This is a genomic window from Streptomyces sp. NPDC030862, from assembly GCF_055571835.1.
On record NZ_JBVIEN010000004.1, the window covers coordinates 337,124 to 393,512 of the forward strand.

The following is a 56,389-nucleotide window of genomic DNA, read 5'->3' on the forward strand; positions in this document are numbered from 1 at the left end:
CGCCCCGCCCGCCGACCCCCTGTGGGACCTGGCCGCCGCGTTCGCCGCCGACCCGCGCCCCGAGCGGCTGAACCTCGTCCTCGGCGTCTACCGCGACCACACCGGCGCCACCCCCGTGATGGGCGCCGTCCGCGAGGCCGAGATACGCCTGGCGGAGCGGTCCGCCTCCAAGGAGTACCGGGGCCTGTCCGGCAACACGGCCTTCAACCGCGCCATGCTGACCATGGTTCTCGGCGGGGCCGACGGCGCCGACGGGCCGGCCGACCGGGCCACCGCCGTGCAGACCGTCGCCGGCACGGGCGCGCTGCGCCTGCTGGCCGACCTGATACGCCTCACCCGTCCCGGCACCACCGTGTGGATCAGCGACCCCGCCTACGTCAACCACCGGCCCATCCTGGAGGCCGCCGGCCTGACCGTACGGACGTACGCCTGGCCGGACATGCTGGACGACCTGCGCGCCGTGCGCCGCGACGACGTCGTGCTGCTCCAGGGCTGCTGCCACAACCCCACCGGCGCGGACCCGTCCCCCGAGACCTGGGAGGCGCTGGCCGACCTGGCCTGCCGCAACGGCTGGATGCCCTTCGTCGACCTGGCGTACCACGGCCTCGGAGACGGCCTGGAGGCCGACCTGTGGGCCACGCGGATGCTGGCGGCGCGGGTGCCCGAGATGCTGATCGCCGTCAGCTGCTCCAAGAACTTCGGTCTCTACAGCGACCGCACCGGCTGCGCCGTCGTCCTCGGCCCCTCCCGCACCGCGCTGCGGCACGTCGAGACCGCCCTGCAGAACGCCGCCCGGACGCTGTACTCGATGCCGCCGGAGCACGGCGCCGCCGTCGTCACCACCATCCTGGAGGACGACGGCCTGCGCGCCGCCTGGCGGGCGGAGCTCGACGTCATGCGCGGCCGCATCACCGCCAACCGCGCCGACCTGACCGCCCACCTCGGGGCCCTGGGCCGGGAGGACGAGGCGCGGGCCCTGGCCCGGCAGAAGGGCATGTTCTCGACGCTGCCGCTCGGGCCCGACCAGATGCGCCGCCTGCGGGACCAGTTCGCCATCTACGGCACCACCTCCGGCCGGATCAACATCGCCGGTATCCCGGCCCACCGCATCCCGTGCCTGGCGCGGGGCGTCGCGGCGGTGCTGGAGCAGCCGTACGCGGTGGCCGGGTAAGCACCCATCACGCCGGCCGTCACGCTGGCCGTCACCCCGGCCGGGGAGCCGGCCCCGGAGGACCCCAGGGGCGTTCCAGGGTGGCGCGCAGCGCGGCCACGGTGGCGCCGCCGAGGCGGCGGGCCAGTTCCTCCTCCAGCCCGGCGATCATGGACTGCGCGAGGAGGTGCACGCGCCGTCCCTCGTCCGTCATCACGATGAGGCGGCTGCGCGCGGACGCCGGGTCCGGGACCTGTGCGAGCAGTCCCATGCCGATCAGCGCGTGCACGGCCTGGTGCGCGCTCTGCCGGGTGACGCCCATGCGGCGGGAGAGGTCCGAGATCGTCGTACCGTCGGGCGCCAGGTGGGCGAAGACGTTCTGCTGGGCCAGGGTGACGGGCCTCTCCCCGGCCTCCTCCATGGCGGCGGACACGGCCGTGTCGAACCAGTACTTCGCCTGGGCGAGCAGCTGCGGCAGGTTGGGCGACTTGGGCTGTCCGTTCTTCTCCATACGGGGCGAGAGTCTAGGTCTCCAGGGGGCCCGCCTTTGCCTTCGGCCGGATCATGTCTTTAATGTCAGGTGACCTGACAATAGAGGGCGACCGGAGGAACGCATGACCATCGAGTACGCCACCCCGTACCGCACCCGCTCCCTCATCCCGCCCGAGCCGGGCACGCCGTACTTCATCGAGAAGGGCATGGGTGATCGCGCCCACCTCTTCGGCGACCTGGTCACCGTCTACGCGGGCGGCGAGCAGACCGAGAACACCTTCAACTTCTTCACCGTCGAGGGCCCCAAGGGCGACCTCATCCCGTCCCACACCCACCCGGACACGTACGAGGTCTTCTACGTCACCGACGGCGCGGTGCGGCTCTTCGTCGAGGACCTGGAGGGCGAGCAGCACGAACGGCTGCTCACGCCCGGCGACTTCGGCTTCGTGCCGAAGAACTGCGCGCACGCCTACCGCATTGAGCGCCACCACAGCCGGGTCGTCGGTGTGGCGGCCGGCCCCGGCGGCACCTTCGAGCGGTTCTTCGAGAACCTCGGCACGCCGACCGAGGAGCTCACCCTCCCGAAGGAGCCGTTCGTTCCCGAGCCGCACCGGTTCGGCACGGTGCCCGAGCGGTATGACGTGCGCTTCCTGCCCGGCCACGAGTGGCGCACCGGCAGCTGACCGGGCCCCCGCCCGCCGAGGCGTCGGCCATTAGGTCTTTTGACGTATGTATGTATCCATAGCTATGGTGGAGGCGTGCCCGAGACCAGCGCGCCCACCGCGCAGACCGACCGCGTAGCCGCCGTGCTCGTGGCGTGCCTGCCCGCGCTGAACCGGGCCCTCGACCGGCGCGTCGCCCGGGACCTCCCGTTCCCGAGGCTCCCCGAGGCCCAGCTCGCGCTGTTGCGGCTCGTCGCCGAACGCGAGGGCGCCACGGTGCGGGAGTGCGCCGAGGCGCTGCTGATGAAGCCCAACAACGTCAGCGCGCTCGTCTCCGCGCTGACCGACCAGGGGCTCCTGGAACGCCGTCAGGACACCGCCGACAAGCGGATCGCGCACCTCTACCCGACGGACACGGCGAAGAGCCGCCTCGCGGAGGTCCGGAACCTGAAGTCCCGGCACGTCACCGAGGCGCTGGAGGCCCTCACCGACGGCGAACTGGACGCGCTGGGCTCGGCCCTGGGCGCGCTCCAGGCACTGACGCACAGGCTGCACCCCGCGTCCACGCGCTGACCGCGGCTTCCGTCCCGGCTCTCGTCCCGGACGCGTCCCGTCGCGCGCTCGTCGCCTCGCGCCTTCCCGCAGGCGGGCGCTCTCACGTCTGCCTATGCGCCTATGCGCGTTCACGTGGTCGCGCCGGGGGCTTTCCCCGCCATGGCCCGTGAGGGCGCGGCCCCCGTGGCGCCTCGCACGCATCGCCTCGCGCACGCGCACGGCGGCGGGGCCGCAGTCGCCCGGGCTGCACACCGCCAGCGGAGCCGCCCCCGCATCCGTACACCCCACACCCCTCAAGGACACGCACCCCCATGCCCTCCACCCCCGTGGACCACCTCACCATGCGGCCCGGCACCCACCCCCCGGCGGCGGACACCGCGCCACCGCGCGGGCGCCGCGCCAACCCCTGGCTGACGCTCGTCGCCGTCGCCTTCGGCCTGTTCATGGTCGGCCTCGACGGCTCCGTCGTCTCCATCGCCAACCCGGAGATCGGCCGGGACCTGCACGCCTCCACCGCCGACCTCCAGTGGGTCACCAACTCCTACCTGCTGGCGCTCGCGGCCGCCCTCATCCTCGGCGGCAAGCTGGGCGACCGCTTCGGGCGGCGTACGTACTACCTCGTCGGTGTCGCCGGCTTCACCCTCTCCTCGGTGGCGATCGGCCTCGCCGGCTCCATCGAGGGCGTCATCGTCTTCCGGGCGCTCCAGGGCTTCTTCGGGGCCCTGCTGATGCCCAACACGCTGGGGCTGCTGCGCGCGGTCTTCCCGCCGAAGAAGTTCGGCATGGCGGTGGGCATCTGGGCCATGGTCTCGTCCGTGTCGACCGCGCTCGGGCCCATCGTCGGCGGCCTGCTGGTCCAGCACGTGAACTGGGAGTCCGTCTTCTACATCAACGCCCCCATCGGCGTCGCCGCGCTCGCCTTCAGCGCCTTCGTCCTCCCGCAGAGCCGCAACACCGCCGCGGCGGACGAGAAGTTCGACTTCCCGGGCGTGGTCCTGCTCGCCGCCGGGCTGCTCGCCGTCGTCTTCGGCGTCGTCAAGGGCGAGACGTGGGGCTGGACGTCCGGCGGCACACTGGCCGCGATCGGCGCCGGACTGCTGCTCCTGCTGCTCTTCGGCTGGTACGAGACGCGGGTCGCGCACCCGCTGCTGCCCATGCGCCTGTTCCGCAACCCGGCCCTGACCACCGGGACCGTCATCACCGCGCTCAACTTCTTCGTGCTGCTGGGCGTGATCTTCTTCGTCATGCTGTACCTGCAGAACGTCCGGGGCTTCACACCGGTCGAGGCGGGCGTGCGCACCCTGCCGCTGAGCCTCGCCTCCGTGGTCGCCTCGCCGCTGGGCGCCGTACTCACCGAGCGCCTCGGCGCGCGGTTCACGATGCCGCTGGGGATGCTGCTGCAGGCCGCGGCGTCGTTCGGGATGCTCACCTGGGGCGTGCACTCCTCGTACGCGGTGATGTGGCCGCCGTTCCTCGCGCTCGGCCTGGGCGTCGGCATGGTGATGGCCGCCTCGTCCGACGCCATCGTCGGCAACGCGCCGGTGAGGGACGGCGGCGTGGCGGGCGGCCTCCAGGCCACCTCCCTGCAGATCGGCGGCGCCCTCGGCACCTCGGTCCTGGTGTCCCTCATCAGCGGCCGCGTCGGCTCCACCCTCACCGGGGAGCTGACCGGCGCCGGAGTGCCGGCCCCCGTGGCGCGGGGGCTCGGCGAGGCCAAGGACGCGGTGGCGATGGGCGTCGCCCCGGTCTCCGACGGCATGGCCGGACAGGTGAGGAGCGCGGTGGTGGAGGGCAGCGGCCAGGCTTTCATGAACGGCGTCCACACGGCCGTCCTGGTCACCGGTGTGCTGACCCTCGCCGGAGCGGTGCTCGCGGCGGTCGGCGTCCGGCGCCGCCGCACGGACTGACCGGGGGCGCCGCGAAAGGGGCGGCGCTGCTCAGCTCTTCGTGGCCTTCTCCGTCAGCAGTGAGTAGGCCAGCTGCAACGCGTCCGCCCCCGCCGTCGCCGCCAGGCCCGCCATCACCGTCCGCGCCCCGCGCGGCCACAGGACCTGGCTCGCGGTGAGGGCGGTCGACACCCAGACGCTCATGCAGAAGGGGCAGGTCAGCAGCTCCGCCGCCGCCTTGTGGCCGCCCTCCCGGGGCGACTCGCTCAGCTCGGCCGGCCCCTGCGGACCTTCGTACGTCGTGAAGGCCGCCCGCATCGGGCTGGTCACGGAGCTCTTGGTGAGGAGCCGGCTCAGCCGGAACGTCGCCACCGCCGTCAGCGCCACGTCCCACGGCTCCGGCCGGACCGGCGGCCGCGCACCGCGCCGGCGGATGGCCGCGGCCCACGCCGACGCGTAGAGCCCGTACCCCGCCATGGCCGCGAGGTAGCCGCCCAGGGGGCGGTCCTCCTCGCCGGAGTAGCGCCGACGCGTACGTCGCAACAGTTCCACTCTGCGTCCCGCTTTCTCAGGGGCCCGTCCGCCACCAGGCGGCGGGCCGTGCCTGTTCCACGACCGCGCGCACCGCGGTCCGGTGGGCGCGGCCCACCCTTCACCTGCCCTGCTCGGCGCGTCCCTCACGGGAACCGCCGTACGCCTCCCTGCGCAGCGCGCGCAGCCGGTCGCTCGGCCGCAGGCCCGGGGCGCTGCGCCCGTACGGGTCGTACCCCGGCGAGGCGCCCGTCCACGGAAGGCGCGCCGACAGCGTCAGCACGGCCACGGGCCGCCACGGCTGCCCCCGCGCGGCGACGCACAGGTCGAAGACCACGTCCCCGCGCCCCAGCCGCCCCTGTACGGCCCCGAGGCCCCCGCGCACCGAGCGGTGCGGCCCGCGCGGCACGGCCGCCAGCCAGCAGGTCCGCCGCCCGACCCGGTACGCCGTCAGCGTGCCGTACGGGCCGCGCAACGGACGCCGGCGCGGCAGCGGCACATGGCGCAGCAGCCGCCCCGCGCCGCTGGTGGTGAGCAGCAGGTCCCAGGGCCGTCCGGGCCCCGAGGCGTCCTCGACCCGCAGGGCGAGACCGAAGCCGTCCGGGAGCCGCTCGGGCAGCCCGAGCGCCCGCGACCAGCGGGCCGTGACGCGGTACGTCCCCGGCTCGTCCAGCAGCGCGACCCCCCAGGCGCGGTGGGCCGAGCCGGGCACGGTCAGCACCCCGGAGCAGTTCAGGCCGTCCGGGTGCAGCGCCGGCGCCCGGCGCCGCCGGGCCACGTACCGGCACACCGTCCGGACCAGCCCGGTGTCCACGAGCTTTCGCCGCATGCGTACGCCCTCTCCACGGCTGGAGGAGTGCTTCCGGGCCCTTGCCACAGTGCGCGCTCCCTCATGGAGCGCCGGGTACCCGGCGAGGCCCCGGGTATCCACCGCCGGCGCCCCGGCACTCGATCGGCGTACGCCGCGCCCGCGCCAGGGCCCGTACGCGTACCCGCGGTCAGGCGGCGGACGCGAGCACGGCCACGTCGTACCGCTCCACCACCGGCGCGGGGGAGGCCCCCGCCTCGGCGTGGGCGGCGGCTTCCAGGCGGGCCAGGCCCGCCTGGAACTCCGCGGCGGTGAGCTGGGTGAACTTCGACTGCGGCCGGGCGACCATGCGGGCGTGGTACTCCCCGAGGGTCGCGGTGACCGGCCGGGCGAACGACGTGACGGTCCGGACCGTGAAACCGGCCCCGGCGAAGTCCTCCAGCACCTCGGCCTCCGACGGGAACCGCCGCTCGTCCAACTCGCGCAGGCGCGGCCAGTAGTCGTACACCAGCGCGTCCAGCCGCTCCCGGAACGTCGTCCGGATGACCACCGCGCCCTCGGGGCGGAGCACGCGGGCCAGTTCGAGGGCCGCCCGGCGCCGGTCGGGCACATGGTGGACGACCCGGGACAGCAGGGCGAGGTCGAACAGCCCGGAGCCGGTGGGCACGGCTTCCGCGGTGCCCACCAGGTAGTGGACCCCCGGGTGGGAGTTGAAGCGGCGGGCCTGGCGCAGCATGGCCTCGGAGGCGTCGACCCCGACCACGCGCGACGGCCGCAGCCACCGGGCCATCGCCGAGCAGAACATGCCGGTCCCCGCGCCGACCTCGACCACCGAGGGGGCGGGACGGCCCGCGAAGGAGCCGATCAGTTCCGTCCAGTCGCGGAGGGACTCCTCGGGCATCTCGTTGCCGGACTGGTAGGCGCCCGCCAGCCGCTCGTCGTCGTACACCCGGCCCCCGTTCACACGGCGTCCCCGAAGGCGTCGGCCAGCACGGCGGCCGCCTTGGCGACCAGCGGGTTGTCGGAAGGGGCATCCTTCTCCGGCTTGGTCGTCATGACGACCAGGACGACCGGCGGACGGCCGGGGGGCCAGGCGATCCCGGCGTCGTTGTTGGTGCCGTAGTCGCCGCCACCGGTCTTGTCGGCGAGCGTCCAGTCGGCGGGGAGCCCCTTGCGGAAGCGTTCGACGCTGGTGGTGTTGGCGAGCAGCCAGTCGGTGAGCAGGCGGCGGTCACCGGGGGCGAGGGCGTTGCCCAGGACGAGACGGGCGTACGTGCGCGCGATGGCGCGGGGCGTGGTGGTGTCCGTCTCCCGCCCCGGCTCCGCGGTGTTCAGCTCGGGCTCCCAGCGGTCGAGACGCGTGACGTCGTCGCCGAGGGAGCGGCAGAAGCGGGTGATGGCGGTGGGGCCGCCCAGCTCCCGCAGGAGGAGGTTGGCGGCGGCGTTGTCGCTGTGGGTGATGGAGGCGGCGCACAGCTCGGCGATCGTCATCCCGTTGGCGAGGTTCCGGGCCTTTTCGGTGACCGGCGCGTGTTCGGCGCGCACGACGTCCTCCACGGTGTAGTGGATGCGGCGGGCCAGGAACTCGCCGTTGCGGTCCAGGTCCCGCAGGACCGCCGCCGCGCCCACGGTCTTGAAGAGGGAGCACATCGGGAAGAGCTCGTCCGCCCGGTACGCGACCGTGCGGCCCGTGGCGGTGTCGTACGCGTACGCGCCGAGCCGCGCGTTGTGCTCCCGCTCCAGGGCGCGCAAGCGCCGGTCGGCTCCCCGGGGCGCCGCCGCGTGCGCGGCGGCGGGCAGGGATACGGCGGCCAGGGCGGCGACGGCCCCGGCGGCTCCGGCGGTCAGGACGGTCCGGCGGGTCGCACGGGCTTCGACGGGTCGCACAGTCGTGTGCCTTTCGTTCGTACGGTGGGACATCTGACAGGACGTCACTACCGCACCAACGGTTGCACGTCGGTGATCGCGCGTCAGTGGTCGCGCGTCAGTTCCGCGCGCCGAAGACCTGCGTCCACCACGGCCCGCCCGAGCCGGAGTGGATGCCCATGCCGATCTCCTTGAAGGCGCAGTTCAGGATGTTGGCGCGGTGGCCGGGGCTGTTCATCCACGAGTCGACCACGCTCGCCGGGCTCTGCTGCCCCCGCGCTATGTTCTCGCCGTAGGTGCTCCACGCGTAGCCCGCCGCGGAGACCCGCTCACCGGGGCCCGACCCGTCGGGGGAGGTGTGGTCGAAGTAGTCGCGGGCGGCCATGTCCTCCGAGTGGCGCTGGGCCGCCGTCGCGAGCTTGTCGTTCATGGTCACCGGCGCGCAGCCGCTCTTCGCGCGCTCCCGGTTCACCAACTCCGTGACCTGCTGCGCGAAACCGCCACTCGGCGGGCGGTTCGACGGCGAGGACGCGGCCGGCTTCCTGGACGGGGTGGCCCGGGGCGGCGTGGTGCTCGGCCGCGCGGACTCGCGGGGTGCGGCGGGGGAGGAGGACGCGCTCTTCGAGGGGGTCGGTGACGCCGTCGGCGTCGCGCTCGGAGACGGCGTGGCCTTCGGGGTGTTCGGGGCCTTCGTGGCGGTGGGGACGGCCGGTGCGGAGCCTTCCGGCGCCGCCGCCGTCCGCACGGTCCCGCCGTCCTCGGCGTCGCGGGCGCCCGGCCACAGCTGGACGACCCCCAGCGTCCCGCCGACCACGGCGACGCCCAGCACCACCGCGAGCGTGCGGCGCCTGCGCCGGGAACGCTGCCTGAGGTCCCGCCGGGAGGCCCGGCCGCCCTGCCCGCGCCCGCTTCCCCGCCCCGGGCCCCGGCCCGGCTCACGCGGACCGCCGTACGCCACCGGGGCCGTGGCACCGGTCGGCGTCACGTCCTGCTCGGCCCCGTCCTGTACGGCCCCGTTCCGGAGGGCCGCGGCCGCGAGCGGCACCAGGCCGAGGCCCACGAGCAGTCCCTCGGCGGGGACCAGCCCCGACGAGTGGCCCGAGCAGGCCGCGCAGGCACGGGCGTGGCGCGCCACGCGCTTGCGCCACAGGGCGGACGGCACGCCGTCCCAGGAGTGGACGAGGGCGGCGAGCTCCGGGCAGCGCGGCGCGGCCGACAGGGCGCGCACCACCAGCCGGGCCGTCTCCAGTTGGGCCTTCATGCGCTGGACGCGTACGGCGGTGTGCTCGGGCGACAGCTCCATCGCGGCGGCGACCTCCGAGCGGGTGAGTTCGCCCGCCGCCTCCAGCCACCACAGCGACAGCAGCTCGCGGTCGTCGGTCTCCAGCCAGCGGGTGGCCTCGGCGACTTCCCGGCGCTGCCCCGACAGCCCGAGGCGCACGATCGTGAGGTCGACGAAGTCGGCGCCCGGGTCGGCGACGTCGTACGCGTCGTGCAGCGCGCCGGTGACCGGGGCGGAGTGGTGGTCGCGCCAGCGCCGGCGTATCTGGTTCATGGCGATCGCGACGAGCCACGACCGGAAGTTCGCGGGGTCGCGCAGCCCGCCCAGCCCCTCCAGGGCGCGGATCATGGTCTCCTGCACGACGTCGTCGACGTCGGCGTGGCCGTTCAGGGCCCGGCCGACGATGTTGTACACCAGGGGCATCCAGGCGGCGACGAGCGCGTCCTGAGCGCTCTGGTCCCCGTTGCGTGCGGCCTCGATCAAGGGCGCCATGCTCTGCTGGGTCACGGTCCGTGTCCACTCTTTTCCGACGGCGGTGCGCGTTGTGTGCACCGCTTGGGAGACCGCCGAGGGTTGGGCGGATAACAGGAAACGGCAGAGTAGTCGGAAGTTCTTTCGCTTAGTGTTCGAGGGTGAGTCTTCATGTCGTCATAGGATTCGGGCCCGCTGGGGCCGCCACCGCCCGGCTGCTGGCCGAACAGGGCCATGAGGTAAGGGTGGTGACCAGGTCGGGCCGCCCGGCGGAGCCCGGGATCGAGCACCTCGCGTGGGACGCGGCGGACGGCGGGCGACTGACCGAGGCGGCGCGGGGCGCCGCCGCGATCCACAACTGTGCCGGGCCGCCCTACCACCGCTGGGCGAGCGAATGGCCGCCGCTCGCCGCCGCGGCCTGTGCGGCGGCCGAGGCGACCGGGGCCGTCCTCGTCATGCTGGGCAACCTCTACGGCTACGGCCCGGTGGACGGCCCCCTGACGGAGCAGCTGCCGCTCGCGGCGACCGGCCCCAAGGGGCGGCTGCGCGCCGCGCTGTGGGAGGAGGCGCGGGCCCTGCACGAGCAGGGGCGCATCAGGGCGGTCGAGGTGCGGCCCTCGGACTTCTTCGGCCCCGGCGTCACCGACGGCGGCCACCTGGCCGCCCGCGTCATGCCGCGGCTGCTGCGCGGCAAGCCGGTCGCCGCCCTCGGCGACCCGGACGCCCCGCACAGCTGGAGCTACATCCCCGATGTGGCCAGGGCCATGGTGGAGGTCGCGGGCGACGAACGGGCCTGGGGACGCGCCTGGCACGTCCCGACGCAGCCCGCCCTGTCCGTCCGGCAGATGGTCGACCGCCTCGCCGCCGAGGCGGGCACGGGACCGGTCGCGGTGCGCAGGTTGTCGCCGGCCCTGCTGGCGGTCGCGTCGGTCTTCTCCCCGCTGATCCGCGAAGTGAAGGAGATCCGCTACCAGTTCGACCGCCCGTTCGTGGCCGACGCGAGCGCGTACGAAGCCGCGTTCACGGTACGGGCCACCCCCCTCGACGAACAGGTCAAGGCGACGGTGGCCTGGTGGCGCGAGCGACTGGCCGCCACGGGGTGACGGACGGGGCCGCGGGCGGCGCGAGGAATGACGACGGCCGAAGTGGAGGCCGTCCTTCCGGGGCGCCGCCGGATGCCGCCGGGTTCACCCCGCACTGAACCTACGAGGGAGCGGTGAGGAGGTGGCCGAGCTCGCCTGAACGGCGAACCCCCTCCACGGCGAGCCGCCCGCCTCCACGGCGGATCGCCGCACCGGACCTGATGGCACGGTTCGCCATCGTCTTCCAGGACGTCCACCTCTTCGACGGCACCATCGAGGACAACGTCCGCCTCGGCCGCCCCGACGCCACCGCGGCCGAGGTGCGGGCGGCGGCGGGCGCCGCGCGACTCGACGAGGTGGTCGCACGCCTGCCCGACGGGTGGGCGACCCCCGTCGGCGAGGGCGGCGCGCGCCTGTCGGACGGCGAGCGCCAGCGGGTCTTGATCGCCCGGGCGCTGCTGAAGGACGCGCCGATCGTGCTGCTGGACGAGGTCACCTCCGCCCTGGACCCCGTCAACGAGGCGGCCGTCCACGCCGGCATCGAGCGGCTGACGGCGGGCCGGACCGTGGTGATGGTGGCTCACCGGATGGGTACCGTGCACCACGCCGACCGCATCGTCTTCCTCGACGCCGGCCGGATCGTCGAGGAGGGCACCCACGACGAACTGCTGCGCCTCGGCGGCCGCTACGCCGGGTTCTGGCACCTCTCGCCGGTTCCGGCGACCGGCGCATGAGCCGCGGGGCTGCGGACCGTCAAGCGCCGCCGCGAGGCGTACGTCGGCCCGCCCCCGGGCCGCGCCCAGGGCCGTCACCGCCGCCATGGCGCCGAGACGACCTCCTCCGGTCGTGTGAGACGCTCTGCCGGAGGAGGAGAAGCACGTCATGCTGGTGGATGTCACGCCCGGGCAACTGATCGCCACGTTCGGGATAACGCGTGTCACGTACTTCCCGCGCCCACGCGCCGGAACGCTCCACGCCGCTACCGCGGAGTTCCTGGCGAACGTCGGTCTGCCGTCCATCGATGCGGACAACGCGTTCTCGTCGAGGGACGACCTGGACGACGCGGCGCGGCTGACCTGCACGCCCAGCCTGCGCGCCGCGCTGGAGCATCGCGATGGTCTCTGTCCTCCCGAGGCCTGCGGATGGGAGGTTCTGGGCACGTTCCACTACTCTCTGGTCGCGCTCGACCCCACCGACGGGAAGGTGTACGCCTTTCCTGAGGGCGAGGACTACGTGCCCTTCCACGCGGACGTCTCCTCGCTCGCGCAATCCCTGATCCTCCTGGAAGGGACGAAGAAGGAGTGCAAGGGGCTGCCCACAGACGAAGCCGGTTATCAGGCGCGTATGGATGCCGTCGACCGGCTCAAGAGGTGCATCGCCCACTACGACGAAACCCCCCTGGGTCCCGACAGCCCTTGGTCGGCTCTGCTCGACGAGATGGCTCTCGGCATGTGGGGGTGAACACACCACCGAGGGAAGAAGATGCGTCAAGTGACCCCCCTGGGAGTCTTCGGCCGGATCGCCGGCCAGTCGGCCTTCTCCCAGGTGGCGAAGGAGCTCGCGGAAGGCGGCGGAGCGATCCCGGAGGACGAGCGCGGGGCGATCGGCGCGTACCTGAGGAACGCTCCCGTGATCATCGCCCTCATGGGCTACACGGAGGACGTCCTGGAAGGACGGTTCACCGTCACCGGCGGCTCCGCCATCCTGAGCGACGGCACCTGGTTCTGGCGGCGCGACGCGGCGGAGTACGTCGAGACGTACGGCACAAGCCTCCCGCAGGGCTTCCTCCGGAGCGGCCGCGCGACACGGTGGAACCCGGCCCGTCTGACGAGCGACGAAGTCCTGGACGTCGACGACTACTTCATGTGGCTGCGCTCGCGGCGCGTGTGAGCGTGTGCCCGGGACCAGCCCCACAGGAGCGATGGTCGCCGATTGTTCTGCCGCGTTTGCCCGGGGCCGCGAGGTGTCAGGCGTCGTAGGTGGGTGTGTACAGTCGGCTCGCCCCGGCGGCAGCCGGACGAGCGGGGCAGCCCCTTTTCCGACCGGCAGGTGAAGCCATGACGAGCGTGAGCAGCGGGCCGGAGCTGTCAGCCGAGGCCACGGTGCCGTCGGCCTTGCCGGTGTCCGAACGTAAGCAGCGGATGCGGCGGCGCCTGGAGCGGCTGATCGGCATCGCCGCCACCGAGGGCAACGCTCTGGTGCCGCTGCGCAACGGGGATGAGATCTTCACAGCGATGCTGGACGGCATCCGCGGCGCCGAGCACACCGTGGACATGATGACGTTCGTGTACTGGCGCGGGGAGATAGCCCGTGAGTTCGCCCGGGCGCTGGCCGACCGGGCCCGTAACGGGGTACGGGTACGACTGCTGCTGGACGGCTTCGGCAGCCGCCTCATCGAACAGGACCTGCTGGACCTGATGGAGGACGCCGGGGCCGAAGTGTCCTGGTTCCGCAAGCCCCTGTACCTCTCCCCGCTCAAACAGAATCACCGCTGCCACCGCAAGGTGCTGGTCGTCGACGAGCACACGGCGTTCACCGGCGGGGTGGGCATCGCCGAGGAGTGGTGCGGCGATGCCCGCAACGAGAACGAGTGGCGCGACACCCACGTCCAGGTACGCGGTCCCGCGGTGGACGGCATCGCCGCCGCCTTCGCCCAGAACTGGGCCGAATGCCACGACACCCTCTTCGACGACCGGGACCGCTTCACCAGCCATACGCCGCACGGGGACGCGGTGGTGCAGGTCGTGCGCGGTTCGGCCAGCCTGGGCTGGCAGGACATGCAGACCCTCATCCGGGTCATGCTCGAATCCGCCGAGCAACGCTTCCGCGTGGCCACCGCCTACTTCGCACCCGACGCCTACTTCATCGACCTGCTGTGCGCTGCCGCCCGGCGCGGCGTCGAGGTGGAGATCCTTCTTCCCGGGCCTCATACCGACAAGCGGGTCTGCCAGCTGGCCGGCCAGCACCACTACGAGGACCTGCTCGACTGCGGAGTGAAGATCTACCAGTACCAGCCGACGATGATGCACGCCAAGGTCATCACCGTCGACCAGGTCGCCGCGCTGGTGGGTTCCACCAACTTCAACCGACGCTCCCTCGACCACGACGAAGAGGTCATGCTCGCCGTCCTCGACGAGGAGTTCACCGCCACCCTGGACCGGCACTTCGACGAAGACCTCCTGGCCAGCGAACGCATCGAGAAGGGCCGCTGGACACGCCGCTCCACCACCCAACGGCTGCGCGAGGCCGCCGTCGCCCCGATCCGCCGGTTCCTGTAGGACGCGCGGGGCAGGGCCACCGGTGAGGGGTCCCGGTGCGGCTGCAGCGGGACTGGGCGCACCGTACATAGGGACGCTGCGTCGGGGCAGACGACTCTCACCCGTCCAAAGGAGCCCCTCATGATCGTGGTCGCCGTCATCGCCGTATGTGTGGTCCTGGCCGTGCTGGCCTTCTTCGTCCCGCGCATCTCCCGCCACCCCGAACGCGGCACCCAGCGTTCCCTCGGTGCCGGCGCTCGCGCCGGAGGGAAGGCGCCCGGCGTTTTGGGCCGGCTCCTGAGCAAGCCCTTCCACACCAGTTCGCGCGCCGTGGGCCGCAGCGGCTCAGCCGGCCGCCGGGCCCGCGGTCGCATGCCTTTCTGATCAGGTGCTGGTGCCTCGCGTGCCGCCGGTGGAGGCGTGGGACAGCGGCACTCACTTAGCGGTAGGCCCTAGCCGAGCGGCACACTCAGGAACTTCGCCGGAGCCAGCTCAAGGAACTTCGACATCGCGGCGGTGAGCCGCGCCTCCTCGGGCCCACCGGGCTCGCCCGCCAAGCTGCGGAACGTCAGTTCCAGAGCCCGGTCGCCGTCGCGCACCAGAAGGGTGGTGATCCGGGCCTGCTGTCCGACCGGACCGGCGAGCATCGTACGCATCAATGCCTCGTCACCGAACCTCTGCTCCACCTTGAGCGGCTCGCTCGGATCATCGGCCGGATCCACCACCTGGACGGTGATCTCCTGCTCGCCGATGTTCATCGTCCAGGCGGCGCACTGGGCGTACACCTGCCGCATGTCGGCCATCCAGGCCACGGCCGCCCCTGCCGCCCGCTCCGAGACCCCCTCGTCGACGACGATCGAGGAGTCGGCGTTCATGAACGAGGTCCTGACCTCTCCCGCGGCCTTGTCGTTGAACGCCCTGTTCAGCAGGGCCGTGAGTTCCGGGGTCGGGCCGGTCATCGGCGGCGGGTCCTCGTCGGACGAGGGCGACGCCAGCTCGGTGAAGTCGTCGAGGCCCGCGGCGTCCAGATCCGCTGCCGTGACCAGGAGCCGCTCAAGGTCCCCGGGCCGCGCGCTCGGCGCCGACTGCGAACCGTCAAATGCGCTCACGAAGTTGCCTTTCTTCCAGCGGTAGATGGCATGTGGCAGGCGCCACCGTAACCCGCAACGGCACCAAGATGATCAAGGATTCCGCGCAATGCCGAAAGCTGCGGTGCCGGTGCCGGTGCCGGCGTGACGTCGGTCCGCTCGCTGCGTCGAAGGACGGCGGGCGGCCTCCGTCGCTGCCTCGTCGGGCAGTTCACGGCGGCGTATCACGACACCTTGATCCACCACGCGAGATCACTTGAAGGCGTCGTCTAGGAATTCAGCTCCTTCGCGGTGAGCGTCCAAGGACCCAGGGCGTAGTGGTCCATCACCACTGGGCCGTCCATGACGGGGACCGTCTGCCGAAGCGCCCCGGAGTCGTGGAGCAGCCGAGCCGGATCGAGCCGCATCCGGTAGTGGCCGGCAACCTCGTGTGCCGCGACGCTGACGAGGCCACCGCGATGGCCCGGACCCCCGGCGAAGTCCACTCTCAAGTCGACCCCCTTGCCTGGATGGATGAGGATCTCGGGTCCGTAACCGTGAAGGACCCCCTCCAGCCGGCGGGCAGCGGCCATCGGCTTCACCCGTACGATCCACCGGTTCTCGGCGACGACCCGGAACCGCAGGGGGCGGTCCTTGGGCGCGTGGACGACGCGGCTGCCCCGCAGGTCGGGCAACGATACGGCGAAGACGTACTCCTCGTCCTTGTTGCGTTCGTCGAGCGGACAGAGGGCGAAGTACCCCTCGCCCTCATGCGCGACCTCGACGAGGACCGGACCGGACGGCAGCCCGGCGCCGACCGTGACCACCTGGTTGCCCTGCCCCTCGGCGGTGAACGGCTCGAAGACCGGGCCGAACTCCCATCCCTCGACCAACCGATACGGCCGCTCCGGCGGCGGATAGAGTCCCGGCACGTACGCCCCCTCCTCGGGCGGAACCTGACCAGGCATCTTCACCACACCGGTCAGCGGCACCGGCCCCGACAGGATCGCCGGCCGGTCCGCGTCGGCCACCTCGATGCCGTACGACGTGATGAGCCCCGCGAGCCCGGAGCCGTAGCCCTGCCCGAGCCCCTCGAACTTCCAGCCGTCCGCCTCCCGGAAGAAGGCGCCGAGGGCGACCGCCGACACCTCTGCTTCCTCCGCCACCGTGTACGTGACGATGTCTGCTCCGTCCGGCGCGACGGCCTTGAGCGTGGGGATCGCCCTGAAGGCGCTGTGCCGGGTCCAGCCGGCTACCACGATCCGTTCTACCTCCGGCTCGACCCCGTTCAGATCCAGGGCGAGCCCGGCCGGGCCGAGCCGGACCGCGCCCGACGGGTGCGCGGGCTGACCGTGGAAGACCAGATCCGCATCACCGCGGACCCGGCCGGAGGAGTCCAGCAGCAACGCCGCCGTCTCCGCGTCGGCTGTGCCGATGCGCAGAACGACCGACGGCACCCAGTGACCGGTGGTCTTCGTTATGTGCTCCATGCGGCTCATCATGCGCCATGGATCACCAGGCCGTCGGTCGACCTCGACGACTGCCTGCACGAACTGCACCGCGTACGGCGAGGCATGCTCCTCACGCCGCAACTGCCCTACCGGAGCGCATGCACAACTGGTCTGGCTGAGGCGGCCGTTACGGCTGCCATGGGCCGGGTACGGCTTCGATCGATGCGGTCATGCGTCGCGATGGTTGCGGAACCACTGCGTCACTTCGTCGGCGTGGGTGTCCGGCGGGAAGACCGGGTAGAAGACGTGCTCGATGGTGGCACCGCGCAGTACGAGGGTCATGCGCCGGTACAACGTCTGTCCGTCGGCCTCGAACGTCGGGAGCTTCAGCGCGTCTGCGAGCGTGAGTCGGGGGTCGGAGAGCATGGGGTAGGGCAGATGCAGGCGGTCCACGAGCGCCTGCTGGTAGTCGGCCCGGTCCGAGGACAGGGCAAGGACGCGATCGACGCCCTCGGCGCGCAGCGCATCCAGGTTGTCGCGGAAGTTGCACGCCTCCTGGCTGCATCCGCGGGCGCCCGGGATGTCGTTCCACCCCTCCGGGATGTCGGCGGCCGGGTCTCCGGTCAGCGGGTAGAGGAAGAGCACCCAGCGGCCTTCGGAGACCGTGTCCAGGCGTATGCGGCTGCCGTCCGTGCCGGTGAACGACAGAGCGGGGAGCGTAAGGCCCGGAAGGTGGGCGGCGGCGCCGTCGTCCACCGGGGCCGGCAGACCGGAGGGCAGGGGGTCGGCCTTGGGCAGCATCTTGTCGGGCTCCTTCAGTGGTTGGGTGATGGAGGGGAAACCTCGCCGGGCCGCCGCGTCCCGGCGGCGGATCAGCTCTTCCCGGCTGTGGGCCAGCCGGGCGACGAGAAGGTCGAGCGCCTCGATCTTCTGCTGGTAGGCGGCCAGGGACTCCGCGCAGTGGTCGCCCTCCTCGTGGCCCGCGCGCAGGCAGGCGAGAAACGGCTTGGTCTCCATGGGAGTGAGGCCGAGCGCCCCAAGGCTGCGGATCTCCTCCGCCAGCCGGACGTCCTCCGCGGTGTAGTCGCGGTAGCCGTTGGCCGCACGGCCGGGGTGGAGCAGACCGCAATCCTCGTAATAGCGAAGCGCCTTGATCGTCACGCCGGCGGCCACGGCCGCCTCACCTGCACGCATGTGCACCTCCTCGTCGGAACAGAACGCTAAACCCGGCCCTTGGGGGACGGGTCAAGTGGCGAGGCACGGAAGCCCGCGCTCGCGCAGGTCGGCGTCATCCCCAGGCCGCCGCGCGGAACCCGTCCGGCAGCGTGCAGGCACGGGCCCGACGCGAGGCCGAGGAGGAGCGCGCCGAGGCCCAGCCGTTCAGCTACCCCCACCCGGAGCGGCGCTCCAACGTCCGGGCGACCCGGCACATCACTCGTGAGCAGGCGGACGCCGACAGCGTCCCGGGTGTCCCCGGCGGCTACGGCACCAGCGGGGGCGGCCAGCCGAGCCGATCAGCAGCGGCGCCGACGAGGCCGACCCCGACCAGCACTGATCCGACGAGCGGGGAGAGGCGCCGGGACCAGGGTGCGCCAGCCGTCCAGCCGTCCAGCCGTGCAGCCGTGCAGCCGTGCAGCCGTCCCGATGGTGGGTAGCGCGCACGCGCTCGGCGGCGCTGTCCGTCATCCGGTCAGACGCCCACGGGCCTTCCGGGTGGCGTGGCGCAGCAGGAGGCGGGGCGATCGACGTACCAGCAAGCCCGCCGCCAGGCCGATGGCGGCGCCCCCGGCGACATCGCTGGGGTAGTGGGCGCCGGAATGCACCCGCTCCACGGCCACGATGGCGGCCGGTATCGCGCAGACCGACGCCGCCCCGGGCCAGACGCCCGCAACCGCCACCGTGAAGCCCACGGCCGCCGCGGTGTGCCCGGAGGGGAAGGAGGAACTGTCCGGCCGATCCCGCACCGCATCGCGAGGGACGAGGTCCTCGGGCGGGCGGCGGCGGTCGTACAGCGGCTTGCACACGGCGTTGGAGACCAGCTCCGCCACCCCCATGCCGATGATCCCCGCCGCCGCGGCCGTCCGGCCCCGGCCGCCACCGACGGCGGACATGACCGCTGCCGCGGCCCACCACAACTTCGTATGCTCGGCCGCGGTTCGCGCTTTCGGCAGGACCCGGCGCGCCAAAGGCGACGTCCAATGCACCGCACGCCGCGTGAGGCGCCGGTCGAGTTCTCCCCACTCCGTCACGTCGGCCATGATCGCCTGTTTCCCGCTCGGGGCGCGCGCACACCCGACGTGCACGGACACATGGCGGTGGCGGTGACCGCGCTGACGTGGAAGGTACCGCTATCCCTCGCCGCTGTCCGGGCCCCTCTATGGCCCTGCTTCGCCACCGCACACGCAGGGGGACGCGGCGCCGATGGCGTGCCGCGGTGTCGTGACCCGTTCCGCTTCTGCAACCGCCGGGCTTGTCCCCGTGCTCCTCACGACCGGAGGCGGGCACCGCGGCACACAGGCCGTGTTCCCTCGCACCACCCACTCAAACGGGAGACCGCTCGTACGAGCGAGAGAGTGCTCAGAACGGCGGCGGCCACGGTGACGCCTCGGTGGCAGGGCTCCGGCCTGAAAGGGGCGGGCTAGAAGGGCGGCTGCCAGTCACCCCAATGCGTCCCGTGGCCAGGCGGGGGCCAAGTTTCCGGTTGACCCGCATAGGGCCACAGGCGGCCCACCCATTCGCATTCAGGGATTGCGCCTTCCCAGTCGTCGGTGCACCGATCGGCCCAACTCCGGCCCACCATGATCGGCCGGGTCGCCACGCCGCCGGGGACCTCCTGCACCCGCACCACCAGGCCAAGCCCGTTCACTCCCGGGTTTCCCCGCGGACCATAGGAAACATCGGCCACCCCGCACCTGTCGGCGTGCAAGAGGAACTCCTCCAGGTCGGCTGGAACGCAAGCCGTCAACTCCCTCCCCCACAGCGTCACCTGCGGTCCGTGAACCGCCTCGACCGCAACGCAGAACAACCGGCCGTCGATGAAGTAGCCGTACACGGCAGGCTCTTCACGACCCGCGCCGAACTCCACACCGAGGATCTCCCGCGATGAGGGGTCAGCCTGGAACCGACGCAGCTCGGACATGCCCGGCAGCACCGCGGCGACCTCGGTCACGCCCATGCCGAAGCACAGTGGCCCGACGCTTTCCAGGGGCATGAGCTCCCAGCCCAACCGCGCCGGCTCCTTTATGGCACCCCGACGTTCTCCTGCCGTCATCTCTCCGCCCGTCTCCGTCCAACACCGAGCCGCGACGGACACCGGTGTTCACCGTCACCCGGCATTACACCCATCTCAAGATCCTTCACGGAAGGCCCGATGGCGCCCCTTTGCCGGTCACGGCATGAGCCCGGTCTCGCGGCGGGAGGGCCGGGCCGACCGTGAGCGCCCGTGGGCCTGCCGCAGTACGGCAGACCCACGGGCGGTGCGGTCGGGTCTCAGCAGCCGTGGGCCCACCGGTGGGAGTCGCCGCGGTCGTTGGCCACGCCGTTCCAGTGGACCTCCTGGCCGGGTGCGAGGCAGATGGTCATGCCGCCGCCCTGCCAAGCGTCCTCGTAGACCTGCACGAAGGCCGGGACCCCCGGTCCCACGATGCCGTGGTTGGCCCAGGAGGAGTCGGCGTCGGCGATGTGGCCCTCCCACCAGCCGTCGTCACCGTGCCAGTTCGCCCGCTGGCCCTGGTAGTCGGCGTGTTCCCAGGCGCAGAAGTGGCCGGACGGGCAGTCGGCCGCGCCGGCCGGAGCGGCGGCGGCGAGGCTGCCGGTGAGGACGAGGAAGGCCGCGGCGGCGGAGGTGAGCAGCCTGCTGAGGGTCATGAGGGTGCGTTGCCTTTCCGTAGGGGGGTGGGGCGGTCGGCCAAGAGGCCGGCCGCGCGCCGCACTGCGCGGTCGCGCAGGCGGTCGTAGGTGGTGATGTCGTCGCGGTGCGCGGCGCGGACCTGTGCGAGCCGGGCCGGCTCCAGCCGCTCCCGCAGCGACTCGAGGCCGCTGGCGCGGACGCACGAGGTGTCATGGTCGGCGCAGGCGGCCCGGCGGGCGAGAGCGACCCGGTAGGCGGGGTCCTCGCGGAGTAGCGCCTGTGCCTCGGGGCGCAGGTTGTTGACGGTGACCTGAGCGTGGAACCAGCGTTCCTGGTCGCCGTAGAGGTGGCGGTGCGCTTCGGCCAGGCAGCCGTCGGTGTGGGCACGGACGGTGTAACCGGTGGCCAGCGTGATCGACAGCTCGGCAGGCCCGGTCCCGAACAGCACCTCTTGCCGTGGGGGCGGCCCGGCGGCGCCGCGAGCCTGCAGGCACTGGTTCACGAGGAGCTGCTCGGCGGTCGCGATCAGGTCACTGCGGCCCTGCTCCGAGGCAGGCAGTGCCGGTTCCGGCCGTGCCGTACAGGCCCCGGCGAGCAGCACCGTCAGCGTGGCGGCCACCACGGTCCGGCCCATGGCCCGCACCGAGGAAGCGTTGATCGTCACACCGCTTCAAACGATCACGCGGTGCCGAGGGCACGGCAGGTGCCCGGTGGAGCACGGACGTGGTGCGGCCAACTCGCCGACCTCGCCGACCTCGCCTCCCGGCCGGTAAGGCTGGAGCAGTGGCTTGGCCACGAGGCCCTCCGCGCCCAGGATTCGGTCGAGCGTCATCGAGCACGGTGCCCACGGCGGCCCGAGGGCGGTGGCTTCGGCGAACAGCGACTCGGGCCGATGGCGCCGGCGCTCGTACGGCCACGGCGTCAGATCGGTCCCGGAAGGTGGCGTACGTCGAACGCGACGACCTGAGCCGGGGCTACGCGGATCTCCTCGGCCACGGGACAGCTCGGCTTTCCACTCCGACGGCGGAAGCGGCTCTGTGAGGTGCTGCATGGCAGGCAGGCGTTGATTGAGGTCACCTGGTGGAGAGCCCTCCTCGACGGCGCCGGCGGGTCGCGCGGAAGCCGCACGTTCGCCGCCGGACGCGTCGTCCCCGGCAGGTCTACATGTCTCAGCTGGGCTCGCAGCCCTGAGGGTCAGTAGCTACGCCATCGATCCTGGTGCCCCATGCCCAGTTGGGGTCCCGGTCGCCGACCCAGATGCGCCGGTGGTAGCAGTGGCCTCCGGCGTGATCGATCGCATAGACGACCATGTCCGAGTTGGACTCGAAAGACCGCGCCCTGTCATGCAGGAAACCCGGTACATCCGCATAGCCCGACGGGCGGTAACACCATGATGCGCCTCGGTACCCGGGCTCCGTGTGGAAGCAGACCTCGCCGGCCGCGGCCTGCGCCGTCGGCGCTGCAACCAGCGGCACGGACACGGCCAGAGCGGCAGTGAACACTGCCACGGTGATGGAATGACGCATGAGTGAGCTCCCAAGGGTCGAGACAGCCAGACCATGATCCCAAGAAGTGCCGCCATAAAGGGCCCAAAGTCACCCTTAGAACGCATATCTCACCACTCCTTGGCCTCCGGAACTCCGCCCGGTTCGCGTAGCCACGCGCCGATAAGGCTCCCCGGATTCGCCGCAGGAGGAGCGGCGGCCGCAGTCGTCGATGCGATCGGCCGGCTGGAGTCAGGGGGCACGGAGACGCCGAACGGCAGGGCCGTATCCTGATGCAGGCGATGCCGATGCATCGCAGCCGCCCGTCGGAGCCGGGCGCCGCCCCACTTCGGGTGCCGGGTACCCGGCGAACGGACAGGAGTTGACCGGTGATCAGTCTGGCCGCAGTGGGGGGAGTGGCCCTGGTCGAACTGGGCATGGCCCTGACTCCGGGGCCGAACATGATCCACCTCGCCTCTCGCGCGATCACCCAAGGCCGCAGGGCGGGCCTGGTCAGCCTGAGCGGGACCGCCGTGGGATTCCTGTGCTACCTCCTGGCCGCGGCCGCGGGCCTGTCCGCGTTGTTCGCTGCAGTGCCGCTGGCGTTCACGGTGGTCAAGCTCGCCGGGGCCGCCTACCTGGCCTATATGGCCTGGGAGATGCTCAAGCCCGGTGGCCGCTCGCCCTTCGCCCCCGCCCAGGACCTGCCTCCGGTCTCTGACGCCCGCCTGTTCTCGATGGGGCTCCTGACCAACCTGCTCAACCCCAAGATCGCTCTCCTGTACGCCGCTCTTCTGCCCCAGTTCATGGAGCCGCAGGCGGGCCCGGACTGGGCGCAACTGCTCCAGCTCGGCGGTGTGCAGATCGTCGTGGGGCTCTCCGTGAACGCGGTGATCATGCTGGGCGCAGCACGGGTGTCGGGGTTTCTGGCCGCTCGGCCCCGCGTGATGACCGCTCAGCGGTTCGCATCGGGCGGCTTGCTCGGATTCTTCGCGCTGCGCACCGCCCTGTCCCGTACGCCTGTCTCGGCCTGAGCCATGCCCGCGCACCTGTACTGCCGGTCCTGCTGGGATCAGCCGAACACGTCGCGGAGATCGCCGACGCGGTCGTGAGTGATCTGGCTGTTCACGCCGAACCGGAGCTGATCGTCGCCGACGCAGCCGACGCAGCCGACGCAGCCGACGGCGCCGAAGCCGATCGCCAGAGTGAACCGTTGAGCGCGATATGGCGACCTGTCAGGCGGTCAGGCCGGTCAGCGAGAGGAATTCGGCGCGGGAGCGGGCGTCGTGGCGGAGTGTGCCGAGGAGGGTGGAGGTGAGGGTGCTGGAGCCGGTGGCCTGGACCCCGCGCAGGGTCATGCAGGTGTGTTCGGCTTCGATCACGACGCCGACGCCTTTTGGTTCGAGCTGAGTCTGGAGCCAGTCGGCGACCTGCTTGGTCAGGCGTTCTTGAACCTGTGGGCGGCAGGCGAAGTGTTCGACGACACGGGCGAGTTTGGACAGGCCGAGGATGCGGTGGCCGGGCAGGTAGCCGACGTGGGCGGTGCCGACGACGGGCAGCATGTGGTGCTCGCACACCGAGCGCACAGGGATGCCGCGCGCCAGGACCAGCTCGTCGTAACCCTCGTCGTTGGGGAAGGTCGTCAGGTCGAAGGGGCGCGGGCTGAACAGTTCGGCGTAGGCGCGGGCCATGCGGCCGGGCGTGTTGTGAAGGCTCTCGGTACCGGTGTCGATGCCGAGCGCATCGAGGAACTGGGCGGCGGCGCGTTCGGCTGCGGCCAGATCGACGCCGCCGGTGTCGTGGACGACGCGCAGCGGGGTGACAGAGGGCGTCGTGCTCTGGGGCGCGGGTATGGCGGCGAAGCTGGGGGAGAGGCCGGCCTCATCCACTGCCCTGTCCGGGGCCGGTGTGGCGAAGTCCATGACGTACTCCTCGTAGGTCGGCAAGGTCCTGCGGGCGGCAGGTGACGGCAAGTGGCGGCGGCAAGTGGCGGCGGTTTCAGGGGCGCCGCTCCCGCGTGGGCGGTGGGGAAGCCGGCTGCAGGCGGACGCAGCAGTGGCCGGGGCTGGGTTCCAGGTACGCCTGGAGCCCTTCTTCGTCGAGTCTCTCGAGCACACCGCGCAGCAGGTGGAGGTTCATGCCGCACACGGTCTGGGTGTGGTCGCGGGCGAGCGCGTGGAAGGGGCAGTTGCCCAGGACGATGGCGTCACCGTCGTGGCGGGGCTCGAACCCGTTGCCTTCCAGCAGGTCGAAGACTCCCGCCTGCTTCTGTGCGGCGAGCTGTCTGCCCAGCTCGTGTGCCTTGCGGTGCAGGACGGTCCGCACCGGTTCGCCCGTCGCCTCGGATTCCTCCAGGGCCTGGGCGAGGAGCCGCCCGGCGAGTTCGTAGTGCCGCTCCGGCAGGGTGACGCTGACCTGCTTGCCGGAGCGCTTGTACAGCTTGGCCGGTCGGCCGGCTCCCGGGCCGGTGCGTCCGCTGCGCCGCTCATAGACGACGTCGAGGAGTGATTCCTCGGCCAAGCGGTCCAGGTGGAAGGCCGCGGTCGGCCGGGCCAGGCCGAGGGCTTCGGCGGCTTCGTCGCGGCTGACCGGTCCCGGCTGGCGCACGACGTGGTCGTAGAGCCTCCTGCGGGTCGGCTCGTCGAGCGCGGCGACGGCGGAGACGTCGGCGCTGGGTGCTTCTTTCGGGTCGTCCACGAACACCAGTGTAAAACACACGGCCATTGACTAAAGAAGGTCCGCGGACTTCTATTGCTAGTAAGAGTTCTCGATAGAAGGAGGGCGTCATGTCGTCCCCGACCACCACCGACACGTCCGTCACCCCGCGGCGGGCCGCGCTGACGGACCCCGGCTACCAGGCGTTCGTCATCCTGCGCAGCGGCTTCACCGTGGCGCCGATCCTGTTCGGGCTGGACAAGTTCACGAACCTGCTCGTGGACTGGCCCGTCTACCTCGCGCCGTGGATCAACGACGTCGTCCCGGGCAGCGCCCAGGCGGCGATGTACGCCGTAGGCGTCATCGAGATCGTGGCCGGCCTCGCCGTCGCCCTGGTCCCGCGCTTCGGGGGCTGGCTGGTCGCCGGATGGCTCGCGGGCATCATCGTCAACCTGCTGACCATCCCCGGGCACTACGACATCGCGCTGCGCGACTTCGGCCTCCTGCTCGGCGCGGTGGCCCTGGCCCGGCTCGCCCAGCGCTACCACGGCAAGCGGCCGTCGCACTGACGGCAGCCGGCAGCCAGCAGCTGGCAGCCAGCGGCTGCAGAAGGCGGACAGGCGGGTGGGCGGGTGAGCCCCTCTGTCGTCCCACCCGCCATGGCCTGCCGCGGCAGCCGCGACAAGCTGCAGCCGCCGTCGGCACAGGTGCCCCGGAGAGCGCGTAGCGGCATCGCCCGAAAGGAGAAGGCCATGAGCGAGAATCTGGACCGGCTGGCCGCCGAAGGGGTCCCGCCGCTCGGACCAGGATCGGGGTGAGGCAGCCGCACCCTAGAGTCATGGAGCGTGCGGAGCGGGCGGGTAAGCAGCCCACGGAGGAAAGTCGTGTCATGGGAAGCATCAGTGGTCGGGCGGTAACAGGAACCGCCCCGGACCCGTCGGTGAGGTGCGTGCGCCGGGCCGGTTACGCTCCGCTGCGGGAGTACGCGGTGATCGGTGACGGCCGCACAGCCGCTCTGGTCGCCCGGGATGGGGCGGTGGACTGGCTGGGCCTGCCCGACCTGGATTCGCCCGCGGTGTTCGGCGCCGTACTGGACGCCGTCCGCGGCGGCCGGTTCACGCTCGCACCCTCTGTGCCCTACCGGACCGAGCGCCGCTACGTACCCGGCACCAACGTCCTGGAGACGACCTTCGTCACCGCCTACGGCACGGTGCGGGTCACCGACGCACTCACCCTCCACGACGACACGGCTCTCACCCCGATGCGGGAGCTTCTGCGACGCGTGGACGGCTTGTCCGGGTCCGTGCCCTTGGCCTGGAGCGTGCAGCCCCGCTTCGGCTACGGCACGCGCCGCACCCGGCTCGCCCGGCGCGACGGTGTCCTGGTGGCGACAGTCGGACGAGACGCACTTGCGGTCTGTGCCTGGGAGGCGGGCGAGCCCGTGTGCGACGGGGATGCCGTCAGCGGCCGCTTCGAGCTCGCCGCGGGCCGACGTGCACTGCTCGCGATGCCCTTCGCTCATCAGGAGCCCGTCGTCCTGCCCGCCCGCTCGGAGTGCGAGGCGCGCCTGGAGGCCACGTGTACGGCTTGGCAGAGCTGGGCGCACGACCGCCTGTACACCGGGCGGTGGCAACAGGCGGTGATGCGCAGCCTTCTGGTGCTGAAGCTGCTGGTCTACGCCCCTTCCGGGGCGGTCGCGGCGGCAGTGACGACCTCGCTGCCGGAGGAGATCGGCGGCGCCCGCAACTGGGACTACCGCTTCTCCTGGGTGCGCGATGCCGCCTTCACCCTGGCCGCCTTCCTGCGGCTCGGCTGCCCGGCGGAGGCACACGCCTACTTCTGGTGGCTGATGCACGCCTCCCAGCTCACGCACCCGGCCCTGAACGTGCTGTACCGGCTGGACGGCGGCCACCGCACCACGGAGAAGACCCTGCCCTGGGAGGGCTACCGCGGCTCGGGGCCCGTCCGTGTCGGCAATGCCGCCGTGGGCCAGGTCCAGCTGGATACGTACGGCGAGCTGATGCAAACCGCCTGGCTCTACGCGCAGGCCACGGGAGGGCTGGATGCGGACGTCGCACGCCGCCTGGCGGAGCTCGCCGACCTCGTCTGCACCGCCTGGCGGCAGCCGGATGCGGGCATCTGGGAGGTCCGCAGCACGCCCCGGCACTTCACCCAGTCGAAGATGATGTGCTGGGTGGCACTCGACCGCGCCGCCGACCTCGCCGAACGCGGCCTGGTCCCCGACCGGCATCTGCCCCGCTGGCATGGCGCACGCGACGCGATCGCCGCGTTCATCGAGACCCGCTGCTTCTCGCACCGCCGCAACTGCTACGTTCGCGCCGCCGACGGAGACGACCTGGACGCCGCCGTCCTGCTGGGCCACCTCTACGGATACGGCGGCGACCATCACCGCATGCGGGCCACGATCACCACTCTGGCCGGCCGGTTGGGGCACGGACCGTACGTCGACCGGTACGCGGGGGAAGACGGACTCGCGGGCGGCGAAGGCGCCTTCCTCGCCTGCTCCTTCTGGCTCGCCGAAGCCCTCGCCCGTACCGGCCGCCTCCCGCAGGCCATCGACCTCATGGACGAGCTGACCGGCCTCGCCAACGACGTCGGCCTCTACAGCGAGGAAATCGACCCCGCCACCGGCGACTTCCTGGGAAACCTGCCCCAGGGCCTCAGCCACCTGGCACTGATCAGCGCCGCCTGCGCCATCACCGACGCGAGCAAGGACACGGCACGGTGAACGCGTGGGGAACCGCAGCAGGCGCCTTCGTCGGCACCCTCGCGCTGACGACCGCACTGCGCGCCGCCAGCGAACTGCGCTTGACCCGCATGGACTTGCCGTTCCTCCTCGGCACGGCCGTGACCGTCAACCGCACCCGCGCCAAGGCCATCGGCTACCTGATGCACTTCCTCAACGGCCAGGTCTTCGCCTTCGTCTACTTCGCCGTCTTCGTGGCCATCGACCGGACAGGCTGGTGGCTCGGTGCCCTGTTCGGGCTCGCCCACGGCCTGTTCGCCGGCACCGCACTGGTCAACATCCTGCTGCCCCTCGTCCACCCGCGCATGGGCAGCCCGCTGACCAGTGCCCCACAGACAGCGCTGCTGGAACCGCCGGGCTTTCTGATGCTCAACTACGGACCGAGCACGCCCCTGGTCACCGTCTTCGCCCACATCGGCTACGGCGCGATCGTCGGAGGCTTCACCTCACTGGACGCCTGACGGGCACCTCACCGCCCAGGGCCGACATCCGCAAGCGCGGCTCCCAGCCGGCGTGCACCCTCGGTCAGTTCGGCGTGATCGGCCGTCGCGGCGAACCCGATACGCAGGTGAGCCGCCGGCGGCTCGGTGGCGAAGTAGCGACTGCCGGCGCTCACGGCGACGCCGCGTTGCCGGGCGGCGCCCGTGAGGACCGTGTCGTCCACGCCCGACGGCAGGCGAACCCACAGGTGCAGTCCGCCCGTAGGCAAGCCGGCCAAGGTGGCGCCGGGTACCTCCTGTGCGACCGCCGCGGCCAGCACGGCGCTCCGCTCCCGCAGGGCCGTACCGAGAGCGCGGACGTGCCGGTCCCAGGAGGGGGAGCTGAGCACTTCCAGCGCGGCTTCCTGGAGCGGGCGCGTGACGAAGAAGTCGTCGACCAGGCGCACCGCCCGCATGCGCTCCATGACCGGCCCGCGGGCCACCAGCGCCCCGATCCGCAGGCTCGGTGCGGCGGGCTTGGTGAGGGAGGTGACGTGGACGACCGTGCCGTCGCGGTCGTCGGCGACCAGCGGCCGCGGCACGGCGCCGCCGTGCCCCAGGTGCCGTGCGAAGTCGTCCTCGAGCACGAACGCGCCCGAGGCGCGCGCCACATCGAGGATCTGGCGGCGCCGTTCGGGCGCGAGCACGGTGCCGGTCGGGTTCTGGTAGGTCGGCTGGCAGTACAGCAGTCGCGCGCCCGTCATCGCGAACGCGTCGGCCAGCATGTCGGGCCGCAGTCCGTCGGCGTCGAGCGGTACCGGAACGGGCCGCAGCCCCGCGGCGCGAGCGGCGGCCAGGGCCCGGGGATAGGTGGGGGACTCGACCAGGACCGGGCTGCCGGGCCCGGCGATGGCCCGGAATGCGATCGACAGGGCGCTCTGCCCGCCGGCGGTGACCAGCACGTCCTCCGGCGCCACGCTGCCGCCGATGATCCGGGCGAACACGGTGCGCAGCGCCATCAGGCCGCCGGCCGGGGCGCGGTCCCAGGCGTCCGGGCGGCGTGCCGCTCGCGCCAGCGCCGCGCTCAGGGCCCGGGTGGGCTGGAGCGAGCGGTGCACGTAGCCGCCGTCCATCGTGATCGTCCCGGCCGGCGGCGGACCGAGCGGGTCGGCGATCAGGTGGGTGTCGACGGCGCGGTCGGTGAGGGCGACCGTCTGCCAGGACGTGTCGGTGGCACCGGCTCCGTCGTGGAGCCGGGTGCGCTGCGCCACGTACGTCCCGCTGCCGGGACGGGTCACCACCATGCCCTCAGCGGCCAGCGCGGCGATGGCCCGCGCCACGGTCGCAGGACCGACCCGGTACTCCTTGGTCAGCTCCCTGCTGCTCGGCAGCCGGTCGCCGGGCGACAGCCGGGAGAGCAGCGCGCGGAGGCTGTCGGCCAACTCGCCAGAAGTGCTACTGTCGTTCATGAGAGATAACAGTAGCGCTTTCGGTCCTGGTCGGGAAGCACTTCGGCTGGACGTCGCCGCCCTGCGGGCCGACACCCCGGGGTGCCGCCAGGTCATCCACTTCAACAACGCGGGCTGCGGACTGCTGGCGGCCCCGGTGCTCGACGCGATGGTCGGCCATCTGAACCTCGAGGCACGGATCGGTGGTTACGAGGCCTCGGCCGCCCAGGCCGCCGAAGTCCGCGCGTTCTACACGGAGATCGCCGCCCTCATCAACACCACGCCCGACAACATCGCCTTCGCGGGCAGCGCCACCCACGCCTACGCCAACGCCCTGTCGTCGATCCCGTTCGAAGCCGACGACGTCATCCTCACCACTCGCGACGACTTCGTCTCCAACCAGATCGCCTTCCTGTCCCTGCGCAAGCGATTCGGCGTACGCATCGTCCACGCGCCCAACACCGCCGAGGGCGGGGTCGACGTGGAGGCGATGGCCGCGCTGATGCGGACCCACCGCCCCCGCCTGGTGTCCGCCACCCATGTCCCCACCAACTCGGGCCTCGTCTCGCCCGTCGCGGAGATCGGCCGCCACTGCCGGGAGCTGGACCTGCTCTACCTCGTCGACGCCTGCCAGTCGGTGGGCCAGTTCGTCATCGACGTGGAGGAGATCGGCTGCGACCTCCTCACCGCCACCTGCCGCAAGTTCCTCCGCGGCCCACGCGGCTCCGGATTCCTGTACGTATCCGATCGCGTCCTGCGTGCCGGCTACGAACCGCTGTTCATCGACATGCACGGGGCCCGCTGGACCGAACCGGGCGGCTACGAGCCCGTAGCGACGGCGGCCCGGTTCGAGGAGTGGGAGTTCCCGTACGCCACGGTGCTCGGCAGCGCTGCCGCCGCGCGCTATGCCCGCACGGTCGGCATCGAGGCCGTCGAGCAGCGCACCCCGGCGCTCGCGGCCCGGCTCCGCGACCGGCTCGCACCGATCCCGGGGGTGCGTGTGCTCGACCGCGGCCCGCGCCTCGCCGCGCTCGTCACCTTCGAGGTAGCGGGCTGGCAGCCGCAGCCGTTCAAGGCGGCCATGGACGCCCGAGGCATCAACTCGGCGCTCAGCTTCCGCGAGTTCGCACAGTTCGACTTCGGGGACAAGGACGTCGACTGGTGCCTGCGCCTGTCGCCGCACTACTACAACACCGAGGAGGAGGTGGACCACGTGGCGGACGCGGTCGCGGACCTCGCCGGCCAAGGACGGCGATGACCGCCACACAGACACGCACCGAGGAGCCGTCTACGGGGAGCCTCTGGCGCAACGGCGACTTCCTCAAGTTCTGGCTCGGCGAGACCCTCTCGCTCCTCGGCACGCAGGTCACGAACCTCGCGCTGCCGCTCACCGCCATCATCGCGTTCAACGCCACCGACGAGCAGGTCGGCATCCTGCGGTTCCTGCAGCTCGTCCCGTACCTCGGGCTTGCCCTGGTGTTCGGGGTGTGGGTGGACCGGGCCCGACGGCGGCGGATCATGCTCGGCGCCAACCTCGTCCGGATGATCCTGCTGGCTCTCGTCCCCGTCCTGTACTGGACGGACGTGCTCAGCATGGGATCGCTGCTGGTGATCGCCTGCGCAGTCGGCGTCGCCTCGGTCCTGTTCGACGTGAGCTGGATGTCGTACGTACCCACCCTGGTACGCGACCCCAAGCACTATGTGGAAGCCGGCGCGAAGATGGGGATGAGCTCATCGGCGGCCGATGTGGCAGGGCCCGGGCTCGCGGGCGTCCTGGTCGGTGCCCTGGCTGCGCCCGTGGCGCTGATCGTCGACGCCTTCTCCTATCTGGCGTCCCTGATCTCGCTGCTGCTCATCCGCACGCCCGAGCCCCGTCCCGCACCGCCCGCGGCAAGACGGCACCTGCCCACCGAACTCCGGGACGGCCTGCGCCTGGTACTGAAGAACCCGGTCCTGCGGTCGCTGGCCCTGATCGGGTTCTGCTGCAACCTCTCCATGATCTCCGTATGGACGATCTTCCTGCTCTACGGAACCCGCGATCTGCACCTGGACTCGACGACCCTCGGCGGCATCTTCGCCACGGCCTCCGTGGGCGGCCTGATCGGCGCGGCGATCTCCCGCAGGGTCATCCGGCGCTTCCGGCTCGGTCTCGTCTACCTCGTCGCCCAGTCGGCCCTCCTCGTCGGCCCGGCGCTGATCGTGCTGGCCACCGGCCCCCGGCCGGTGATGGTGGGGATGTTCGTCCTCTCCTTCTTCAGCACCTACCTCGGGCTCGGCGTCGCCGGCGTCGTCATCGTCAGCCTGCGCCAGGCCAGTACCCCGCAGTCGATGATGGGCCGGATGACGGCGGTCTTCCGCACTTTGCTGTTCGGCGGCGGCGCACTCGGTGGCCTGTTCGCGGGCCTGCTGTCCGGCTGGATCGGCGCTCGGGGGGCATTGACCGTGGCGGCGATCGGCTCCGCCACCGTGCTGATCGCGCTCGTCCTGTCCCCGGTGAGCCGACTACGCGCCCTGCCACCGGCGCCGGAAGAACCCGTCCCGGCGGCAACGGGCGGGCAGGCCGCCGACTGAAACGGCGAACGTTGCCGGGCCCCCACCGCGAACGGTGGGGGCCCTTGCCCCCAGTGCAGTTCGGGCATGTGGTCGAAGGTCATGCCGTAGGCCGGCGGGCGCTGGGACGCTGTGTTCAGGCGTCGAGGACGACCAGGGCCGCGATCGCCGGGCCGAACGCGCCGCCGAGTTGGTAGCCCAGGTTGAACAGGCCGATCGCCGTGGAGCGTTGGGGGGCGGGCGCGGCTTGGGTGGCGAGCACCGCCAGCGTGGCCTGGCCCGCGCTCGTCGTGAACACGGCCAGCGTCGCGACGGGCAGGAGCAGCGACGGCCAGGGGGTCAGCAGCGCGGTGAGCGGCGCCAGGGCTCCGGTCGTGAGCAGGACGGCCAGGACGCGGGGGTGGCCCAGTCGGGCCGCGGCCACGGCCAGCGCCATGGAGAGCGCGGAGCCGGCGAGGAGGGCGACCAGTTGGCCGGTGCCGATCGTGGAGGTAGACCAGTCGGTGCGGTCGTGCAACAGCTGCGGAACGGTGAAGAGGAGTGTGAAGTACGAGGTCGCGAAGGTGCAGGCGAGCAGGGTGGAGAGGACGAACGTCCTGGTGCGCAGCAGGGACAGGGGGACGAAGCCGGTGGGGTTGGACCGGATGTGCAGCGCCAGCAGCGCGCCCGCCATCAGGGAGGCGGTCACCGCCGGGAGCGGGAAGCGCGGGATGAGGACGAGGGCCGTGGCCATCAGGACCAGCAGGGCGGCGCCCCGGCCGTCGAACGGGGTGCTCTGCCGTGGCGGGGCCAGGTCGGCGCGGCGGGCGACCGCCGGGAGGACGAGGAGCGCGACCGCCCCGACGGCGAGGGAGACCCGCCAGGAAGCAGTGCCCGCGATCACCGAGCCGAGCAGGGGCCCGACCGCGCCGAGCGTGCCGAAGCCCGCCGTGATCACGCCCATCCGGCGTACCGTGCCCGCCAGACTCATCGCCGCGGTGACCAGACCGGCGCCGCCCACCGCCTGTGCCGCCCGGCCGGCCATGGCCAGCGGAAGCCAGGGCGCGGCGGCGACGACCGCGGTGCCGGCCGCGACCAGGGCCGCGCTGAGCCGGAGGGTGGCGCCCAGGCCGCGGCGGCGCAGCAGTCCCGCCATCAAGGGGGTGCCGACGGCGACGGCCCAGGCGAACGCCGTGACGAGCCAGGTCGCCGTGGCGGTGCGGACGCCGAACGAATCAGCCATGTCGGGAAGGATCATGACCGGGCTGTTGGCGCTGGCGGCGAGTGGGGTGGCCAGTAACGCGAGCCACAGGGCGGGTACGGGACGTGGCCCCGGTTGCGGAGCGGTGGCGGGGAGCGGACGGGTGCGGTCGAGCAGGGACATGGCGGACTCCGCGGCAGGGGTGGGTGAGAGCGGGGGCGGGGCGGGAGGTCGATGCGTGCGCGGCGCGGGGCTCAGACGGTGGTGACGACTTCGTCGTAGGAGAGTCGCGGCGAGCGCGGGAACCAGGGGTTCTCGCCGGGGCGGCCGATGTTGACGACCATCAGGGGGGTGTGGTCGTCGTCCAGGAACTCCTTCTGTACGCCGGGGAAGTCGAAGCCGGTCATCGGCCCGGCCGCCAGGCCGGCGGCGCGCACGCCGAGGATGAAGTAGGCGGCCTGGAGCGTCGCGTTGAGCAGGGCGGCCTCCTCGCGGACCGGGCGCTCGGCGAACAGCACGTCCTTGGCCTGCGGGAAGTGCGGCAGCAGCGCGGGAAGTTCTTCGTGGAACTCGTGGTCGGCCGCGAGGATCGCGACAAGCGGGGCGGCGGCGGTCTTCTGCCGGTTGCCGTCGGCCATGTACGGAAGGAGCCGCTCGCGCGCCTCGTGCGAGCGGATCAGAACGATGCGCAGGGGAGACAGGTTGTAGGCGGTGGGGGCGTACTTGACGAGGTCGTAGATCGCCTGGACCTGTTCGTCGGTCACCGGCTCTGTGGTGAAGGTGTTGGCGGTGCGGGCCTCGCGGAAGAGGAGGTCCTGGGCGAGGGGGTGGAGGACGAGCTCGGACATGGGGTGCTCCTGTCGTTCAGCCTTGATAATCTCAACGTTGAGATAAAAGCAGCCCGACTCTCTCAACGTCAAGTGTCTTAACGTTGAGAAGGTGTCCATTGAGAGGAGTGCGGCGATGAGTGACGCCGTGGACGCGATCATCAGCCAGTGGATCAAGGAGCGCCCCGATGTGGCGCAGGATCTGTGGCCCGTGCAGCTGTTCGCCCGGATCCAGCGCCTGGCCCGGGTGGTCGAGAAGTCCGCCAAGGCCGCAGCCGCCGCTCACGGCGTGGAATACGGCGAGTTCGACGTGCTCACCACGCTCCAGCGCTCAGGCCCGCCCTACGCCCTCACCGCCGGCGCCCTCCTCAAGGCATCCATGGTGACCTCCGGCGCGATCACCAACCGCATCGACCGGATGGAAGCCAAGAACCTCGTCGAGCGGATCCGCGACGGAGCGGACCGGCGCACCGTCAAAATCCGCCTTACCGACCACGGCCACGAAGTCACCCGAGCCGCCTTCGCCGACCACCTCGCCAACTACAGCCGGCTCCTCGCCGACATGGACCGCGACCTGATCGAACGGACAGGCGACGGCCTGCGCCAGGTGCTGGAAGCCCTCGGCGACACCGACATCGAGTGACCCGAGCTCGGCCGCGACCGAGGCCGGACGGTGCGACCAGCCGGCAGACCGTGGCGGAAGGCGCCGCGGCGCGCGGACGCCCCGCTCACGGATGCAGCCCAGGTGCGGGCCGCTCCAACGACTGGGAAGCCGCCGCTTCCACTGGCCGATCCCCAACTCACACTTCGCCGCGGGCCAGGCCGCCTTGGAGAGGATCGCCACGGAAGCGCTCATCGGCGGCCTGTCAGTACCCACCGGCAGCATGGAGACGGAAGCGGAAATCAGGAGGGGCATGTGAAGTGCTGGCTCATGGTCACCGGCGACAAGTCGGCTCCCGCCGGGGCAGCACGCGACCTGGAGGCGTGGGACCCCTCCTTGTCCACGGTCACCGGTCGCGATGTCGAGGTGGGTGATCCCGTCCTCGTGTGGCGCGGTGGCCGCGGCGGCGGAGTGGTTGCGCTAGGCGAAATCGCCAGCACCAGCGTGGTTCCCCCGAGCGACTTCCTGAGTCTCGTCAGATCGCGGCGAGACGAAGACGGTTCGGTTTCAGCCCTTACGCGAGCCGTACTCAACCTTGGGAAGCTCCTGCTGGCCACGCCGATCCCGGCCGACAAACTGCGCGCAGCGGGCCTCGCACGAGTCGTGCAGCGGGCACGATCGGCCGGACGCGACCACGAACTCGCGCCTGTCGAGCTGACTGAGAAGCAGTGGCGTGAGGTACTCCAACTTGCCGAGGACGCGGAGACACCCACCAACTGGCCGGCCGCGTGGAACATCTCCCCTGGTTCTGTCGTGCGACGTGCCAAGCTGCATGAGGTCTACGGTGGCAACCCGAGGTGCACTGTCGGCTCCAGCGCGAAGACACCGAACGCACTCCTCTTTGTCGACAGCAGCCGTCCGGGTGAGCTGGCGCCGCGATGGAATGGGTCCGTGCTACTGGCTCCCGGGCAGGGGCAGTGGGGCGAAGAAATCTCGCTGGAGAATCTGGCGGTGCTCGCGCATCTGCAGCGTGGCGTACCGGTACGGCTCTTCCTGGTGCGAGGGGTTGACTGCCTGTACGTCGGCGAGTTCGGCATCGATCTCAAGCAGCCCATAGAGCGCTGGGTAGTAACGGGTAAGCGGGAACGTCAAGTTCTTGACCGTGTGTTGCGTTGGGACGTTCGGGCTCCGATTTTCCGGCTTCGCCTGCTCAATGGCGCACGTGCTCTCCTGGATGACACCGACCCGTTTCGGCAAGCTCCTCGCATGAGGATCACTCTGCACCCAACGAGTAATCAACCGGTGGCCGCAGCGATTCGCGGGCTGCTAGCCGTAATGGAGAGTGATCCCACCATCTGTGCCTCGCTGGGCAGGCTCAGCGAGGCACAGATGGTCGCAACTTTGGCTCAACGTGCTAGGCGGCAGGCAGACCTGGCCGAGCTCCGTGCAGCGGTCGACGACCCCGCTACCAGCGAGGGCGACCTGCAGAAGCTCGTGCAGCGCATGACGTGGATTTTCGGCGGCGAATTCCTGCCGGGCACCGCCCGTCGCAACCTCACTCTGAGGGACCAGCTTGACCTGACTCTGCTCCGGCCCGACGGCACTCTGCACGGCGTCGAGCTCAAGAAGGCCAATATTGACCGCCTCGTGACCGGGCAGCGCAACCACTTGATCGTGGGACATGAGATCAACAAGGCCGTGGGCCAGGCCATGAACTACCTACGGGAACTCGATGAGAAGCGCTCTCAGCTCCTGGTCGACCTGGACATCGACGCCCGCCGCGCCTCGATGACTGTGGTAATTGGGCACAGTGCGTTCGTCACCAATGGCGCCGGTCCTGCGCAGATCGACGAGACCCTGCGCACGTACAACGCCCACCTCACCCGGGTGAGCGTCACCACGTACGACCGCCTGATCGGGAACGCGCAGCGAACGCTTGACCTGACGACGGCCCCAGGCGCTTAGAGGTTGCGACAGCGATGGCAGGCTCTCGACTGGTGGCCAGGACCTCGGGTACCCACACTCGCGATAGCGGGAGGCTAGGTCGGTGCGTCGGCACCCAGCCGGGCGCGCCGCGTGCGATTCCGTCGGTGAGCGATGAGCGGCAGGACAGACCCGATCAATGCCACAACGGCGGCGGCGACCCAGTGCCGCGTCTGCTGGCCCATGAGCAGGCACGAGACGACCCCGAACCAGGCGCCCGCGGCCGGGACCAGGGCCGCGTGCCGACCGGCGGTCGTATCGGTGAGGGAGGCCACGCTGAAGTAGGCGACGATGAATCCGGCAAACACGCCGAGTGCGTACCACCCGCCACCGTCGGGGAGGTTGTAGCCCCTGAGGTTTCGCTCCAGTCCCAGGTCAACGGCCCCGGCGACTCCCCAGAAGAACGCGCTGGAAGCCACCACGCCCAGAGCGACGCGCCGCGCCGTATTCGTCATGCCGGGATCGTATGAGTGACGAGTGGAGTTCGGCCAGGGCGTTGTTACGGGCGGCTGGTCAGCGCCACCGGGTAGACAACTTCAAGAAAATCTCCAGCTGGGCCGCCATCCTGTTCGCCCCGACGCTGGTCGGGACCATCTACGGCATGAACTTCGACCGCATGCCGGAGCTGCACTGGGTGTACGGGTATCCGTTCGCGATCCTGCTGATGGCAGGGGTGTGTACGAGCCTGTACTTCATCTTCAAGCGGCGGGACTGGCTGTAGAAGTCGGGCCAGACACACTGATAAAATTCGCACCCGCGAACACCGTGGAACGGTCCTTCCAGCCCTCTGGGGAGAATGCGCCGCGCGGCTGCTCAAGGCGCTTTTCCCGCGCCGCCCCTGTTCTACGTCTCCCGGCGCAGCCACCCTCATCGGCACATGGCTACGCAACGTAGGAGTTGGTTCATCGCGGCGGTGATCAAGGCGGTCACGATAGGGCCGCCGAAGAGCCGCAGCAGGAGCAGCTTCCGAGGACGTCCGACTCAGCCGGTCGGCCGCATGGCCGGGTGACACTTCGGCGAGCAAAATGGACGTGAGAGGCCTGGCCGCCGCGAGTGGTGCCGTCGGCTGTCGTGTGTGCGCGGGAAAGGGCGCCGAGTGTCACCGAATCCACCGGGGGAAGAGCAGGGCCCCGGGCCTCTGTGGTCGGAGCCGGGAACCCTGCTGGAGCACGTCGCCGTTGCGGTGCTGGGGATGGATGACGAGGACCGGATCTGCTACTGGGGACCCGGTGCGCGGCGGCTTTTCGGATACGAGGCCACGGACGTCCTGACCAAGCCCGCCGCCGCCCTCTTCCCCGCCGCCCCCGTGGACGGGACCAGCGCGGCACGGCAACTCGCGGAACGCGGCCGCAGCCTCGGCTACTGGCGGGTAAGGATGCCCGCTCTGCACCAGGACGGCACGATCTTCGACTGCGGATTCCGGGTCTTTCCGGTGACGGACCACACAGGCCGCTCCGTGATCGTCGCTCTGGCCAGCAGGGGCGACGAACTCGACCGTGTGAAGACCAACCTCGCGTTCCTGGACGCCCTGTTCGAGACGTGCCCGATCGGCCTCGTCATGCTCGACGAAGAACTCCGTTACGTACACCTCAACCAGGCTCTCGCTGACATGGACGGGATCCCGATCGCGGACCACATCGGGCGCCGCATGGAAGACTTCGTGATCACCTCCGACGGGGACGCCTATCAGCGCATGCTGCGCGCGGTCGCCGACGAGGGACGGCCCGTCGTGAGCGCGCTGGTCGTGCTTCGCACGCCGGGGCGACCGGACAGGGACCAGGTGCGCTCGGTGAGCTTCTTCCCCTTGAGTCAGGCCGGCGATACACGACCGGGACTGGGCGGCCTCCTCGTGGACGTCACCGACCGTGAGCAGGCCATCGTGGAGGCGGCGGCCGGACGGCAACGGCTGGCCATGCTGGACCGTGCCACGGCCCGCATCGGCACCACGCTGGACGTGGACGTCACCGCCCGTGAGCTGGTCGAAGCGGCTGTTCCCGAATTCGCCGACGCCTCCGTCGTGGAGATCGTGGAGTGGATGGACGAGCCCGAGGTGTTCGACCCGGACAAGCCCTTGGTCACGCGCCGGATCGCGTCCGGCACGAATCTGCCGCCCCCCGCTCCCGAACTCGTCGGCGGAGTGGAGCGCGTGACGTACCCGCCGGGCTCCACGATCCACGAGATGGTGTCGACGGGCCTGCCCATATGCGTCCCCGTGGACGAGGAGTTCACGACACGGACGGTCATCCATCAGGCCCGCAGCCAGTTGCTGATCAACAGCGGTTTGACCAACCTCCTCATCGCGCCCCTCATCGCCCGGGGCACGGTCCAGGGAATCACCATGTTCGGCCGCTCCGCCGCCCGCCCGGTCTTCACCGAGCAGGACCTCAGCCTGGCCGGCGAACTCGCCTCGCGCGCCGCCCTATGCCTGGACAACGCCCGCCTCTACAGCCAGGTCCAGGAGATCGCGCTCACCTTCCAGCGTGCGCTGCTGCCCACCGCCCTGGCGACCAGCCCCTCATTGCGCATCGCCCACCGCTACCTGCCCGGCAGCCACCTTACGGAGGTCGGCGGTGACTGGTACGACGTGATCGACCTGCCGGGCAGCCGGGTCGCTCTCGTGGTCGGCGACGTCATGGGACACGGCGTGCCGGCGGCCGCGGCGATGGGCAGGCTCCGGATCACCACCAAGGCCCTGGCGCGCCAGAACCTGGAACCCGACGACCTCCTCATGGAGCTCGACGCCTGCGCCCAGGAGGCGGGGATCGAGTTGGCCACCTGCCTGTACATCAGCTACGACCCCGAGACGGGTCGAGCCCGCATCGCGAACGCCGGCCACCCCCCGCCTCTCCTCCGCGAACCGAACGGCACGGTGAGGGCCATCGACAACGTGTCGGGCGTTCCCCTCGGCGTCGGCGGCTTCCGCTTCGACACACTCGAGATCGAACTCCAGAAGGGCGACACCCTGGCCCTCTACACCGACGGCCTCATCGAGGCTCGCGGCAAGGACATCGACCAGGGCATCGGGGCACTCCGCACCGAACTGGCCGGAGCCACCGGCACGTTGGAGGAGACGGCAGACGACATCCTCGCGCACCTGCTGCCGGCCACCCCCACTGACGACACCGTGCTCGTCCTCGCCCGGATCAGCCCGCCGAAAGGACCGTAGGCAGGACCACGTGGGCGGGGGCATCGCCTGTCCCCCGCCCACGCGTCGGCGAAGGCTTAGCCCTGGGGTCTGACGGCGAAGCGCGCCAAGGCCGACCAGTGCTCGGGAGAGAACCGCAGCGCCGGGCCTGCGCTGTTCGGGGCATCACCGAGCGGCAAATTACATGGTCACAATCCGTTTTTGCCACCGCCGGATCCGGCAGCACGACGCGTGATCAACAGCAGGTGCACCATGCCAACCTGTTGACGCACGCATTTGTTTTGGAGCCGGAGGTACACCGCCCGTGGCGGCGAACAGCGATCCCACCGTCAGCGGGCGGCGTCTGGGAGCGGAGCTGCGCCGGCTCCGTTTGGCCAGCGGCCTGACCGGCACGCAGGTAGCGGCGCATCTGCTGATCTCCCAGGCCAAGGTCAGTCACATGGAAACCGACCGCCGTGCCGTCAGCCCCCGCGACGTGCGCGACCTGTGCAGGTTGTACGGCGTCACCGACCAGGATGTCGTCGACTCCTTGCCGGCCTTGGCCAGGGAATCGAGCCGGCAGGGCTGGTGGCACTCCTACGGCGACATCCCCCACAGCCTGTATGTCGGCCTGGAGACAGAGGCCGCCTCCATCCGCGGCTACGAGTCCATGATGATTGCCGACCTCTTGCAGACGCCCGCCTACGCGGCCGCGGTCATCGAGGAAACGATCCCCCTGCTCACCGTCGAGCAAGCCGCCGCGCGTCTGAAGGTGCGGCTTCGCCGACAGCACCGGATCTACGGCCCCGCCCGCCCCTTGCGTCTGTGGGGCGTCCTGGACGAATCAACCCTGCACGGCATCGTCGGCAGCCGGGAGATCATGCGTGAGCAACTGAGGCACCTGCACGCACTCAGCACCGAGCCCCACATCAACGTCCAGGTCCTCCCCCACACCGTGGGCGCACATCCCGGCCTCACGGGACAGTTCACCCTCCTGCAGTTCCCCGACAGCCGCCAGGCAGTGTGGTGTACCTGGAGAGGTACACCAGCGACCTCTACCTGGAAAAACCGGCCGACGTGCAGCAGTACAGCCTGATGTACGCCCACCTGCAGACCAGGCCCTCAGCCCGGACGACACCCGGCACTTCATCACCGACACCATCAGGCTGTACCCGTCCCGGTGACTGATCAGGCGGGACGGTGACGCCCTCGCCGCCAACAGTGCGGGGCCGGGCTCCGGCCGTACTGGGTCGATGCCCTCACGGCCACTCAGCCGATGGGGTCGTACTTCCCACCCCGTCGCACCTAGGCCCCAAGGCCATAGCAGCTGAACGGCGCAGCCGCACAGTGATTGCGGTCTGTCCCAGCAATTGCCGCAGCAGCAGCGCTTTCCCGACGGTCTTCTTCTCCTCCTCGCCCGCGTCCGCGTCAAGGCTGTCGAGCATCCACTCGAACGCGCGCTCCCACTCGTCAACGAGCTCGTCCTCAAACCGCGCCAGCTCTGCCGCGCCGATGAGGTCCTCTTCCAGCCGGCGCACCGAGTGGTTGTAGGCGCGGTAGTAAAAGCTGTCCCGTAACTATCGATGCAGCGGTGTCGATCGACGGCACGGCCCCCGGCCGTGGCGATTGTCGTGTCATACGGTCATGGCGCTGCCGGCCAGAGTTTCAGAGGGCGTTGAGGTTCATTGCGGAGGCGATGGCGTGGAACCCGGCTTCGTTGGGGTGCAGGCCGTCTTGGAAAACGTAGCCGGGGCGCGGCAGGGCGGGGTCGGCGGGGTGGGCGAGAGCACGGTCGACGTCGAGGACGGAGTCGTACGCGCCGCTGGTGCGAATCCAGTGGTTGACAGCGGCCCGGACCTTCTCGCCCCGCTCGCTGTAGAAGGGGAAGAGGGCGCCCTTCATGGGCAGGATGGTCGCGCCCACGACCTTGACACCGCGGGCGTGGGCGGCGCGGATCAGCTCTTTATGGGCCTTGATGATCTGGTGCGCGGTCACGTGGGGTGCGGGGCCCATGCAGGAGTCGCCCATCTCGGGGGCGCCGATGTCGTTGCCGCCCAGATGAATGATCACCGCGCGCACGCCAGGGCGGTCGAGTACGTCGCGCCGGAAGCGGTCGGTGGCCTTGTCCCCGTAGCAGGGGGAGCCGTTGAGGATCCGGTTTCCGGCGATGCCGGCGTTGACCACGTCCAGCGGGCGGCGGGCGGCAGCGAGGCGTTCGGCGAGCTTGTCCGTGAAGCGGTTGTCGGCGCCGGGCGTGGCTCCTGTCCCGTCCATGAGTGAGTCCCCGAAGGCGACCACGGTGCCGCGCTGCTGGGAGGCCGCGCCGGCTACTTCCACACCGCTTAGGAAGTACCAGGCGTTCGTGGACGTCTTGAAGGCGTCGCCGCTGGAGTCGGTCAGATGGCGTCCAGAGGCGCGGTACGAGGTGGCGGTGGTGAACCGGTGGAAAGTGGCCGGACCGGTACGGTCGGCGAAGTACAGGGTGACGGTCAGCTTCTCCAGCGGGGAGGTGCTCAGGGCCTCGGCATCGCTCACGATGTCACGTCCCGGGGCGATGGTGGTGCCCTGGGCCCCGCCGAACGTCAGCTCGCGTGCTGTGCCCGGCCAGACCTGGGCGTCGCCGGCGGACCGGCCGACGGTCGCGGCGGTGATCCGCAGCGGCGAGGTGCCGTACGAGTTGGACAGCCTGATCCTTAACGTGGAGCCGCCGGTTGCCACGCGGACCACTTGACGTACGGACTGGTCGGCGAATCCCTGCCGCGACCAGTTGGGCCCCCAGTCTTCGCTGCCCTCGACGGGCCGCTGCATGGCTGTGCCCCATGCCCCGGTCCACACCGGACCTTCGGTGGCGCGCGGCTGCTGCCGCGCGTCCTCGTGTGCCACGGCTGCCGCCGAGACAACGAGCGCGGTGAGCACCGCCGTGCTGGCGGCGAGCATGCCTCGTCGTTCCTTCTTCTTCCACAGCCGCGGCTTCGCTGAATTCATCAGGGATCTCCTCGGAAAAAAGAGTGATGAGGAGATCTCAGCGTCCTTCGAGCCAGAGATCAGCGGGGCTGGCCCCCGAATCCGTCTTCGGGTTGGCCCTACCTGGAGCCGAGGCTGGGCCCGCGCGCGCTCCGCCAGGTGAGGAGCGATGAGCCGGAACGGTGGAGGCGCTCAGTCACCTGATGGAGCCGAGCAGTCCAGTGCGATGATCTCGACGTGGCTGGTGTGATCACGGCGTTGGAGTCGTCCTGGATATTCCCGTTCACCGGGCTCAGCCCGCGCTGCTTCCGCAAGTTGGTGACCGCGCTGTGCCGCGAGGGGGCGGATCTGGTCCGCCAGGGAAGGCCCTGGGGCTTTCCGCTACACGACCGAGTGCTGCTTGTCGTGGCGTACTGGCGCACGAACTTGACGATTCGCCAACTCGCGCCACTATTCGGTATCTCCAAGTCCGCAGCAGACCGCATCATCGACCCTCGGGCCACGGCTTGCGCTCCAGCCTCGCAGGCGGTTCCGCAAGGACGCGGTGCTGATCGTGGACGGCACTCTCGTGCCGACCCGCGACCACAGCATCGCTGAGCAGTCCAAGAACTACCGGTACTCCACCCATCACCAGGTCGTTATCGACGCCGACACCCGGCTCGTTGTCGTGGTCGGACGACCCGTGCCTGGCAACCGCAACGACTGCAAGGCGTGGGAGGAATCCGGCGCCGCAGCCGCTGTCGACAACATGGTCACGATCGCCGACGGCGGCTATCCCGGCACCGGACTCGTCATCCCGCACCGCCGACGCGGCGGAGAAGAACTGCCCGGCAGGAAGCGCACAACAAGTCCCACAGACGAGGTATCGCCCGTCTTCACGACCTCGCACTATGGGAAGGGTTCGCGCTATCGCGTCGGAGCAATCCCCGGTGTCCGGGACATGTCCTTCGGCACGCTGGACGACGCAAAGGCGTGGCTTCGCAGAGCTGGTACCGACAGCGAGCGCGGTGAGTTCGTCGACCCACGTGACGGCTCCATCACCGTGGCCGACTACGTCGCCCACCACTGGCAGGCCGGCGTCCGCGGTGCTCCCGGAACCGTCAAGCGCGTCGACGAGCGCGTACGCCTGCACGTCCTTCCGCACCTCGGCGAGGTGGCGCTGAGGGATGTCTCCGCGACCGTCCTGCGCGGCTACATCGCCACGCTCGAAGGCGAGTGTTCGCCCCGCTACGCCCGCCAGATTCTCACCACCCTCTCGAACATCTTCGAGACCGCCATCGACGACAAGCGCCTTGTCCGCAACCCGATGCGCGCCAAGTCGGTGCGCTGGCCCAAGCCGCGCGAGGACCAGCGGGAGGCATGGCCGCTGGAGACGGCGCGGCGGGTGCGGGATGTCATCAACCCGCGGTACCGGATCGCCGTCGCGGTCGAAGGCATCTCGCAAGGACGGCTTCCACGTCCTCCGACACCTATGCCTCGATCATCCTCGAAGCCGGCGAGTCCGTCGTCACACTCGCCCGATGGCTCGGCCACTCCAGCCCGACCATCACACTCGACCACTATGCCCACTTCATGCCCGAGGCGGGCGGCAAGGGGCGAGCGGCCGTCGACGCACTACTCGGCGGCGTCCCCGGGTACGTCCCAGAAGACCTCGCCCTGACGTGAGAGAACGGGTGGCACAGCACACGCTGTACCACCCGTTTTCGTTACGTTGCGTAGCCATGCGCAGATGAGGGCGGCTGCGCCGCCAGACGTGGAACAAGGTCGGCGCGAGAGGAGCGACTGGGGCAGCCGCGCGGCGGATTCTCCCCAGAGGGCCAGAACGGCCGTTCCGCAGAGTTCGCTGATGCGAATCTCGTTGGCACTTCCGGCCCGATTTCTATAGCCAGTCCCGCTTCTTGAAGACCACGTACAGGCTCGAACACACCACTGCCATCAGCAGGATTGCGAAGGGGTAGCCGTACACCCAGTGCAGCTCCGGCATGTGGTCGAAGTTCATCCCGTAGATCGTTCCCACCAACGTGGGTGCAAACAAGATGGCCGCCCATGACGAGATCTTCTTGATCTCCTCGTTCTGCTCGAAGCCCGCCTCCGCCAGCGCCCGCATCTCCGCGTTCTGCTGCTGCGTGACCAGTGTCGCGTTGACCGTGAGGATTTCGGTCAGGGCCTGGCGGAAGCCGTCCACGCGTTCGCTGGTGTGGGTGACGTGGTCGGCGACGTCGCGCAGGCGGCGCTGGAGTTCCTCGTCCGTGCCGTACTTGGCGAAGCCGGCCATCAGGGAGTTGAGCATGCCGACCAGGGGGCGGGTCGCGCGCTGGAACTCGACCATTTCGCGGGAGAGTTCGTAGATGCGGCGCGACACCGCGGGGTCGCCGCGGAAGACCTCGGTCTCGATCTCGTCGATGTCGTTCTGGACGCCCGCGACCACCGGGACGTACTCGTCGACGACCGCGTCGAGGATCGCGTACAGGACCGCCTCCGGGCCGAGGGCGAGGAGCTCGGGGGTCTCCTCCATGCGGCGGCGTACGGAGGAGAGGTCCGGGGCCGCGCCGTGGCGGACGGTGATGAGGAAGTCCGTGCCGATGAAGATGTGGAGCTCGCCGAAGTCGACCTCCTCCTGGGCGTCGAGGTAGCGCGCGGCGCGCAGGACGACGAAGAGGGTGTCGCCGTACCGCTCCAGCTTGGGGCGCTGATGGGCTTCCATCGCGTCCTCGACGGCGAGCTCGTGGAGGTCGAACTCGGCGGCCAGCGACAGCAGTTCCGCCTCGGACGGGCGGTGCAGGCCGATCCAGGCCATGCCCTCCGGCTCCTCGCGCAGGCGGCGGAACGTCTCGGCGAGGGTGGTGAGGGACGCGACCTTGCGGCCGTCGCGGTAGACGGAGGCCTGGACGATGCTGCCCTGCTTCCCGGAGGAGGCGGGCACGGGCGTGGTCGCTTCGGGCGCGGCCGGGGGAGGACGGCGGCGCCAGTTGTTCTTCTTCGACGGCAGGGTCATCGGGATCTCACCTCCTTGCCTCGGGGCAGAATATATGCCCCGCTTTGTTCCGGCGCGGCGGCGTACTGTGCCCGTCATGACCACCACAACCAGCCCGGGACCAGGCCCGGGCCCCGTGCTCTCCGCCCGCGCCCTCAACCGCGCGACCCTCGCGCGGCAGCTCCTGCTCCGGCGTACCCCGATGTCCGCGAAGCACGCCGTCGAACACCTCGTCGGACTCCAGGCCCAGAACACCAAGCCGCCCTACGTCGCGCTCGCCGCCCGCCTCGACGGCTTCCGGCCCGAGGAGCTCTCCGGGCTCCTGGAGTCCCGCGAGGCCGCCCGGATCGTCACCCTGCGCTCCACCATCCACCTGCACACCGCCGACGACGTACTGCGCCTGCGCCCCCTGGTCCAGCCGGCGCGGGAGCGGGAGGTGCAGCTGTTCCGCAAGGGCCTCGCCGGGGTCGACCTGGAGCGGCTGGCCGGCCTCGCGCGCACGCTCGTGGAGGAACGGCCCCGCACGCCGAAGGAGCTCCGCGAGGCGCTGCTGGAGCACTGGCCGGACGCCGACCCACTCGCCCTGACCGTCGCCGCACGCTGTCTGCTGCCGCTCGTCCAGGTCACCCCGCGGGGCCTGTGGGGCCGCAGCGGCCAGGTCACCCTCACCACCGCCGAGGCGTGGCTCGGACGCGCGACGGAACCCTCCGCCACGGCCGACGCGACCGTGCTCCGCTACCTCGCCGCCTTCGGTCCCGCCTCCGTCAAGGACATGCAGACCTGGTCGGGTCTCACCCGGCTGCGCGAGGCGTTCGAGCGGCTGCGGCCCCGCCTGCTGACCTTCCGCGACGAGTCCGGGACCGAGCTCTTCGACCTGCCCGACGCGCCCCGCCCCGACCCGGACACCCCCGCCCCGCCGCGCCTCCTGCCCGAGTTCGACAACCTGCTGCTCTCGCACGCCGACCGCACCCGCGTCGTACCACGGGAGTACAAGGACCGCACCTGGAAGGGCAACCAGGCGTACCGCACCTTCCTCGTGGACGGCTTCCTCGCCGGGATCTGGCAGCTGGAGGAGGGCAAGGGCGGGGCGGCCGCGGTCACCGTGCAGCCGTTCGGGACGCTGACGCGCGAGCAGCGCGCCGCCGTCGCGGAGGAGGCCGAGCGGACCCTCACCACGCTGTCGTACGCCGTGGACGTACGGTTCGGGGAGTTCGCTCCGTAGCCGATCGGGGGTAGTGAGACTGCGGCACTTACTGCGGAGGAGGACACATGGCGAGGCGGGGCACTGCGACGGGCGCCACGGAGGAGTTCCGGGCGGCCCGGGACTTCCTGCTGCGGCACCGGGAGGACTACGAGACGGCGTACAAGGGGTTCGTCTGGCCGCGGCCGGAGCGGTTCAACTGGGCGCTGGACTGGTTCGACGTCATCGCCCGGGGCAACGACGCGACCGCGCTGCACATCGTCGAGGAGGACGGCAGTGAGCAGCGCGTCTCGTTCGCCGAGATGTCCGAGCGCTCCGACCGGGTCGCCAACTGGCTGCGCGGACTCGGCGTGCGCCCCGGCGACCGGGTCCTCGTCATGCTCGGCAACCAGGTCGAGCTGTGGGAGACCGCCCTCGCCGCGATGAAGCTGCGGGCCGTCGTCATCCCCGCCACGCCCCTGCTCGGTCCGGCCGACCTGGCCGACCGCGTGGAGCGCGGGCGGGCACGGCACGTCATCGTGCGCGCCGAGGACACCGCCAAGTTCCAGGACGTGCCGGGGAACTACACCCCCATCGCCGTCGGTGCGCGGGTCCCGCACTGGATCCCCTACGCGGACGCCTACGGGGCGTGCGTGCCCTTCGTACCCCACGGCGACACCTCGGCCGACGACCCCCTCATGCTGTACTTCACGTCCGGTACGACCTCGCTGCCGAAACTCGTCGAGCACACCCACCTGTCGTACCCGGTAGGGCACTTGGCGACGACGTACTGGATCGGGCTCAAGCCGGGCGACGTGCACCTGAACATCTCCTCGCCCGGCTGGGCCAAGCACGCCTGGTCCAACCTCTTCGCCCCCTGGAACGCCGAGGCCACCGTCTTCATCCACAACTACACGCGCTTCGACGCCGCCCGCCTGATGGCGGAGATGGACCGCCACGGCGTCACCGGCTTCTGCGCCCCGCCCACCGTGTGGCGCATGCTCATCCAGGCCGACCTGTCCGCCCTGACCACCCCGCCCCGCGAGGTCGTGGCGGCCGGCGAGCCGCTCAACCCCGAGGTCATCGAGACCGTACGGCGCGAGTGGGGCGTGACGATCCGGGACGGCTTCGGGCAGACCGAGACCGCCGTGCAGGTCTCCAACAGCCCCGGCCAGCTGCTGAAGGCGGGCTCCATGGGCCGCCCCAGCCCCGGCTTCCGCGTCGAACTGCTCGACCCGGCGACCGGGGAGCCGGGCGCGGCGGAAGGCGAGATCGCGCTGGACCTGTCGGCCCGGCCGGTGGGCCTGATGACCGGCTACCACGGCGACCCGGAGCGTACGGCCGAGGCCATGGCGGACGGCTTCTACCGCACCGGGGACATCGCCGCGCGCGACGAGGACGGCTACCTCACCTACATCGGCCGGGCCGATGACGTCTTCAAATCCTCGGACTACAAGATCTCCCCCTTCGAGCTCGAAAGCGCGCTGCTGGAGCACGAGGCGGTCGCGGAGGCGGCCGTCGTCCCCGCGCCCGACCCCGTACGCCTCAGCGTGCCGAAGGCGTACGTCGTCCTCGCCGACGGTTGGGAGCCGGGCCCGGAGACGGCGCGGGTGCTGTTCGCGCACGCGCGCGCGGTCCTCGCCCCGTACAAGCGCATCCGCCGCATCGAGTTCGCCGATCTGCCCAAGACCGTCTCCGGCAAGATCCGCCGCATCGAACTGCGCGAGCGCACCGCCGCCGGGTCGGGCGCCGAGTACGACGAGAGGGAGCTGGGACGATGAGTCCGTCGTACGCGCACGGGGTGAGCGGCACGGCCCTGCTCGGTGACACCATCGGCGCGAACCTCGCGCGGGCGGTGGAGCGCTTCCCCGACCGCGAGGCGCTCGTGGACGTGCCGTCGGGGCGGCGCTGGACGTACGCCGCGTTCGGCGCGGCAGTGGAGGAGCTGGCGCGCGGGCTGATGGCGGCCGGGGTCGGCAAGGGCGACCGGGTGGGAATCTGGGCCGTGAACTGCCCCGAGTGGGTGCTCACGCAATACGCGACGGCATGCATCGGCGCCATCATGGTCAACATCAACCCCGCGTACCGCGCGCACGAGCTGGAGTACGTGCTCCGCCAGGCGGGGATCTCGCTGCTCATCGCCTCCCTTGCGCACAAGACGAGCGACTACCGGGCCATGGTGGAGCGGGTCCGCGCCGACTGCCCGGAGCTGCGGGCCGTGCACTACATCGGCGACGCGTCCTGGGACGAGTTGGCGGCCGGGACGGTACCGGAAGCGGAACTCGCCGCCCGGGAAGCCGCGTTGTCGTGCGACGACCCCGTCAACATCCAGTACACCTCCGGCACCACCGGCTTCCCCAAGGGCGCCACGCTCAGCCACCACAACATCCTCAACAACGGCTACTTCGTGGGCGAGCTGCTCGGCTACACCGAGCGCGACCGCATCTGCATCCCCGTCCCGTACTACCACTGCTTCGGCATGGTGATGGGCAATCTCGCCGCCACCTCCCACGGCGCCACCATGGTGATCCCGGCGCCGTCCTTCGAGCCGGCCGCCACCCTGCGCGCCGTCCAGCAGGAGCGGTGCACCTCGCTGTACGGCGTACCGACGATGTTCATCGCCGAGCTGAACCTGCCCGACTTCGCCTCGTACGACCTCTCCTCGCTGCGTACCGGGATCATGGCGGGTTCGCCGTGCCCGGTGGAGGTGATGAAGCGGGTCGTCGCGGAGATGCACATGGCGGAGGTGTCGATCTGCTACGGCATGACGGAGACCTCGCCGGTGTCCACGCAGACGCGCCGCGACGACGACCTGGAGCGCCGCACCGGCACGGTCGGCCGGGTCATGCCGCACGTCGAGGTCAAGGTGGTCGACCCGGCGACGGGTGTGACCGTGGAGCGCGGCGAGCCGGGCGAGCTGTGCACCCGCGGCTACGGCGTGATGCTCGGCTACCGGGACGAGCCGGAGAAGACGGCCGAGGCGATCGACGCGGGGCGCTGGATGCACACGGGCGACCTGGCGGTGATGGGCGAGGACGGGTACGTCAGGATCGTCGGTCGCATCAAGGACATGATCATCCGGGGCGGTGAGAACGTCTACCCGCGGGAGATCGAGGAGTTCCTGTACGCCCACCCCAAGATCGCCGACGTGCAGGTGGTGGGCGTGCCGGACGAGCGGTACGGCGAGGAGATCCTGGCCTGCGTCATCCCGCGCGACCCGGCGGACCCGCCGACGCTCGACGAGATCACCGCGTACTGCCGCGAACGGCTGGCCCACTACAAGGTCCCGCGCCGGGTGGAGGTCCTGGACGCCTTCCCGATGACGGTCAGCGGGAAGGTGCGGAAGGTGGAGCTGCGGGAGCGGTACGGGGTGGGGTGAGGCCGCGGTGTGAGCGGGCCCGGGGTGCGGGACGCGGGGCGCGGTCCGCGCCGGTCCGGGGCCTGCCGGGCGCCGACGCGCCGAGGCCCCGCCGGTCCGCGCCGGGCCGGGCCGGGCCCCGTCGGGCCTACGCGCCCCGCGCCAGCAGTTCGTCGGCCGAGCTGTTGACGGGCTGCGGCGTGCCCGTCAGGTCCATCACGAAGAGCGGCAGCCGGAGGTCGTCCGCGCGGGCGCGGGCGGCCTCGTCGTAGCCGGCGAGTGAGAAGGAGACGCTCACCGCCTCGGCCGCCAGGCCGTTGAGCCACAGGCACTCGACGGCGCGCAGCGACACGGGCCTGGTCGTCGGGTCGACCTGGGCGACGAGCCCCGGCCCGCGCAGGTCGATGCCGTACGACCCCACCGGGCGCTCGTCCGGCTGGACGACCTCCCGGAAGCCGAGCCAGCGCAGATAGCGCGCCGCCGCGGTGACGGCGTCCCGCGCCGTGCGGATGGTCACCGGACGGAAGGAGGGGCGCGGCACCGCCGCGGTGCGCGGCAGCGGGATGTGCGAGGGGGAAGAGGGGGACGAGGGAGAAGAGGGGGCGGGGGCCGAGGAGGGCGCCGGGGCCTGCGCCGGGACCCTGCTGACGCCCGTCGTGGTCGCGGTAGGGCCGGCCGCGGGCCCCGCCGCGCGGCACGCCTGCGGCGGTACCGAGGTCACCGGACGTACGGGCACGCGCAGCACCGTGCCGCACGGGCAGCCGAGCTCGGGCTGCGGCCACTGGTCCTGGCGCCCGCACGCCCCGCAGCGGACGGTGACCCACTCGTCGGTCCAGGTGCGGTGGGTGATGGGCTCGGCGGGGGCTCCCTTGAGGAGGGGAGGCGCGACCGGCGCGCCACAGGCGCAGGGATAGACGGGCGGCGCGTACACGTGCGCGCGCCGACAGGCCGGGCAGCGTACCGGCACCTTCTCACCCATGCCCTCGCCCACGGCCTCTCCCACGCCCTTCTCGGCGCGCTCCGCGCCCCGCTCCACGCCCTCGCCCACGATGGCCCCCTTCACTCCGTGACCCATCGTCCACGACGCGTGGCTCCTTGGGGAGGTCTTCGGCCATTGCGGCCCGAGTCGAACGGTCGCCGCTTGACGCCATCGGCGCAACGACCCTAAATTGTTCCACATAACAGAAGTACACTTCCGCATTACGGAATCGACGCTCTCAGGTGGCGCGACAGAGCCCGATCCGCCAGGCCGAAGCAGGAGCACTCCATGCCTCGTATGACCGCTGCCCGAGCGGCAGTTGAGATCCTCAAGCGTGAGGGCATCACCAACGCGTTCGGGGTCCCGGGCGCGGCCATCAACCCCTTCTACAAGGCGCTGAAGGAGGGCGGTGGCATCAGCCACACGCTCGCCCGCCACGTCGAGGGCGCGTCCCACATGGCCGAGGGCTACACCCGGGCCAAGGCCGGCAACATCGGTGTCTGCATCGGCACCTCCGGCCCCGCCGGCACCGACATGATCACCGGCCTGTACTCCGCGATCGCCGACTCGATCCCGATCCTCTGCATCACCGGCCAGGCCCCGGTCTCGAAGCTCCACAAGGAGGACTTCCAGGCCGTCGACATCGCCTCGATCGCCAAGCCCGTCACCAAGGCCGCGACCACGGTCCTCGAGGCCGCGCAGGTCCCGGGCGTCTTCCAGCAGGCCTTCCACCTGATGCGCTCCGGCCGTCCCGGCCCGGTCCTCATCGACCTGCCGATCGACGTCCAGCAGACCGAGATCGACTTCGACCCGGAGACGTACGAGCCGCTCCCGGTCTACAAGCCGCAGGCCACCCGCGCCCAGGCTGAGAAGGCCATCCGGTTCCTGCTGGAGTCGGAGCGCCCGCTCATCGTCGCCGGTGGCGGCATCATCAACGCCGACGCGTCCGACCTGCTGGTCGAATTCGCCGAGCTGGTGAACGTCCCGGTCATCTCCACCCTGATGGGCTGGGGCACCATCCCGGACGACCACGAGCTGGCCGCCGGCATGGTCGGTGTCCAGACCGCGCACCGCTACGGCAACGCGACGTTCCTGGAGTCGGACTTCGTCCTCGGCATCGGCAACCGCTGGGCCAACCGCCACACCGGCTACAACATGGAGGCCTACACCAAGGGCCGCAAGTTCGTCCACGTCGACGTCGAGCCGACCCAGATCGGCAAGATCTTCGCCCCCGACTACGGCATCGCCTCCGACGCCAAGGTCGCGCTCGAGCTCTTCATCGAGGTGGCGAAGGAGCTCAAGGCCGCGGGCGAGCTCCCGGACTTCAGCGCCTGGGCCGCCTCCGCGCAGGAGCGCAAGGCCACCCTGCAGCGCCGCACGCACTTCGACAACATTCCTATGAAGCCGCAGCGCGTGTACGAGGAGATGAACAAGGCCTTCGGCCCGGAGACGCGCTACGTCACCACCATCGGCCTCTCCCAGATCGCGGCCGCGCAGTTCCTGCACGTCTACCGCCCGCGCCACTGGATCAACTGCGGCCAGGCCGGCCCGCTCGGCTGGACCATCCCGGCCGCGATCGGTGCCGCGGTCGCCGACCCGGAGACCCCGATCGTCGCGCTCTCCGGCGACTACGACTTCCAGTTCATGATCGAGGAACTGGCCGTCGCCGCGCAGCACAAGGTCCCCTACGTCCACGTGCTCGTGAACAACGCCTACCTCGGCTTGATCCGTCAGGCGCAGGTCAACCTGGACATCAACTTCCAGGTCAACCTCGAGTTCGAGAACATCAACACCCCCGAGATCGGCGTCTACGGCGTCGACCACGTCAAGGTCGCCGAGGGCCTGGGTGTCAAGGCCATCCGCGTCACCGACCCGAACGAGCTCGGTGCCGCCCTCGAGGAGGCCAAGAAGCTGGCGCAGGAGTTCCAGGTCCCGGTGGTCGTCGAGGCCATCCTGGAGCGCATCACCAACATCGCGATGAGCAAGACGGTCGACATGAGCAATGTCACCGAGTTCGAGGAGCTGGCGACCGAGCCGGGCCACGCCCCGACGGCGATCCGCCCGCTCGCCTGACCCGCGACGCGAACCGCATGACCGCATAACCGCATATCCGGGGGGAGAACGGCCCCCGTCCCGAGCAGCGTGCTCGGGGCGGGGGCCGCGCGGCGTTCCGGGGCCGTCCCGGGGCCGTTCCGGCTCAGGCCGGCCAGCGGAGGGCGCGCAGGACGCGGTGCTCCACGCGGGCGGCGCGGTCCGCCTTGATCTCGACCTTCAGCTGTACGTCGGCGGGCAGGCTGCCGTTGCGCGTGGCGGCCACGTTCAGCACCCCGTCGGGGCCGATCACGCCGCAGTCGATGGGCAGGTCGTGCGACCGGTGCTTGGTGGACAGCGCCAGATTGAGGAACCGCAGCGTGACCCGGGTACCCGCCTGGCCGCGGACCGTCGCGTACGCGGTGACCGTGTACGCGCACGGGCCCTGGAGCAGCGCGGTGTCCTTGGCCATCTGCAGCAGCAGGTACTGCCCCGCCACGAGGGCCGGACCGCCGGACACGGACTCGGTGATGACGCTCGGCATGGGGTCCTCCTGGGTGGGGGGCGGTGACTGGCCGCTCGCCCGGGCGACGATCCCGGGGAAGACGACGTTCTTGAACTGGCGCACGCGCGCGTCGCCGGGGCAGGCCGTGCCGGACACGGCCCAGGCGCTGTGCAGCCGGTGGTAGCCGTAACCGGGGTCCGAGGCGCTGCGGCAGACGCGCAACGGGATGCCGTGGCGCTGGTGCAGCCAGACGCCCAGCCGGATGAGCTGCTCGACCTGCCGGTCCGTCCACGGATCGGTGTGCTTGAGGTTCGACGCGGTCTCGATGGACACGGCCCCGGTACCGTCAGGCCGCCGGTTGGCCTGGTAGTTGGCGTCGGCCCGGGTCTCGGTGCCGATGTACTGGGCGAGGTCGCCCTCGTACCCGAGCCCGAAATGACTCTCCAAATTGGTCGAGTCGCGCCAGTACTCGTACATCCGGCGCGCGGTCCAGGGCGCGGCGATGCTGTGCAGGATGAACTGCGTGGGCCGGATCGCCGGTTGGCCGTCGGACTCCGGCTGTAACTCCATACGGGTGGCGGCGGGATACCACGCCATGGGGACCCCCTTCGGTCGGGGTGGGGGAGGGGGAAAGGTCGCCGGTCGTGTCAGGTACACGACTGCGCGTGATGCTCGGTGAGGTATTACCCACTCTCCGTAGTCGTCACCCGTCGTACGGGACGGTTCCGATGCGCGTATCCGGCGAATCCTGGGTACCCGGGTTCTCATGGCCGATGGGATTGTGGACTCGGACGAACTGCTCCGCCGTATCCGGCTCGCCCGGGACTGGGCGCGGCAGCAGGAGGAGCAGGTGACGGATGAAGGCACAGCGGAGACCTACCGCGTGGTGCGCACGGTCCTGGACGTGATCGTGGACCCGACCCACCACTGAACCCGATGGAACGCTCCCCGACCGGCCGCGCGCCGCCGCGGCCGAGCGGGCGGCGGTGTCAGGGCGAGGGCTCACTTCCGCTCGGCAGTCTCGCGGGGGTCGTCGGCGGTGATGAGATCGATGACCCGCCGGGCCTGTTCCCCAGCCGGTTCGTCCCGGGTGACGGGCAGGTCGAAGACGAAGTCGGAGAGGGGCGCCACTGTGTTGCGACGGTGGCTGAAGTGCACCTTCACCCCTTCGGGTGCGTCGCGCCGGAGCTCCACACGGTTCACAACGCATTCCCACCGCTCGAACCAGTCACTGCTCACGAGTTCCTGGCACAGCAGCCGGGCGACGGTGTCCACGGGCTCCTCCCAGCTGGTGTCGGCGACGGCACGTGCCAGCTCGGCGTCGTACTGAGCCGCATCGAAGTGGACGTCCGCGGGGACAGGTACCCGGGTGTCGTCCGTGTTCAGCCAGGACGACCACACCACGCGGTTGCCCTGCCGTTGGATGGTGACGAAGACGCCCCCGCAGCAGCCGGTGTCGCAGTCGTTGTTGGAGAGTTCGATCTGTCGGGGTTCCTCCAGCGCTGCCAACGGCCACTCCTCGGCCGGTCCGAACCACTCCCGGCGTGAGCAACTCGCCACCCCGTCGGGATGGATCTCTCCGAGCACGTCCCGGTCGTCGATCATCGGGCGCACCTCCGCCCACTGCTCTATCGCGAGAGGATGCGGTATCGCATGCCTCAGGGTGAGCGTGCTGATACGCGTGGGCTGGTCCATGCGATCAATGATCGATGACGGCGGCACGTAGGTACGTTCTCTTCGGAGTCAGCTCGTCGGTTTGATGACGCGGCATGGTGCCTGGAGCCACACCTCCTGGTGTGAGGCGCGCACGGTGAGGCCGAAGTCGCTCATCTTCGGGCGGCCGAGGTCGTCGTACTCCTGCCAGGTGTGCTCGATCTCGCTCCACAGGTCCCGTGGTCCGTACTGCCACACCTCGTCACCGGTCGCCGTGGCCGCTGAGCCGTCGTGGTCCTGCGCCCACACGTGCGTGGTGCCTTCGTGCTCGCTGTGCCACAGCCGCACTTCTGGAAGGCGGGTGCCCGCGTACAGCGCGAAGCCGAGGGAGAGGACCTGTTGCGGATGCACCGCGCTCTTGGATGCGCGGGCGGTGGAGTCGTCCACCGGAGCCGCCGCGGAGGCCCGGTGGGAGCGCATCGGCATGTACGAGGCACCGCTGTGGAAGTACCCGGAGGCGGCGCCGTCGTCGCCTACGCGTAGGCGTACGAGCGCGCCGCTCCAGAAGTCCCGCGCCATCGGCGCGACGATGAGGCCGCCGGGCCGTACCTGCTGGACGAGTTCGTACGGGATGTGGCGCAGGGCGCAGGTGGCGATGATCCTGTCGAACGGAGCCTCGTCGGGCCACCCGCACGCACCGTCGCCGCAAGCGAGGTTCGGGGTGTAACCGGCCGCGCGCAGGGTGGCGGCCGCGTGGGGGGCCAGGCGGGGGTCGACCTCGATGCTGTACACGCGTGCGTCGCCCAAGCGCCGGGACAGCAGCGCGGCGACGTACCCGGAGGCGGTGCCGAGCTCCAGCACCCGGTTGCCCGGCACGACGTCGAGGAGCCGCAGCATGCGGGCGACCATGGAGGGCTGGGAGTTGGAGGAGGTGGCGGTACCGGGGCCGTCGGCGTGTCCGTCGTCGAGCTGGATGACGACGGGCTCGTCGCTGTGGATGAGGGCGAGCCGGTCGGCCTCGGCGGTGACGGGCACGCACTGAGTGGGGCCCTGCCGCCAGACTTGCTGGGGGATGAACGGCTCACGGGGTACGGCGTGCCACACCGCGCGCCAGTCTTCGTCGAGCAGGCCGCGCTCGTAGAGCTCCTCCACGAGCGCGGCGTGCCCGCCCTTCGGGGCGGTCGTCATGGCCATCAGCTCCCGGTGTGCTTGCTCGGGCCAGAGCCGTCGGGCGACGGCGGGGCGGGCGGCGGCGTTCACGGCTTGTCGGACGGCTCGCCGCCGTGCTTGCCGCCGT

49 protein-coding genes and 5 pseudogenes (1 of these 54 only partly in view) are annotated in these 56,389 nt (G+C 71.0%); 28 read left to right on the plus strand and 26 right to left on the minus strand.

What is annotated here, in order from left to right; all coding sequences use genetic code 11:
• Nucleotides 1-1,171: the 3' portion of an amino acid aminotransferase gene (locus ACZ42X_RS13325; protein ID WP_468288185.1), read on the plus strand. Its footprint begins 17 nt before the window's first position; only the last 1,171 of its 1,188 coding nucleotides appear in the window; its start codon lies beyond the left edge, outside the window; it ends in the stop codon at nt 1,169-1,171.
• Between the two features lie 31 nt (nt 1,172-1,202).
• On the opposite strand, the gene ACZ42X_RS13330 is transcribed toward ACZ42X_RS13325, so the two are convergent.
• Nucleotides 1,203-1,661, minus strand: a complete 459-nt coding sequence (locus ACZ42X_RS13330; RefSeq protein ID WP_468288188.1) for a MarR family winged helix-turn-helix transcriptional regulator — start codon at nt 1,659-1,661, stop codon at nt 1,203-1,205.
• 103 nt (nt 1,662-1,764) lie between these two features.
• Here ACZ42X_RS13330 and ACZ42X_RS13335 point away from each other — a divergent pair, with 103 nt between their 5' ends.
• From ACZ42X_RS13335 to ACZ42X_RS13345, 3 genes are all read left to right on the plus strand, one after another.
• A complete protein-coding gene (locus ACZ42X_RS13335) occupies nt 1,765-2,325 on the plus strand; it encodes a quercetin 2,3-dioxygenase (protein WP_468288191.1) in 561 nt (186 codons plus the stop codon).
• 75 nt (nt 2,326-2,400) lie between these two features.
• Entirely contained in the window at nt 2,401-2,877 is a 477-nt protein-coding gene (locus ACZ42X_RS13340; protein ID WP_468288194.1) for a MarR family winged helix-turn-helix transcriptional regulator, read from the plus strand.
• 293 nt (nt 2,878-3,170) lie between these two features.
• Nucleotides 3,171-4,766, plus strand: a complete 1,596-nt coding sequence (locus ACZ42X_RS13345; RefSeq protein ID WP_468288197.1) for an MFS transporter — start codon at nt 3,171-3,173, stop codon at nt 4,764-4,766.
• A gap of 30 nt (nt 4,767-4,796) precedes the next feature.
• Here ACZ42X_RS13345 and ACZ42X_RS13350 read toward each other — a convergent pair whose 3' ends face one another.
• The 5 genes from ACZ42X_RS13350 to ACZ42X_RS13370 form a co-directional block, all read right to left on the minus strand.
• The gene (locus tag ACZ42X_RS13350; RefSeq protein WP_468288199.1) at nt 4,797-5,297 is read right to left on the minus strand and encodes a DUF1360 domain-containing protein; all 501 of its coding nucleotides are present in this window, start codon (nt 5,295-5,297) and stop codon (nt 4,797-4,799) included.
• Nucleotides 5,298-5,397: 100 nt separating this feature from the next.
• Nucleotides 5,398-6,105 carry a phosphodiesterase gene (locus ACZ42X_RS13355; protein WP_468288202.1) on the minus strand — a complete coding sequence of 236 codons (708 nt, stop codon included), beginning with the start codon at nt 6,103-6,105 and terminating at the stop codon, nt 5,398-5,400.
• Nucleotides 6,106-6,274: 169 nt separating this feature from the next.
• Entirely contained in the window at nt 6,275-7,048 is a 774-nt protein-coding gene (locus ACZ42X_RS13360) for a class I SAM-dependent methyltransferase (protein ID WP_468288205.1), read from the minus strand.
• Nucleotides 7,045-8,004, minus strand: a complete 960-nt coding sequence (gene bla / locus ACZ42X_RS13365; protein ID WP_468288207.1) for a class A beta-lactamase — start codon at nt 8,002-8,004, stop codon at nt 7,045-7,047. Before bla ends, ACZ42X_RS13360 begins: the two co-directional genes overlap by 4 nt.
• A 64-nt stretch (nt 8,005-8,068) precedes the next feature.
• The gene (locus ACZ42X_RS13370) at nt 8,069-9,739 is read right to left on the minus strand and encodes a sigma-70 family RNA polymerase sigma factor (protein ID WP_468288210.1); all 1,671 of its coding nucleotides are present in this window, start codon (nt 9,737-9,739) and stop codon (nt 8,069-8,071) included.
• Nucleotides 9,740-9,864: 125 nt separating this feature from the next.
• Between ACZ42X_RS13370 and ACZ42X_RS13375 the strand changes: the two genes are divergently transcribed.
• The 6 genes and pseudogenes from ACZ42X_RS13375 to ACZ42X_RS13400 all read left to right on the plus strand — a co-directional run bounded on the left by ACZ42X_RS13375 (nt 9,865) and on the right by ACZ42X_RS13400 (nt 14,426).
• Complete coding sequence (locus ACZ42X_RS13375) at nt 9,865-10,806, plus strand: NAD-dependent epimerase/dehydratase family protein (protein ID WP_468288213.1); 942 nt, start codon at nt 9,865-9,867, stop codon at nt 10,804-10,806.
• A 176-nt stretch (nt 10,807-10,982) separates the two neighbouring features.
• Nucleotides 10,983-11,519, plus strand: a pseudogene (locus tag ACZ42X_RS13380) (ATP-binding cassette domain-containing protein); the annotation flags it as partial.
• Between the two features lie 148 nt (nt 11,520-11,667).
• A complete protein-coding gene (locus ACZ42X_RS13385) occupies nt 11,668-12,246 on the plus strand; it encodes an SUKH-4 family immunity protein (protein WP_468288216.1) in 579 nt (192 codons plus the stop codon).
• 30 nt (nt 12,247-12,276) lie between these two features.
• Nucleotides 12,277-12,675 carry a hypothetical protein gene (locus ACZ42X_RS13390; protein ID WP_468288219.1) on the plus strand — a complete coding sequence of 133 codons (399 nt, stop codon included), beginning with the start codon at nt 12,277-12,279 and terminating at the stop codon, nt 12,673-12,675.
• Between the two features lie 251 nt (nt 12,676-12,926).
• Nucleotides 12,927-14,063, plus strand: coding sequence for a phospholipase D-like domain-containing protein (locus tag ACZ42X_RS13395; protein ID WP_468288770.1), 1,137 nt, complete (start codon nt 12,927-12,929; stop codon nt 14,061-14,063).
• Between the two features lie 120 nt (nt 14,064-14,183).
• Entirely contained in the window at nt 14,184-14,426 is a 243-nt protein-coding gene (locus tag ACZ42X_RS13400) for a DUF6411 family protein (RefSeq protein WP_361416723.1), read from the plus strand.
• Between the two features lie 68 nt (nt 14,427-14,494).
• Here the strand turns inward: ACZ42X_RS13400 and ACZ42X_RS13405 are convergent, their stop codons facing one another.
• The 7 genes from ACZ42X_RS13405 to ACZ42X_RS13435 form a co-directional block, all read right to left on the minus strand.
• Nucleotides 14,495-15,151, minus strand: coding sequence for a hypothetical protein (locus ACZ42X_RS13405; protein WP_468288222.1), 657 nt, complete (start codon nt 15,149-15,151; stop codon nt 14,495-14,497).
• Nucleotides 15,152-15,399: 248 nt separating this feature from the next.
• Nucleotides 15,400-16,599 carry a TerD family protein gene (locus tag ACZ42X_RS13410; protein ID WP_468288225.1) on the minus strand — a complete coding sequence of 400 codons (1,200 nt, stop codon included), beginning with the start codon at nt 16,597-16,599 and terminating at the stop codon, nt 15,400-15,402.
• A 189-nt stretch (nt 16,600-16,788) separates the two neighbouring features.
• On the minus strand, nt 16,789-17,754 hold the full coding sequence (locus ACZ42X_RS13415; RefSeq protein ID WP_468288227.1) for a MerR family transcriptional regulator: 966 nt from the start codon (nt 17,752-17,754) through the stop codon (nt 16,789-16,791).
• Nucleotides 17,755-18,242: 488 nt separating this feature from the next.
• Nucleotides 18,243-18,671, minus strand: coding sequence for a phosphatase PAP2 family protein (locus ACZ42X_RS13420; RefSeq protein ID WP_468288230.1), 429 nt, complete (start codon nt 18,669-18,671; stop codon nt 18,243-18,245).
• Nucleotides 18,672-19,198: 527 nt separating this feature from the next.
• Entirely contained in the window at nt 19,199-19,786 is a 588-nt protein-coding gene (locus tag ACZ42X_RS13425) for a hypothetical protein (protein WP_468288233.1), read from the minus strand.
• Nucleotides 19,787-20,049: 263 nt separating this feature from the next.
• Nucleotides 20,050-20,427 carry a peptidase inhibitor family I36 protein gene (locus ACZ42X_RS13430; protein WP_468288236.1) on the minus strand — a complete coding sequence of 126 codons (378 nt, stop codon included), beginning with the start codon at nt 20,425-20,427 and terminating at the stop codon, nt 20,050-20,052.
• Nucleotides 20,424-21,074 (minus strand): hypothetical protein, encoded by a 651-nt coding sequence (locus ACZ42X_RS13435; protein ID WP_468288239.1) that lies wholly within the window; start codon nt 21,072-21,074, stop codon nt 20,424-20,426. Before ACZ42X_RS13435 ends, ACZ42X_RS13430 begins: the two co-directional genes overlap by 4 nt.
• 1,209 nt (nt 21,075-22,283) lie before the next feature.
• Between ACZ42X_RS13435 and ACZ42X_RS13440 the strand changes: the two genes are divergently transcribed.
• The gene (locus ACZ42X_RS13440; protein ID WP_468288242.1) at nt 22,284-22,928 is read left to right on the plus strand and encodes a LysE family translocator; all 645 of its coding nucleotides are present in this window, start codon (nt 22,284-22,286) and stop codon (nt 22,926-22,928) included.
• Between the two features lie 201 nt (nt 22,929-23,129).
• Here the strand turns inward: ACZ42X_RS13440 and folE are convergent, their stop codons facing one another.
• Together folE and ACZ42X_RS13450 are read right to left on the minus strand one after the other, a co-directional pair.
• On the minus strand, nt 23,130-23,816 hold the full coding sequence (gene folE / locus ACZ42X_RS13445; protein ID WP_468288245.1) for a GTP cyclohydrolase I FolE: 687 nt from the start codon (nt 23,814-23,816) through the stop codon (nt 23,130-23,132).
• A 76-nt stretch (nt 23,817-23,892) separates the two neighbouring features.
• Nucleotides 23,893-24,597: a helix-turn-helix transcriptional regulator gene (locus ACZ42X_RS13450; protein ID WP_468288773.1), complete on the minus strand. Its 705-nt coding sequence runs from the start codon at nt 24,595-24,597 to the stop codon at nt 23,893-23,895.
• An 83-nt stretch (nt 24,598-24,680) separates the two neighbouring features.
• Here ACZ42X_RS13450 and ACZ42X_RS13455 point away from each other — a divergent pair, with 83 nt between their 5' ends.
• From ACZ42X_RS13455 to ACZ42X_RS13465, 3 genes are all read left to right on the plus strand, one after another.
• Nucleotides 24,681-25,118, plus strand: coding sequence for a hypothetical protein (locus ACZ42X_RS13455; RefSeq protein ID WP_468288248.1), 438 nt, complete (start codon nt 24,681-24,683; stop codon nt 25,116-25,118).
• A gap of 320 nt (nt 25,119-25,438) precedes the next feature.
• The gene (locus ACZ42X_RS13460; RefSeq protein ID WP_468288251.1) at nt 25,439-27,298 is read left to right on the plus strand and encodes a glycoside hydrolase family 15 protein; all 1,860 of its coding nucleotides are present in this window, start codon (nt 25,439-25,441) and stop codon (nt 27,296-27,298) included.
• Nucleotides 27,295-27,777, plus strand: coding sequence for a hypothetical protein (locus tag ACZ42X_RS13465; RefSeq protein WP_468288254.1), 483 nt, complete (start codon nt 27,295-27,297; stop codon nt 27,775-27,777). Before ACZ42X_RS13460 ends, ACZ42X_RS13465 begins: the two co-directional genes overlap by 4 nt.
• A gap of 8 nt (nt 27,778-27,785) precedes the next feature.
• On the opposite strand, the gene ACZ42X_RS13470 is transcribed toward ACZ42X_RS13465, so the two are convergent.
• Complete coding sequence (locus tag ACZ42X_RS13470; RefSeq protein ID WP_468288256.1) at nt 27,786-29,204, minus strand: aminotransferase-like domain-containing protein; 1,419 nt, start codon at nt 29,202-29,204, stop codon at nt 27,786-27,788.
• Here ACZ42X_RS13470 and ACZ42X_RS13475 point away from each other — a divergent pair.
• On the plus strand, nt 29,203-30,441 hold the full coding sequence (locus ACZ42X_RS13475; RefSeq protein ID WP_468288259.1) for an aminotransferase class V-fold PLP-dependent enzyme: 1,239 nt from the start codon (nt 29,203-29,205) through the stop codon (nt 30,439-30,441). The two genes, ACZ42X_RS13470 and ACZ42X_RS13475, sit on opposite strands and share 2 nt — an antisense overlap.
• Complete coding sequence (locus ACZ42X_RS13480) at nt 30,438-31,754, plus strand: MFS transporter (RefSeq protein WP_468288262.1); 1,317 nt, start codon at nt 30,438-30,440, stop codon at nt 31,752-31,754. The genes ACZ42X_RS13475 and ACZ42X_RS13480 overlap by 4 nt, the downstream gene beginning before the upstream one ends.
• Before the next feature lie 115 nt (nt 31,755-31,869).
• On the opposite strand, the gene ACZ42X_RS13485 is transcribed toward ACZ42X_RS13480, so the two are convergent.
• Both ACZ42X_RS13485 and ACZ42X_RS13490 read right to left on the minus strand, forming a co-directional pair.
• Nucleotides 31,870-33,096: an MFS transporter gene (locus tag ACZ42X_RS13485; protein ID WP_468288265.1), complete on the minus strand. Its 1,227-nt coding sequence runs from the start codon at nt 33,094-33,096 to the stop codon at nt 31,870-31,872.
• Between the two features lie 71 nt (nt 33,097-33,167).
• Complete coding sequence (locus ACZ42X_RS13490) at nt 33,168-33,761, minus strand: malonic semialdehyde reductase (RefSeq protein ID WP_468288267.1); 594 nt, start codon at nt 33,759-33,761, stop codon at nt 33,168-33,170.
• Nucleotides 33,762-33,876: 115 nt separating this feature from the next.
• On the opposite strand from ACZ42X_RS13490, the gene ACZ42X_RS13495 reads away from it, so the two are divergent.
• Together ACZ42X_RS13495 and ACZ42X_RS13500 are read left to right on the plus strand one after the other, a co-directional pair.
• Nucleotides 33,877-34,383, plus strand: coding sequence for a MarR family winged helix-turn-helix transcriptional regulator (locus tag ACZ42X_RS13495; RefSeq protein WP_468288269.1), 507 nt, complete (start codon nt 33,877-33,879; stop codon nt 34,381-34,383).
• Between the two features lie 288 nt (nt 34,384-34,671).
• The gene (locus ACZ42X_RS13500) at nt 34,672-36,306 is read left to right on the plus strand and encodes a Shedu anti-phage system protein SduA domain-containing protein (RefSeq protein ID WP_468288272.1); all 1,635 of its coding nucleotides are present in this window, start codon (nt 34,672-34,674) and stop codon (nt 36,304-36,306) included.
• Nucleotides 36,307-36,380: 74 nt separating this feature from the next.
• Here ACZ42X_RS13500 and ACZ42X_RS13505 read toward each other — a convergent pair whose 3' ends face one another.
• Nucleotides 36,381-36,779 (minus strand): hypothetical protein, encoded by a 399-nt coding sequence (locus ACZ42X_RS13505; RefSeq protein ID WP_468288275.1) that lies wholly within the window; start codon nt 36,777-36,779, stop codon nt 36,381-36,383.
• Nucleotides 36,780-36,859: 80 nt separating this feature from the next.
• On the opposite strand from ACZ42X_RS13505, the pseudogene ACZ42X_RS13510 reads away from it, so the two are divergent.
• From ACZ42X_RS13510 to ACZ42X_RS13520, 3 genes and pseudogenes are all read left to right on the plus strand, one after another.
• Nucleotides 36,860-37,045 (plus strand): annotated as a pseudogene (locus tag ACZ42X_RS13510) (CorA family divalent cation transporter); the annotation flags it as partial.
• 375 nt (nt 37,046-37,420) lie between these two features.
• Nucleotides 37,421-39,490: a SpoIIE family protein phosphatase gene (locus ACZ42X_RS13515; RefSeq protein ID WP_468288278.1), complete on the plus strand. Its 2,070-nt coding sequence runs from the start codon at nt 37,421-37,423 to the stop codon at nt 39,488-39,490.
• A gap of 283 nt (nt 39,491-39,773) precedes the next feature.
• Nucleotides 39,774-40,632, plus strand: a pseudogene (locus ACZ42X_RS13520) (helix-turn-helix domain-containing protein).
• 75 nt (nt 40,633-40,707) lie between these two features.
• Here ACZ42X_RS13520 and ACZ42X_RS13525 read toward each other — a convergent pair.
• A pseudogene (locus ACZ42X_RS13525) lies at nt 40,708-40,998 on the minus strand (ABC-three component system protein); the annotation flags it as partial.
• Between the two features lie 115 nt (nt 40,999-41,113).
• A complete protein-coding gene (locus ACZ42X_RS13530; RefSeq protein WP_468288281.1) occupies nt 41,114-42,433 on the minus strand; it encodes an SGNH/GDSL hydrolase family protein in 1,320 nt (439 codons plus the stop codon).
• 216 nt (nt 42,434-42,649) lie between these two features.
• Between ACZ42X_RS13530 and ACZ42X_RS13535 the strand changes: the two are divergent.
• Both ACZ42X_RS13535 and ACZ42X_RS13540 read left to right on the plus strand, forming a co-directional pair.
• Nucleotides 42,650-43,423, plus strand: a pseudogene (locus tag ACZ42X_RS13535) (transposase).
• Nucleotides 43,353-44,072, plus strand: coding sequence for a phage integrase central domain-containing protein (locus ACZ42X_RS13540; protein ID WP_468288284.1), 720 nt, complete (start codon nt 43,353-43,355; stop codon nt 44,070-44,072). Before ACZ42X_RS13535 ends, ACZ42X_RS13540 begins: the two are co-directional and overlap by 71 nt.
• A 219-nt stretch (nt 44,073-44,291) precedes the next feature.
• Here the strand turns inward: ACZ42X_RS13540 and ACZ42X_RS13545 are convergent, their stop codons facing one another.
• Entirely contained in the window at nt 44,292-45,407 is a 1,116-nt protein-coding gene (locus ACZ42X_RS13545; protein WP_468288287.1) for a magnesium and cobalt transport protein CorA, read from the minus strand.
• A gap of 76 nt (nt 45,408-45,483) precedes the next feature.
• Between ACZ42X_RS13545 and ACZ42X_RS13550 the strand changes: the two genes are divergently transcribed.
• The 3 genes from ACZ42X_RS13550 to ACZ42X_RS13560 are packed head-to-tail and all read left to right on the plus strand — an operon-like array spanning nt 45,484 to nt 49,945.
• Nucleotides 45,484-46,608 carry a winged helix DNA-binding domain-containing protein gene (locus ACZ42X_RS13550; RefSeq protein WP_468288290.1) on the plus strand — a complete coding sequence of 375 codons (1,125 nt, stop codon included), beginning with the start codon at nt 45,484-45,486 and terminating at the stop codon, nt 46,606-46,608.
• Nucleotides 46,609-46,655: 47 nt separating this feature from the next.
• Nucleotides 46,656-48,347 (plus strand): AMP-binding protein, encoded by a 1,692-nt coding sequence (locus ACZ42X_RS13555; RefSeq protein ID WP_468288293.1) that lies wholly within the window; start codon nt 46,656-46,658, stop codon nt 48,345-48,347.
• Nucleotides 48,344-49,945, plus strand: coding sequence for an AMP-binding protein (locus ACZ42X_RS13560; protein WP_468288296.1), 1,602 nt, complete (start codon nt 48,344-48,346; stop codon nt 49,943-49,945). Before ACZ42X_RS13555 ends, ACZ42X_RS13560 begins: the two co-directional genes overlap by 4 nt.
• A gap of 127 nt (nt 49,946-50,072) precedes the next feature.
• On the opposite strand, the gene ACZ42X_RS13565 is transcribed toward ACZ42X_RS13560, so the two are convergent.
• On the minus strand, nt 50,073-50,903 hold the full coding sequence (locus ACZ42X_RS13565; RefSeq protein ID WP_468288776.1) for a hypothetical protein: 831 nt from the start codon (nt 50,901-50,903) through the stop codon (nt 50,073-50,075).
• Between the two features lie 288 nt (nt 50,904-51,191).
• Between ACZ42X_RS13565 and gcl the strand changes: the two genes are divergently transcribed.
• Nucleotides 51,192-52,976, plus strand: coding sequence for a glyoxylate carboligase (gene gcl / locus ACZ42X_RS13570; RefSeq protein ID WP_468288299.1), 1,785 nt, complete (start codon nt 51,192-51,194; stop codon nt 52,974-52,976).
• 124 nt (nt 52,977-53,100) lie between these two features.
• Here the strand turns inward: gcl and ACZ42X_RS13575 are convergent, their stop codons facing one another.
• Complete coding sequence (locus ACZ42X_RS13575) at nt 53,101-54,036, minus strand: peptidoglycan recognition protein family protein (protein ID WP_468288301.1); 936 nt, start codon at nt 54,034-54,036, stop codon at nt 53,101-53,103.
• A gap of 169 nt (nt 54,037-54,205) precedes the next feature.
• Between ACZ42X_RS13575 and ACZ42X_RS13580 the strand changes: the two genes are divergently transcribed.
• Complete coding sequence (locus ACZ42X_RS13580; protein WP_468288303.1) at nt 54,206-54,370, plus strand: hypothetical protein; 165 nt, start codon at nt 54,206-54,208, stop codon at nt 54,368-54,370.
• 71 nt (nt 54,371-54,441) lie between these two features.
• On the opposite strand, the gene ACZ42X_RS13585 is transcribed toward ACZ42X_RS13580, so the two are convergent.
• Both ACZ42X_RS13585 and ACZ42X_RS13590 read right to left on the minus strand, forming a co-directional pair.
• Nucleotides 54,442-55,134, minus strand: a complete 693-nt coding sequence (locus ACZ42X_RS13585; protein WP_468288306.1) for a hypothetical protein — start codon at nt 55,132-55,134, stop codon at nt 54,442-54,444.
• 48 nt (nt 55,135-55,182) lie between these two features.
• Entirely contained in the window at nt 55,183-56,280 is a 1,098-nt protein-coding gene (locus tag ACZ42X_RS13590; RefSeq protein ID WP_468288309.1) for a methyltransferase domain-containing protein, read from the minus strand.
• Nucleotides 56,281-56,389: the final 109 nt, after the last annotated feature.

Coding starts and splice junctions, on each gene's coding strand:
- ACZ42X_RS13550 (WP_468288290.1), top strand. CDS start 45,484: ATGACCACCACAACCAGCCCGGGACCAGGCCCGGGCCCCGTGCTCTCC.
- ACZ42X_RS13560 (WP_468288296.1), top strand. CDS start 48,344: ATGAGTCCGTCGTACGCGCACGGGGTGAGCGGCACGGCCCTGCTCGGT.
- ACZ42X_RS13565 (WP_468288776.1), bottom strand. CDS start 50,903: ATGGGTGAGAAGGTGCCGGTACGCTGCCCGGCCTGTCGGCGCGCGCAC.
- ACZ42X_RS13420 (WP_468288230.1), bottom strand. CDS start 18,671: ATGTCCGCCGTCGGTGGCGGCCGGGGCCGGACGGCCGCGGCGGCGGGG.
- ACZ42X_RS13475 (WP_468288259.1), top strand. CDS start 29,203: ATGAGAGATAACAGTAGCGCTTTCGGTCCTGGTCGGGAAGCACTTCGG.
- ACZ42X_RS13580 (WP_468288303.1), top strand. CDS start 54,206: ATGGCCGATGGGATTGTGGACTCGGACGAACTGCTCCGCCGTATCCGG.
- ACZ42X_RS13585 (WP_468288306.1), bottom strand. CDS start 55,134: ATGGACCAGCCCACGCGTATCAGCACGCTCACCCTGAGGCATGCGATA.
- ACZ42X_RS13415 (WP_468288227.1), bottom strand. CDS start 17,754: ATGCGTGCAGGTGAGGCGGCCGTGGCCGCCGGCGTGACGATCAAGGCG.
- ACZ42X_RS13590 (WP_468288309.1), bottom strand. CDS start 56,280: ATGACGACCGCCCCGAAGGGCGGGCACGCCGCGCTCGTGGAGGAGCTC.
- ACZ42X_RS13530 (WP_468288281.1), bottom strand. CDS start 42,433: ATGAATTCAGCGAAGCCGCGGCTGTGGAAGAAGAAGGAACGACGAGGC.
- ACZ42X_RS13460 (WP_468288251.1), top strand. CDS start 25,439: ATGGGAAGCATCAGTGGTCGGGCGGTAACAGGAACCGCCCCGGACCCG.
- gcl (WP_468288299.1), top strand. CDS start 51,192: ATGCCTCGTATGACCGCTGCCCGAGCGGCAGTTGAGATCCTCAAGCGT.
- ACZ42X_RS13575 (WP_468288301.1), bottom strand. CDS start 54,036: ATGGCGTGGTATCCCGCCGCCACCCGTATGGAGTTACAGCCGGAGTCC.
- ACZ42X_RS13355 (WP_468288202.1), bottom strand. CDS start 6,105: ATGCGGCGAAAGCTCGTGGACACCGGGCTGGTCCGGACGGTGTGCCGG.
- folE (WP_468288245.1), bottom strand. CDS start 23,816: ATGGACTTCGCCACACCGGCCCCGGACAGGGCAGTGGATGAGGCCGGC.
- ACZ42X_RS13540 (WP_468288284.1), top strand. CDS start 43,353: ATGTCCTTCGGCACGCTGGACGACGCAAAGGCGTGGCTTCGCAGAGCT.
- ACZ42X_RS13495 (WP_468288269.1), top strand. CDS start 33,877: ATGAGTGACGCCGTGGACGCGATCATCAGCCAGTGGATCAAGGAGCGC.
- bla (WP_468288207.1), bottom strand. CDS start 8,004: ATGTCCCACCGTACGAACGAAAGGCACACGACTGTGCGACCCGTCGAA.
- ACZ42X_RS13345 (WP_468288197.1), top strand. CDS start 3,171: ATGCCCTCCACCCCCGTGGACCACCTCACCATGCGGCCCGGCACCCAC.
- ACZ42X_RS13555 (WP_468288293.1), top strand. CDS start 46,656: ATGGCGAGGCGGGGCACTGCGACGGGCGCCACGGAGGAGTTCCGGGCG.
- ACZ42X_RS13385 (WP_468288216.1), top strand. CDS start 11,668: ATGCTGGTGGATGTCACGCCCGGGCAACTGATCGCCACGTTCGGGATA.
- ACZ42X_RS13485 (WP_468288265.1), bottom strand. CDS start 33,096: ATGTCCCTGCTCGACCGCACCCGTCCGCTCCCCGCCACCGCTCCGCAA.
- ACZ42X_RS13500 (WP_468288272.1), top strand. CDS start 34,672: ATGGTCACCGGCGACAAGTCGGCTCCCGCCGGGGCAGCACGCGACCTG.
- ACZ42X_RS13430 (WP_468288236.1), bottom strand. CDS start 20,427: ATGACCCTCAGCAGGCTGCTCACCTCCGCCGCCGCGGCCTTCCTCGTC.
- ACZ42X_RS13545 (WP_468288287.1), bottom strand. CDS start 45,407: ATGACCCTGCCGTCGAAGAAGAACAACTGGCGCCGCCGTCCTCCCCCG.
- ACZ42X_RS13470 (WP_468288256.1), bottom strand. CDS start 29,204: ATGAACGACAGTAGCACTTCTGGCGAGTTGGCCGACAGCCTCCGCGCG.
- ACZ42X_RS13505 (WP_468288275.1), bottom strand. CDS start 36,779: ATGACGAATACGGCGCGGCGCGTCGCTCTGGGCGTGGTGGCTTCCAGC.
- ACZ42X_RS13395 (WP_468288770.1), top strand. CDS start 12,927: ATGCGGCGGCGCCTGGAGCGGCTGATCGGCATCGCCGCCACCGAGGGC.
- ACZ42X_RS13410 (WP_468288225.1), bottom strand. CDS start 16,599: ATGGAGCACATAACGAAGACCACCGGTCACTGGGTGCCGTCGGTCGTT.
- ACZ42X_RS13335 (WP_468288191.1), top strand. CDS start 1,765: ATGACCATCGAGTACGCCACCCCGTACCGCACCCGCTCCCTCATCCCG.
- ACZ42X_RS13480 (WP_468288262.1), top strand. CDS start 30,438: ATGACCGCCACACAGACACGCACCGAGGAGCCGTCTACGGGGAGCCTC.
- ACZ42X_RS13490 (WP_468288267.1), bottom strand. CDS start 33,761: ATGTCCGAGCTCGTCCTCCACCCCCTCGCCCAGGACCTCCTCTTCCGC.
- ACZ42X_RS13330 (WP_468288188.1), bottom strand. CDS start 1,661: ATGGAGAAGAACGGACAGCCCAAGTCGCCCAACCTGCCGCAGCTGCTC.
- ACZ42X_RS13400 (WP_361416723.1), top strand. CDS start 14,184: ATGATCGTGGTCGCCGTCATCGCCGTATGTGTGGTCCTGGCCGTGCTG.
- ACZ42X_RS13455 (WP_468288248.1), top strand. CDS start 24,681: ATGTCGTCCCCGACCACCACCGACACGTCCGTCACCCCGCGGCGGGCC.